The sequence below is a fragment of the Rhodococcus sp. As11 genome, from assembly GCF_048957735.1.
Taxonomy (GTDB): Bacteria; Actinomycetota; Actinomycetes; order Mycobacteriales; family Mycobacteriaceae; genus Rhodococcus; species Rhodococcus gordoniae.
This window is the reverse complement of record NZ_JARDJE010000007.1, coordinates 1-56,331: the sequence shown is the minus strand read 5'-3', so window position 1 is coordinate 56,331 and position 56,331 is coordinate 1. Positions and strand designations below refer to the sequence as shown.

57 protein-coding genes and 1 pseudogene (1 of these 58 only partly in view) are annotated in these 56,331 nt (G+C 66.8%); 29 read left to right on the top strand and 29 right to left on the bottom strand.

The window, feature by feature from the left end; all coding sequences use genetic code 11:
* Positions 1–970 carry the 3' portion of an acyl-CoA dehydrogenase family protein gene (locus PV766_RS11290; protein ID WP_255161758.1) on the top strand. Its footprint begins 182 nt before the window's first position, so the window shows 970 of its 1,152 coding nt (coding positions 183–1,152); its start codon lies beyond the left edge, outside the window; it ends in the stop codon at positions 968–970.
* A gap of 18 nt (positions 971–988) precedes the next feature.
* Here the strand turns inward: PV766_RS11290 and PV766_RS11285 are convergent, their stop codons facing one another.
* From PV766_RS11285 to PV766_RS11275, 3 genes are all read right to left on the bottom strand, one after another.
* Positions 989–1,498, bottom strand: coding sequence for an acyl-CoA thioesterase (locus PV766_RS11285; protein WP_084421795.1), 510 nt, complete (start codon positions 1,496–1,498; stop codon positions 989–991).
* Positions 1,499–1,559: 61 nt separating this feature from the next.
* Complete coding sequence (locus tag PV766_RS11280) at positions 1,560–2,042, bottom strand: MarR family winged helix-turn-helix transcriptional regulator (RefSeq protein WP_064064342.1); 483 nt, start codon at positions 2,040–2,042, stop codon at positions 1,560–1,562.
* Positions 2,043–2,085: 43 nt separating this feature from the next.
* On the bottom strand, positions 2,086–3,048 hold the full coding sequence (locus tag PV766_RS11275; protein ID WP_421097043.1) for a DNA-3-methyladenine glycosylase family protein: 963 nt from the start codon (positions 3,046–3,048) through the stop codon (positions 2,086–2,088).
* A gap of 97 nt (positions 3,049–3,145) precedes the next feature.
* Here PV766_RS11275 and PV766_RS11270 point away from each other — a divergent pair, with 97 nt between their 5' ends.
* A complete protein-coding gene (locus PV766_RS11270) occupies positions 3,146–3,664 on the top strand; it encodes a ribonuclease H family protein (RefSeq protein WP_421097042.1) in 519 nt (172 codons plus the stop codon).
* A gap of 12 nt (positions 3,665–3,676) precedes the next feature.
* Here PV766_RS11270 and PV766_RS11265 read toward each other — a convergent pair whose 3' ends face one another.
* The 4 genes from PV766_RS11265 to PV766_RS11250 all read right to left on the bottom strand — a co-directional run bounded on the left by PV766_RS11265 (position 3,677) and on the right by PV766_RS11250 (position 7,480).
* Positions 3,677–4,435: an ABC transporter ATP-binding protein gene (locus PV766_RS11265; RefSeq protein ID WP_064064330.1), complete on the bottom strand. Its 759-nt coding sequence runs from the start codon at positions 4,433–4,435 to the stop codon at positions 3,677–3,679.
* Complete coding sequence (locus tag PV766_RS11260) at positions 4,432–5,442, bottom strand: iron chelate uptake ABC transporter family permease subunit (protein WP_242496618.1); 1,011 nt, start codon at positions 5,440–5,442, stop codon at positions 4,432–4,434. The genes PV766_RS11265 and PV766_RS11260 overlap by 4 nt, the downstream gene beginning before the upstream one ends.
* A complete protein-coding gene (locus PV766_RS11255) occupies positions 5,429–6,397 on the bottom strand; it encodes an ABC transporter permease (RefSeq protein WP_064064331.1) in 969 nt (322 codons plus the stop codon). Before PV766_RS11255 ends, PV766_RS11260 begins: the two co-directional genes overlap by 14 nt.
* A 99-nt stretch (positions 6,398–6,496) precedes the next feature.
* Positions 6,497–7,480, bottom strand: coding sequence for a siderophore ABC transporter substrate-binding protein (locus PV766_RS11250; protein ID WP_421097041.1), 984 nt, complete (start codon positions 7,478–7,480; stop codon positions 6,497–6,499).
* Positions 7,481–7,669: 189 nt separating this feature from the next.
* Between PV766_RS11250 and PV766_RS11245 the strand changes: the two genes are divergently transcribed.
* Positions 7,670–8,548, top strand: coding sequence for an amidohydrolase family protein (locus PV766_RS11245; protein WP_421097040.1), 879 nt, complete (start codon positions 7,670–7,672; stop codon positions 8,546–8,548).
* A gap of 25 nt (positions 8,549–8,573) precedes the next feature.
* Here PV766_RS11245 and PV766_RS11240 read toward each other — a convergent pair whose 3' ends face one another.
* Entirely contained in the window at positions 8,574–10,238 is a 1,665-nt protein-coding gene (locus tag PV766_RS11240; RefSeq protein ID WP_421097039.1) for a class I adenylate-forming enzyme family protein, read from the bottom strand.
* Positions 10,239–10,515: 277 nt separating this feature from the next.
* Here PV766_RS11240 and PV766_RS11235 point away from each other — a divergent pair, with 277 nt between their 5' ends.
* The 5 genes from PV766_RS11235 (at position 10,516) to PV766_RS11215 (ending at position 16,046) form a co-directional block, all read left to right on the top strand.
* Positions 10,516–11,913 (top strand): ABC transporter substrate-binding protein, encoded by a 1,398-nt coding sequence (locus PV766_RS11235; protein ID WP_016934046.1) that lies wholly within the window; start codon positions 10,516–10,518, stop codon positions 11,911–11,913.
* 63 nt (positions 11,914–11,976) lie between these two features.
* On the top strand, positions 11,977–14,247 hold the full coding sequence (locus PV766_RS11230) for an ABC transporter permease (protein WP_064064333.1): 2,271 nt from the start codon (positions 11,977–11,979) through the stop codon (positions 14,245–14,247).
* Positions 14,240–14,983, top strand: coding sequence for an ABC transporter ATP-binding protein (locus tag PV766_RS11225; protein ID WP_064064334.1), 744 nt, complete (start codon positions 14,240–14,242; stop codon positions 14,981–14,983). The genes PV766_RS11230 and PV766_RS11225 overlap by 8 nt, the downstream gene beginning before the upstream one ends.
* Positions 14,980–15,684, top strand: coding sequence for an ABC transporter ATP-binding protein (locus PV766_RS11220; RefSeq protein WP_064064335.1), 705 nt, complete (start codon positions 14,980–14,982; stop codon positions 15,682–15,684). The genes PV766_RS11225 and PV766_RS11220 overlap by 4 nt, the downstream gene beginning before the upstream one ends.
* Entirely contained in the window at positions 15,681–16,046 is a 366-nt protein-coding gene (locus tag PV766_RS11215; protein WP_016934909.1) for a hypothetical protein, read from the top strand. Before PV766_RS11220 ends, PV766_RS11215 begins: the two co-directional genes overlap by 4 nt.
* Before the next feature lie 83 nt (positions 16,047–16,129).
* Here PV766_RS11215 and PV766_RS11210 read toward each other — a convergent pair whose 3' ends face one another.
* Positions 16,130–17,443, bottom strand: coding sequence for a bifunctional o-acetylhomoserine/o-acetylserine sulfhydrylase (locus tag PV766_RS11210; RefSeq protein ID WP_064064336.1), 1,314 nt, complete (start codon positions 17,441–17,443; stop codon positions 16,130–16,132).
* A 388-nt stretch (positions 17,444–17,831) separates the two neighbouring features.
* On the opposite strand from PV766_RS11210, the gene PV766_RS11205 reads away from it, so the two are divergent.
* A complete protein-coding gene (locus PV766_RS11205; RefSeq protein ID WP_371053899.1) occupies positions 17,832–18,662 on the top strand; it encodes an IclR family transcriptional regulator in 831 nt (276 codons plus the stop codon).
* A gap of 120 nt (positions 18,663–18,782) precedes the next feature.
* Here PV766_RS11205 and PV766_RS11200 read toward each other — a convergent pair whose 3' ends face one another.
* Positions 18,783–19,715, bottom strand: coding sequence for an AurF N-oxygenase family protein (locus tag PV766_RS11200; protein ID WP_115311511.1), 933 nt, complete (start codon positions 19,713–19,715; stop codon positions 18,783–18,785).
* 183 nt (positions 19,716–19,898) lie between these two features.
* Complete coding sequence (locus PV766_RS11195; RefSeq protein WP_026003464.1) at positions 19,899–20,996, bottom strand: adenylate/guanylate cyclase domain-containing protein; 1,098 nt, start codon at positions 20,994–20,996, stop codon at positions 19,899–19,901.
* A 140-nt stretch (positions 20,997–21,136) separates the two neighbouring features.
* Between PV766_RS11195 and PV766_RS11190 the strand changes: the two genes are divergently transcribed.
* Both PV766_RS11190 and PV766_RS11185 read left to right on the top strand, forming a co-directional pair.
* Positions 21,137–21,961: a DUF6319 family protein gene (locus PV766_RS11190; protein WP_421097038.1), complete on the top strand. Its 825-nt coding sequence runs from the start codon at positions 21,137–21,139 to the stop codon at positions 21,959–21,961.
* A gap of 48 nt (positions 21,962–22,009) precedes the next feature.
* Positions 22,010–22,672, top strand: a complete 663-nt coding sequence (locus PV766_RS11185) for a serine protease (protein ID WP_165369190.1) — start codon at positions 22,010–22,012, stop codon at positions 22,670–22,672.
* 31 nt (positions 22,673–22,703) lie between these two features.
* Here PV766_RS11185 and ilvD read toward each other — a convergent pair whose 3' ends face one another.
* Both ilvD and PV766_RS11175 read right to left on the bottom strand, forming a co-directional pair.
* Positions 22,704–24,401 carry a dihydroxy-acid dehydratase gene (ilvD, locus tag PV766_RS11180; RefSeq protein WP_129975568.1) on the bottom strand — a complete coding sequence of 566 codons (1,698 nt, stop codon included), beginning with the start codon at positions 24,399–24,401 and terminating at the stop codon, positions 22,704–22,706.
* Positions 24,398–24,964 (bottom strand): TIGR03086 family metal-binding protein, encoded by a 567-nt coding sequence (locus PV766_RS11175; RefSeq protein WP_064065220.1) that lies wholly within the window; start codon positions 24,962–24,964, stop codon positions 24,398–24,400. Before PV766_RS11175 ends, ilvD begins: the two co-directional genes overlap by 4 nt.
* A gap of 114 nt (positions 24,965–25,078) precedes the next feature.
* Here PV766_RS11175 and PV766_RS11170 point away from each other — a divergent pair, with 114 nt between their 5' ends.
* From PV766_RS11170 to PV766_RS11160, 3 genes are all read left to right on the top strand, one after another.
* The gene (locus PV766_RS11170) at positions 25,079–26,083 is read left to right on the top strand and encodes an aldo/keto reductase (RefSeq protein ID WP_165369204.1); all 1,005 of its coding nucleotides are present in this window, start codon (positions 25,079–25,081) and stop codon (positions 26,081–26,083) included.
* A gap of 40 nt (positions 26,084–26,123) precedes the next feature.
* On the top strand, positions 26,124–27,398 hold the full coding sequence (locus PV766_RS11165) for an MFS transporter (RefSeq protein WP_129975572.1): 1,275 nt from the start codon (positions 26,124–26,126) through the stop codon (positions 27,396–27,398).
* Between the two features lie 171 nt (positions 27,399–27,569).
* A complete protein-coding gene (locus tag PV766_RS11160) occupies positions 27,570–28,262 on the top strand; it encodes a GTP pyrophosphokinase (RefSeq protein WP_371053857.1) in 693 nt (230 codons plus the stop codon).
* Positions 28,263–29,273: 1,011 nt separating this feature from the next.
* On the opposite strand, the gene PV766_RS11155 is transcribed toward PV766_RS11160, so the two are convergent.
* The 8 genes from PV766_RS11155 to PV766_RS11120 form a co-directional block, all read right to left on the bottom strand.
* On the bottom strand, positions 29,274–29,801 hold the full coding sequence (locus PV766_RS11155; RefSeq protein ID WP_129975574.1) for an LpqN/LpqT family lipoprotein: 528 nt from the start codon (positions 29,799–29,801) through the stop codon (positions 29,274–29,276).
* Entirely contained in the window at positions 29,798–30,391 is a 594-nt protein-coding gene (locus PV766_RS11150) for a hypothetical protein (RefSeq protein ID WP_230825048.1), read from the bottom strand. Before PV766_RS11150 ends, PV766_RS11155 begins: the two co-directional genes overlap by 4 nt.
* 350 nt (positions 30,392–30,741) lie before the next feature.
* The gene (locus PV766_RS11145) at positions 30,742–31,740 is read right to left on the bottom strand and encodes a hypothetical protein (RefSeq protein WP_129975576.1); all 999 of its coding nucleotides are present in this window, start codon (positions 31,738–31,740) and stop codon (positions 30,742–30,744) included.
* Positions 31,737–32,036: a hypothetical protein gene (locus PV766_RS11140; protein WP_242496619.1), complete on the bottom strand. Its 300-nt coding sequence runs from the start codon at positions 32,034–32,036 to the stop codon at positions 31,737–31,739. The genes PV766_RS11145 and PV766_RS11140 overlap by 4 nt, the downstream gene beginning before the upstream one ends.
* Positions 32,037–32,143: 107 nt before the next feature.
* Positions 32,144–32,995 (bottom strand): 3-hydroxybutyryl-CoA dehydrogenase, encoded by an 852-nt coding sequence (locus PV766_RS11135; protein WP_026003032.1) that lies wholly within the window; start codon positions 32,993–32,995, stop codon positions 32,144–32,146.
* A 59-nt stretch (positions 32,996–33,054) separates the two neighbouring features.
* A complete protein-coding gene (locus PV766_RS11130) occupies positions 33,055–34,212 on the bottom strand; it encodes an acyl-CoA dehydrogenase (RefSeq protein ID WP_064065225.1) in 1,158 nt (385 codons plus the stop codon).
* Positions 34,213–34,335: 123 nt separating this feature from the next.
* Positions 34,336–35,082, bottom strand: a complete 747-nt coding sequence (locus PV766_RS11125) for a TetR family transcriptional regulator (protein ID WP_064065226.1) — start codon at positions 35,080–35,082, stop codon at positions 34,336–34,338.
* Between the two features lie 36 nt (positions 35,083–35,118).
* On the bottom strand, positions 35,119–36,699 hold the full coding sequence (locus tag PV766_RS11120; RefSeq protein ID WP_172506126.1) for an acyl--CoA ligase family protein: 1,581 nt from the start codon (positions 36,697–36,699) through the stop codon (positions 35,119–35,121).
* Positions 36,700–36,895: 196 nt separating this feature from the next.
* On the opposite strand from PV766_RS11120, the gene PV766_RS11115 reads away from it, so the two are divergent.
* Positions 36,896–37,756 (top strand): response regulator transcription factor, encoded by an 861-nt coding sequence (locus PV766_RS11115; protein ID WP_064065228.1) that lies wholly within the window; start codon positions 36,896–36,898, stop codon positions 37,754–37,756.
* 16 nt (positions 37,757–37,772) lie between these two features.
* On the opposite strand, the gene PV766_RS11110 is transcribed toward PV766_RS11115, so the two are convergent.
* Entirely contained in the window at positions 37,773–38,552 is a 780-nt protein-coding gene (locus PV766_RS11110; RefSeq protein WP_064065229.1) for a 3'-5' exonuclease, read from the bottom strand.
* Positions 38,553–38,634: 82 nt separating this feature from the next.
* Complete coding sequence (lppU, locus tag PV766_RS11105; RefSeq protein WP_064065230.1) at positions 38,635–39,219, bottom strand: LppU family putative lipoprotein; 585 nt, start codon at positions 39,217–39,219, stop codon at positions 38,635–38,637.
* A gap of 58 nt (positions 39,220–39,277) precedes the next feature.
* On the opposite strand from lppU, the gene PV766_RS11100 reads away from it, so the two are divergent.
* The 10 genes from PV766_RS11100 (at position 39,278) to PV766_RS11055 (ending at position 48,628) form a co-directional block, all read left to right on the top strand.
* On the top strand, positions 39,278–40,342 hold the full coding sequence (locus tag PV766_RS11100; protein WP_064065231.1) for an ATP-dependent DNA ligase: 1,065 nt from the start codon (positions 39,278–39,280) through the stop codon (positions 40,340–40,342).
* A gap of 1 nt (position 40,343) precedes the next feature.
* A complete protein-coding gene (locus PV766_RS11095; protein WP_064065232.1) occupies positions 40,344–41,396 on the top strand; it encodes a DNA polymerase domain-containing protein in 1,053 nt (350 codons plus the stop codon).
* 125 nt (positions 41,397–41,521) lie between these two features.
* Positions 41,522–42,073: a DUF6764 family protein gene (locus PV766_RS11090; protein WP_064065233.1), complete on the top strand. Its 552-nt coding sequence runs from the start codon at positions 41,522–41,524 to the stop codon at positions 42,071–42,073.
* 106 nt (positions 42,074–42,179) lie between these two features.
* Positions 42,180–43,439: a serine hydrolase domain-containing protein gene (locus PV766_RS11085; protein ID WP_129975585.1), complete on the top strand. Its 1,260-nt coding sequence runs from the start codon at positions 42,180–42,182 to the stop codon at positions 43,437–43,439.
* Between the two features lie 92 nt (positions 43,440–43,531).
* Complete coding sequence (locus PV766_RS11080) at positions 43,532–43,756, top strand: dodecin (protein ID WP_026003442.1); 225 nt, start codon at positions 43,532–43,534, stop codon at positions 43,754–43,756.
* Between the two features lie 125 nt (positions 43,757–43,881).
* Positions 43,882–45,561, top strand: a complete 1,680-nt coding sequence (locus PV766_RS11075; protein ID WP_421097037.1) for an FAD-dependent oxidoreductase — start codon at positions 43,882–43,884, stop codon at positions 45,559–45,561.
* Between the two features lie 180 nt (positions 45,562–45,741).
* Positions 45,742–46,029: a hypothetical protein gene (locus tag PV766_RS11070; protein ID WP_129975589.1), complete on the top strand. Its 288-nt coding sequence runs from the start codon at positions 45,742–45,744 to the stop codon at positions 46,027–46,029.
* Between the two features lie 307 nt (positions 46,030–46,336).
* A complete protein-coding gene (locus PV766_RS11065; protein WP_421097036.1) occupies positions 46,337–46,564 on the top strand; it encodes a hypothetical protein in 228 nt (75 codons plus the stop codon).
* A gap of 228 nt (positions 46,565–46,792) precedes the next feature.
* A complete protein-coding gene (locus PV766_RS11060; protein ID WP_421097035.1) occupies positions 46,793–47,770 on the top strand; it encodes an MsnO8 family LLM class oxidoreductase in 978 nt (325 codons plus the stop codon).
* Positions 47,771–48,250: 480 nt separating this feature from the next.
* Positions 48,251–48,628, top strand: a complete 378-nt coding sequence (locus PV766_RS11055) for a GAF and ANTAR domain-containing protein (RefSeq protein WP_421097034.1) — start codon at positions 48,251–48,253, stop codon at positions 48,626–48,628.
* A gap of 32 nt (positions 48,629–48,660) precedes the next feature.
* Here the strand turns inward: PV766_RS11055 and PV766_RS11050 are convergent, their stop codons facing one another.
* Together PV766_RS11050 and PV766_RS11045 are read right to left on the bottom strand one after the other, a co-directional pair.
* Positions 48,661–49,098, bottom strand: coding sequence for a PaaI family thioesterase (locus PV766_RS11050; RefSeq protein ID WP_421097033.1), 438 nt, complete (start codon positions 49,096–49,098; stop codon positions 48,661–48,663).
* Between the two features lie 40 nt (positions 49,099–49,138).
* Positions 49,139–50,494 (bottom strand): wax ester/triacylglycerol synthase domain-containing protein, encoded by a 1,356-nt coding sequence (locus PV766_RS11045; RefSeq protein ID WP_421097032.1) that lies wholly within the window; start codon positions 50,492–50,494, stop codon positions 49,139–49,141.
* Positions 50,495–50,703: 209 nt separating this feature from the next.
* Between PV766_RS11045 and PV766_RS11040 the strand changes: the two genes are divergently transcribed.
* Positions 50,704–51,333, top strand: coding sequence for a hypothetical protein (locus tag PV766_RS11040; protein WP_421097031.1), 630 nt, complete (start codon positions 50,704–50,706; stop codon positions 51,331–51,333).
* A 73-nt stretch (positions 51,334–51,406) separates the two neighbouring features.
* Here PV766_RS11040 and PV766_RS11035 read toward each other — a convergent pair whose 3' ends face one another.
* Positions 51,407–51,931 (bottom strand): DUF6328 family protein, encoded by a 525-nt coding sequence (locus tag PV766_RS11035; RefSeq protein WP_421097030.1) that lies wholly within the window; start codon positions 51,929–51,931, stop codon positions 51,407–51,409.
* Between the two features lie 219 nt (positions 51,932–52,150).
* On the opposite strand from PV766_RS11035, the gene PV766_RS11030 reads away from it, so the two are divergent.
* The gene (locus tag PV766_RS11030) at positions 52,151–53,080 is read left to right on the top strand and encodes a L,D-transpeptidase (RefSeq protein ID WP_064065242.1); all 930 of its coding nucleotides are present in this window, start codon (positions 52,151–52,153) and stop codon (positions 53,078–53,080) included.
* Positions 53,081–53,193: 113 nt separating this feature from the next.
* On the opposite strand, the gene PV766_RS11025 is transcribed toward PV766_RS11030, so the two are convergent.
* Genes PV766_RS11025 through PV766_RS11015 form a run of 3 tightly spaced genes read right to left on the bottom strand, consistent with a single transcriptional unit; the run spans position 53,194 to position 54,817 of the window.
* Positions 53,194–53,679 carry an SRPBCC family protein gene (locus PV766_RS11025; RefSeq protein ID WP_064065243.1) on the bottom strand — a complete coding sequence of 162 codons (486 nt, stop codon included), beginning with the start codon at positions 53,677–53,679 and terminating at the stop codon, positions 53,194–53,196.
* A 3-nt stretch (positions 53,680–53,682) separates the two neighbouring features.
* The gene (locus PV766_RS11020; RefSeq protein WP_064065244.1) at positions 53,683–54,024 is read right to left on the bottom strand and encodes an ArsR/SmtB family transcription factor; all 342 of its coding nucleotides are present in this window, start codon (positions 54,022–54,024) and stop codon (positions 53,683–53,685) included.
* Between the two features lie 31 nt (positions 54,025–54,055).
* On the bottom strand, positions 54,056–54,817 hold the full coding sequence (locus PV766_RS11015) for a DeoR/GlpR family DNA-binding transcription regulator (protein ID WP_129975604.1): 762 nt from the start codon (positions 54,815–54,817) through the stop codon (positions 54,056–54,058).
* A gap of 205 nt (positions 54,818–55,022) precedes the next feature.
* Between PV766_RS11015 and fgd the strand changes: the two genes are divergently transcribed.
* A complete protein-coding gene (gene fgd, locus PV766_RS11010) occupies positions 55,023–56,027 on the top strand; it encodes a glucose-6-phosphate dehydrogenase (coenzyme-F420) (protein WP_064065246.1) in 1,005 nt (334 codons plus the stop codon).
* A gap of 41 nt (positions 56,028–56,068) precedes the next feature.
* Positions 56,069–56,331: pseudogene (locus PV766_RS11005) on the top strand (glucose-6-phosphate isomerase); the annotation flags it as partial.

The window sequence follows — 56,331 nt, the reverse complement described above, 5'->3', positions numbered from 1 at the left end:
CGAGGAATACGGCGGTGGCGGCGGCACCTTCGCGCACGACCTCGCGGTGTTCGATGCGCAGGGTTACTCCGGCGACCTCGCGTTCGGCAACTCCGTGCACAGCGGCATCGTGGCGCACTACATCCTCGAATACGGCAACGAGGAGCAGAAGAAGGCGTGGCTGCCGGGCATGGCCACCGGCGAGATCCTCGGCGCCATCGGCATGACCGAACCCGGCGCAGGGTCGGACCTCAAGGCCATCAAGACCACCGCGGTGCGTGACGGCGACCACTACGTCGTCAACGGCTCGAAGACCTTCATCACCAACGGTTCCTCGGCCGACGTCATCGTCCTCGCCGTCAAGACCGACCCGAAGGCCGGCGCCAAGGGCGTGTCGCTGCTCATCGTGGATCTCCGTGACGCCCCGGGCTTCTCGGTGGGCCGTGTGCTCGACAAGGTCGGCCAGCACGCCGCCGACACCTCCGAGCTGTCGTTCGTCGACGTGCGCGTGCCCGTGACGAACCTGCTCGGCGAATCCGAAGGTCTCGGCTTCGGTCAGCTCATGGCACAGCTCGTGCAGGAACGTCTGATCATCGGCGCGCAGGCCGCCGGTGCGATGGACCGGGCCGTCGAGGAGACCGTCCGCTATACCAAGGCGCGACAAGCGTTCGGGCACAGCCTGTTCGAGTTCCAGAACACGGCCTTCGAACTCGCCGAGTGTCGGACCGTCGCCCGCACCTGCCGCATCTTCCTCGACCACTGCATCGAGCAGCACCTGAAGGGTGAACTCGATCCGTCGGACGCCGCGATGGTCAAGTACTGGCTGACCGACAAGCAGTGCGAGGTCATCGACCGGTGCGTGCAGCTGCACGGCGGCTACGGCTACATGCGCGAATACCTCATCGCGCGGATGTACGAGGACGCCCGCGTCCAGCGGATCTACGCCGGGGCGAACGAGGTCATGAAGCAGATCATCGCGCGGGCGCTGTAGAGCGGGACGGGCCCTACCTCACCACGGGCGGCTGGTGGTGAGGTACTTCGCCATCTCCTGGCTCTGCGCGCGGTGCATGCGCCGGTGCTCCGCTCGCTCGTCACCGGACGCGTTGAGCTTGCGTTCCTCGTCGGACTCGGGCAGTACCGGCGGGACCTGCATGGTTCGTCCGCCGTCGTCGACGGCGACGAAGGTGAGGAAGGCGGTCGCGGCGATGCGTCGTTCACCGCTGCGCAGATCCTCTGCGGTGACCTTGACGAAGACCTCCATCGAGCTGCGTCCGGTCCAGGTCACGAACGACTCGAGGCACACCGAGTCCGACGGGCGAATGGGTTCGAGGAAGGCCACCGAGTCGGTCGACGCCGTCACGACCGAGGCACGACTGTGACGTGTCGCGGAGATCGACGCCGTCATGTCGATGTCGCTCATCAGCTTCCCGCCGAACAACGTGTTGTGGTCATTGACATCGTTGGGAAATACCCTGCTGGTCTTGACGACTCGGGATTCTCGGCAAGGTTTGGCCTGCACGCGTGGTCCTTTCGTAGGTCGTGCTCGCGGCGGGATCTCCGCCGGAGGCACCGTGTCGAGCCTACGACCGCTGCTGCGCGGGAATCGACGCCGATCGGGTGTGATACTCGACAAGCCTGGACAGCATCGAGACGAGCAGCGCGCGTTCGTCCGCGTCGAGGGGAGCGAACGCCTCGTCCTGCGCCTCGGTGAGCATCCGGTCGAGATCGAACAACCGTCTCCGTCCGCGGCGGGGGAGGGTGATGATGTTGCGCCGCCGATCGGCGGGGTCGGAGGCGCGTTCGACGAACCGGCGGTCCACCAGTGCGTCGACGGTGGCCGCGACATCGCTGCGATCGAGCCCGCAGCGCCGGGCGAGGTCGACCTGGCTGGACGGGCCGTATTCCGCGAGGGCGGCCAGGATCCGGTAATGGTGGCCTCGGGCATCGGCGGAGTCGAGGCGGTCGAACACGACGCGATGTACGTGTCGTGCCGCCTGGGTCATCAGATAGCTCGGAAGGTGTCCGAGCCGATCGGGGCCGGCCGCGTCGTGGGTGGCGGACATGGGGTCGAGTCTACGAGTACCGACCCGGCGGAGCGAGACCCCGTCACCGCCGCCGGTGGTCGGTGATCGGCGTGCGGGGTCCACGCTTCGGTACTCGCGCGTAGCCGCCGGACTCGACGATCAGTCGCACAGCCCGATAACGTTGGGGACGTAGAGGTTCGAGGTATTCGACCATGTCGGGATCGTCGAGAGGCCTGCCGAGCAGCGCCCATCCGACGACCTTCGCGAGGTGGTAGTCGCCGACGGAGAGCGCATCGGTGTCGCCGAACGCGCGCTGAGCCACCTCCGCGGCCGTCCACACGCCCACCCCCGGCACGACCCGCAGCTTCCGCCGGGCGGCGGCGGCCGGTTCGTGCGCGAGGCGCTCGAGAGAGTCGGCGAGCTGCGCGCACCGCACCACGGTCCGTGCGCGGCCGGGGTCGACGTTCGCCCGATGGAACTCCCACGACGGGACCGTTCGCCAGGCCGCCGCGGAGGGCGGCACGCGCATGCCCTCCGGTGCGGGTCCCGGCGCCGGATCGCCGAACCGGGTGACGAGGCGCCGCCACGACGCGAACGCCGCCACCCCGTGCACCCGTTGTTCCAGGATGGCGGGGACGAGAGATTCGAGCACCCGGCCGGTGCGGGGTATGCGCAGGGCGGGCATTCTCCGGTGCGCCTCGACGAGGGCGGGATGCTCGGGGGCGAAGGCCGACGGGTCGTCGTCGGCGCCGAGCAGGGCCGGCAGTCGATCGGCCAGCTCGGCCGCTCCCGGTCCCCACGCCAGACACCGCGCGCCGTGCGGGCCGTCCTGGGTGAGCCGGTAGGTCACGGCTCCGGTGTCCATGCGGGAGGTGCGCCACACGGCGCCTGTGATGACGCGATGACACGGATCCCACGGCCCGCGCTGGAGCGGCCGCAGGGTGCGCACCACGTCGACGGGCCACGGCACGCGCACGCGGGTGTCGAGGGACGCGTCGTCCACCACCCTCACGATGCGAGGGCCTCGCTCGTCGGACACGGTCACCGCACTACCGTACTCCGGGCGCTGGAGCCGACTTTCGCGACTCTGTGCGCTGGAGCCGACTTTCGTGGTGTCGGAGGGTGCGGCTATGGTCGGGCGCATGATCATCGTGAGCACCGACGGATCCTGCCTGCGCAATCCCGGCGGCGCCATCGGGTGGGCGTGGGTCAATCACGAGGGGCCCAGCGCGTCGGGCGGTGAGCGTTCGGGCACGAATCAGATCGCCGAGCTCCGGGCGGTGCTCGAGGCATTGCGGGCGCATCCCGGTGCCGAGCCGATGATCATCGAATCCGATTCGCAGTACGCGATCAAGTGCGCGTCCGAATGGCTGCCGGGATGGAAGCGCAAGGGGTGGAAGACGGCTACCGGCGCGCCGGTGAAGAATCTCGAACTCGTGCGCGCCATCGACCGCGAGCTCACCGATCGCACCGGACCGGTGCGGTTCCGCTGGGTGCGCGGCCACGTCGGCAACCACTTCAACGAGATGGCCGACACGCTCGCCGGGCAGGCCGCCCGCGAGATCGCGGCGCAGCCCGGACCGATCGAGGTGCCCAGCGCGCCCGTGGTCGCGCACAAGCCGCCGAAGCGCGCCGGCGACGCCGAATTGACCTTGTTCTGAGCGCAGTTCGGTTCAGCGTGCGTAGACCGCGGTGGGCCGACCGTTGATCGCGTGGACTGTTACGGGGGTGTCGAACACGTCGGTCAGGATCTCGTCCCGCATGATCTCGTCGCTCGTGCCGCCCGTCACGATCAGGCCGTCGCGCAACGCGATGATGTGATCGGAGTACGCGGCGGCGATGTTCACGTCGTGGATGACGAGCACGATCGTCTTGCCGAGCTCGTCCGCCGCCCGCCGCAGCTGACGCATCATCAGCACGGCGTGCTTCATGTCGAGATTGTTGAGCGGCTCGTCGAGCAGGACGTACTTGGTGTCCTGTGCCAGCACCATCGCCACGAAGGTGCGCTGCCGCTGGCCACCGGAGAGCTGGTCGAGGAAGCGGTCTGCGAGGTCGGTGAGGTTGAGGAACTCCATCGCCTCGTCGACGTGCCGTTCGTCTTCCGCCGTGAGCCGGCCCTGGCAGTGCGGGAACCGGCCGAAGCCGACCAGTTCGCGGACCGTCAGGCGCGCGGTGATGTGGTTCTCCTGCCGCAGGATCGACAGATGCTTGGCCAGCTCCCGGGTCTTCGTGGAATGCACGTCGAGTCCGCCCACGGTGACGGTGCCCGTGGTGGGCTGGAGCAGACGGCCGATGATCGTCATGAGCGTGGACTTGCCGGCGCCGTTCGGTCCGATCAGCGAGGTGATGCCGCCCTCGCGGATCGTGCCGGAGACGGGTCCGAGGACCCGCTTGTCCCGGTACGACATCGAGACGTCGTGGAACTCGATCACAGCGTTCCCTTTCTCAGGAGCATGAACAGGAACAGGATGCCGCCGACGAACTCGATGATCACCGTGAGGAATCCGCCCGCGTAGAAGATGTGCTGCATGAAGAACTGGCCGAAGGCGAGGGTGATCACGCCCAGCAGGAACGCCATGGGCATCACGTACTGGTGCTTGTACGTCCCGGCGATCTGATAGGCGAGGGTCGCGATGAGGAATCCGAAGAAGGTCATCGGCCCTGCCAGCGCGGTCGCGAATGCCACGAGCAGCGCGATGAGGACGAGCATCAGCGTCAGCTCGCGTTTGTAGGCGACACCGATGTTGGTCGCGGTGTCGCGGCCGAGCAGCAGTGCGTCGAGGCGGTGGCGACGACGCCACAGGATCACCCCGACGACGATGCAGATGCCGAACGCGAGGGGCAGATAGTCGCCGGGCACAGACGACAAGCGGCCCATCAGCTCGACCGAGAGCATGTCGTATTCGGTGGGGGAGAGCACCCGCTGGACGAACGTCGACAGACTGTCGAAGGCCATGCCGAGCACGACGCCCACGAGCAGCATCAGGAACAGGCTGCCGAACCGGCCGGAGAACAACCAGCGGTAGAGCAGGGTCGCCAGCACCACCATGAGCGCGGTCTGCAGGACGAGCTTGGGGATGCCCTCGGAGGTCGCGATCGCGGTGGCTCCGAAGAAGAAGACCGTCAGCGTCTGCATCAGCGTGTACAGGGAGTCGAACCCGATGATGGACGGCGTCAGGATGCGGTTGTCGGTGACCGTGTGGAACACGACGGTTCCCATGCCGTGCGCGAACGCCGCGACCAGCATGGCGCCGAGAACCGTGAGGCGGCGCGGGAAGGTGAAGTCGAACGAGCCGCGGATGAACAGGAACAGATAGCACGCGACCGCGACGACGGCGATCATCGCGACGACGGCCAGGCGCACCCTCGGCGACAGGCGACGGCGCTCGCTCTTGCCGGTCGGGACGGCCCGTGCGCGCACGGAATCAAGCACTGACATGACGACGCTGCCTCAGAACGAGAGTGATGAAGACGGCGGCGCCGACGACGCCGAGGACGACGGACGCGGGAATCTCCATGGGGGCGACGATCGTGCGGCCGACGAGGTCGCACGCGAGAAGCAGTCCGGCGCCGACGACGGCGACCCAGGGCAAGTTCTTGTGCATGTCGTCGCCGAGCATCATCGACACGAGATTCGGCACGATCAGGCCGAGGAACGGGATGAAGCCGACCACGACGGTGGTGACGCCGGTGGCGACCGCGACGAGAGTGACCCCGAGGAAGACGACCTGCTCGTACTTCAGGCCCACATTGGTGGCGAGGTCCTTACCGAGACCGGCGATGGTGAACCGGTCGGCGAGAAGATAAGCGAGGACAGCGACCGCGAGCACCGCCCACAGTGGTTCGTAGAAGCCGCGCACGACGCTGCTGAAACCACCCGAACGCCACGCCGACATCGACTGCAGCAGGTCGAAGTTGCCGGCGAGGAAAGTGGTGATCGAGCCGACCACGGCACCGAGCATGATGCCGACGAGCGGCACGATGATCGACGACTTCAGGGCGATGCGGCGCAGGACGACGATGAACACCATCGTTCCGGCGAACGCGAAGATCACCGCGATCACCATCTTGACCATCGGCGACGCGTCGGGAACGACGATCAAGGTGGCGAGCAGGCCGAGACCGGCCCACTGCGCGGTGCCCGCGGTGGTCGGTTCGACGAACTTGTTCTGGGTGATCAATTGCATGATCACGCCCGAGATGCTCATCGCGACGGCCGCGAAGATCAGGGCGAGGGTTCGCGGCACGCGGGAGATGAAGAACATCTCGCGGGCCGCGGGGTCGTGGATCAGCGACTCGATGGTGATGTCGTAGCCGCCGACCATCAGGGACGCCACGGTCAGTGCTAGAACGACCACCGAGATCACCGGCAGCAGCATTGTGTTCTTCGTCATGGGACTCGGATCCGGAGAAGGGCGCTTACACACGCAGCCTGCCCCGGCCCGTGATCCGGGCCGGGGCAGGCTGCTGTGGAGCGTCGAACAACAGGGGACCTACTGTGCAGACCGGTTCGCGGTGTCGAAGGCATCGGCGATCTGCTGGAACGCCTCGGTGTAGGATTCGATGCCCTCACGTTTGTAGAAGTCGTTGTCCAGGTAGATGATCTGGTCCTTCGTGGCGAAGGTGGTGGCGGCGAATGCTTCCTGCGCGTCGATGACGGAGGCCGCCGGTTGCGGGGTTGCCTCGCCCGGAACGGCGACGGCGGAATCGCGGTCCAGCACGATCATCCAGTCGGGGTCGGCCTGCGCGATGGTCTCGGGAGCCAGACCGGAATCGCCGTGGACGTCGCCGGCGTCCCCGGCGAACACGTCCTTCAGGTTCACGCCCTCGAGCAGGCGGCCGATGCGGCCCGAAGCGTTGTCGATCTTGCCGCCGGCGACGACGGCGAGGAAGACGCTCTCGCCGTTCGTGGCGGCCCGAGCGGCCTCGGTGGCGGCATCGAGCTCGGCGACGATCTCCTGGGATTCGGCTTCCTTCCCGAAGATCCGACCGAGGGTGAGGGTCTGATCCTTCAATCCCTGGATGTAACCGCCCTCGGAGTCGTCCAGCGCGGAGACGTCGACGACGGGAGCGATCTTCGACAGTTCCCCGGTGAACTCGGCGAAGCGCGACCCGCCGATGATCAGGTCCGGCTCGGCTTCACTCACGAGCTCGAGCTTCGGCTCACGATGAGTGCCGACGTCGAGAATGGAGTCGTTCCGGCGCCACTCGTCGAAGCCCGTGTTGGGGAGGAGGGTCTTCGGCAGGGCGACAGGGGTGATGCCCCAGTCGCGCAGCATCTCGAACGACTTGTTGTCGAGGGCGACCACGCGCTCGGGGGCCACCGGAACTTCCATCTCACCGTTGTTGGTCTCGACGGTGACCGTCGCGCCGTTCCCGGATGCGGGCGCATCGGTGCCGCTGTTCCCGCATCCGGTGAGGACGAGCGCGCCGACGAGGGCCGGGGCGAACAGCATGCGTTTGAAATTCAGTTTCACGGTGTGACTCCGAGGGGCGGGGCGGCGTTGTGACGGAAGCCAGAACGCTCGAGGTTTGGTAAGGCAACGATCACATAGTATTGGTTAGCCAATCCTGCGTTGCCCTCGGGTCTCGTGACGTGGATCGCCGGGAGGAAGCGTGGGATCGTCCGTTCCCCGGTGCCACGGATTCACGGGTACGGTCACGTCATGAACGAAGCCGAGCGGATCGCCGGGTTCCGTAGCGTTCACGGACTCGACCACCTCGTGGATGTCCACACGCATTTCATGCCCCGCCGGGTCATGGACAAGGTCTGGGCATACTTCGACTCCGCGGGGCCGCTCATCGGACGCCCGTGGCCGATCACCTACCGGCACGACGAGGAAGAGCGCGTCGCTCGGCTGCGCGAGTTCGGGGTAGCGCGGTTCACCGCGATGCTGTACCCGCACAAACCCGCGATGGCGGCATGGCTCAACTCGTGGGCGGCCGATTTCGCGTCACGCACCCCCGACTGTCTCCACACCGCCACCTTCTATCCCGAATCCGACGCGAAGGACTACGTCGCGTCGGCGCTCGAGGCGGGTGCACGTGTGTTCAAATCCCACATCCAGGTCGGCGACTATTCACCGCTCGACCCGCTCCTCCACGACGTGTGGGGTCTCCTCGAGGACTCGGGCGTGCCCATCGTCGTGCACTGCGGGTCGGGACCGGCGCCCGGTGCCCACACCGGCCCCGCACCCATGCACGAACTTCTGCGCCGGTTTCCACGGCTGACGGTGATCGTCGCGCACATGGGCATGCCCGAGTACCGCGAATTCCTCGATCTCGCCGAGCAGTACGAGCGGGTCTACCTCGATACGACGATGGCATTCACCGATTTCGTCGAGAAGGACACCCCGTTCCCGCCGGACCAGCTCCCCCGTCTCGACGCACTTCGGGAGAAGATCCTCCTGGGCAGCGACTTCCCGAACATCCCGTACGGCTACATCCACCAGCTCGAGGCGCTCGAACGCGTTGCCCCGGACAGCGAGTGGATTCGCGCGGTGTGCCGCGCGAATGCCACTGCACTGTTCGGGCTCGACGGGTGAGCGCGCGGGGTGGTGCCCCGCTCGCTCAGACGGAGATCGCGCGCCGGAGGATCTTGCCGGTCGCGTTGCGCGGGAGCAGATCCTGCGTGATCCGCCAGACGGTCGGGATCTTGTAGTAGGCCAACTGCTCGGCACAGAAGGACCGCAGCTCGTCCTCGCCGACGGTGCTGGTGGACCGCAGCACCACCACCGCTGCGACCTCCTGACCCAGATCGTCGTGTTCGACGCCGATCACGGCGCATTCCACGACGTCGGGATGTTCGTCGAGGCGCTGTTCGATCTCCGTCGGGTAGACGTTCTCCCCGCCGCGCAGGATCAGATCGGACCGTCGCCCGGTCAACCGCAGGCGGCCGTTCTCGACCGTGCCGTAATCCCCGGTGCGCAACCATCCGTCGGCGGTGATCGCGGCTGCGGTCGCGTCCGGGTCCTCCCAGTAGCCGAGCATCACGTAGGGGCTGCGGACGCACACCTCACCTTCGGTGCCGTCGGGTACCCGCTCACCGAACGGATCACGGATCTCCAGGCTCACCGTGATGATCGGGTTGCCGAGCGTGCCGGGGAACGCCTCGAGTTCGGGAGCCGTGGCCACGGCGATGGCCGTGCTGCATTCGGTCAGTCCGTAACTGTCCACCAGCGCCTGCTCCGCGAAGGGGAACTTCTCACGCAACCGCTGCTTCAGCGCGGGGGAGGACGGAGCCGACGCGAGCGCGAACGCCGTGAGCGAGGACAGGTCGTACCTGTCGGGGTTCTCGTGCTCGAGCATGCGCGCGGCCATGGTCGGCACAGCGCCCCAGTTGGTCACCTTCTCCCGCTCGATGAGGGTGAACACCTTGTCGACGTCGAATGCGCCTTCGGTCATGACGACGGCACTGCCCGTCGCCAGTCGCGGCACCGCCAGATTGTGCAGGCTGGCGATGTGGAACAGCGGCGAGACCAGCAGGTACCGGCTCTCGCTGGGCACCGAGTCGTCGTAGGGGCGCTGGTACATCCCCGCGACCAGCGCGTCCGAAAAACGGTGGTAGTCGACCACGGCGAGGACGTTGCGATGCGAATGCAGGGCACCCTTCGGGCGCCCGCTCGTCCCGCTGGTGAACAGGATGACCGCCGGATCGTCCTCGTCCACATCGGTGGACGGCAGTTCCGGGCCGGCCTTCTCGGACACGATCCGCGGCACGTCCTGCTCGATGGTGAGCAGCTCGTAGCCGGAGGCGTCGGCCGCGGCGAGAAGCTGGGCGCGCTTGGCGTCGGCGACGATCACCTTCGGCCCGGTGAGATCCACCCCGTAGGCGATCTCGGCCGGAGTCCACCACGAGTTGAGTCCCACCGCGATCGCGCCGAGGCACTGGGCCGCCCAGAAGGTGACGATCCATTCGGGCGAATTGGCGGCCAGGACGGCGACACGATCACCCTTGCGCACGCCGTAGTCGTCACGTAGCGCGGTGGCCAGTGCGGCGACCGCATCGGCGTGTTCGGTGAACGAGATCCGGCGATCGGCGGTGACGAGGTAGTCGCGATCGCCCCATCGCCGGGATTCGGCGACGAGGTCGCCGATCCGTCTGCCGCGGTTGCGCATCACCTGCATGCGGTTACCGCGTACGTCCTCGTCCACGAGCTCGAATCGGCCGCCGGGGCCGGTGAGTCGAAGAACGACATTCTGCAGCATCTGCTGCAGATCCGCTGGTGCTGTCAAGGATCTGCCTTTCTGGGGGTCCCGCACGTATCGGTCGCGCAGCAGGGTATACGCCGGAGCGCGGGGCATCTGCGCGGGTGACCGAGTGCACCGATCGTACGTGCTGTGTCGACTGTCACAAATCCGTCTCGGTGAGTGGGAGTGGCCCAGGTCTCACTCGGCGAGGTGGCTACCTTCGCGGCACCCGGCCTACAGTCCGGCGCCCCCTCATCGCGCCTCGGCCCAGACCGAGACGAAGGAGTACATCGTCGTGAAACTCAGTGCTGCATCGAAATCGATGGCGGGCCTGTTCGCCATCGTAGTGGCGACGTCCGCGTGTGCGTCGGACCGCGGTGCCGACCCGTCGGCCGGCGCGCTCGCTCCGGCAGGGGCCGGGGCCGCCGTGGCCGGCCAGTCGGCCGAGGCGTCGTTCGGAACGCTCGCCTCCCCCTGTGGTCCCGGGGAGGCGTCGGGGAACACCGATCAGGGGGTCAGCGACACCGAGATCCGCATCGGCTACGGCGACGATCGCGGTTTCGTCAAGAGTGCCGGCCTGAACAAGGAGATGGGTGACGCCGTCACCGCCATGATCGACTGGTGCAACGCGCAGGGCGGCATCAACGGCCGCACGATCGTCGGCACCAACTACGACGCCGCGATGACGCAGGCCAACGCCGTGATGCAGGACGCGTGTGCGAACCAGTTCATGATGGTCGGGCACGGCTTCGCCATGGATCAGACCTCCGAGCAGACCCGGGTCGCGTGCAATCTCGCCGCGGTTCCCGCCTTCACCGTGTCTCCCGATGCGGCCAACGGCCCGATGACCTATCAGGGCGTCCCGTTCCCGGTCGACTATGCGAACGGCTCACAGTGGTTCCAGATCGCCGAGATGTACCCCGAGCTGCTCGGCGAGTTCGACGTCATCGACAGCACGATGCCCACGATCATCTCGGCCAGCACCAAGATCCGGTCCATCGCCAAGGCTGCCGGCTTCACGCTCAAGAACTGCGGTGTCACCCTCAACTACGAAGGGGAGTCGAGCTACGCGCCCTTCGCCGAGAAGTTCAAGCAGTGCGGCGTCAAGGGCCTGTGGACCTCACGTTCTCCGGTTCCGGCCGAGTTCAACTTCGTGAAGGCACTCGACCAGGCCGGCATCGATCCGATCCTGCTCGGAGAGGCCACCTGGTACGGCAACGCGGCCCAGGCCTGGAACGGTGAGAACGGCCTGCTCGACAATCTCCATGCCGGCATGACCTTCCAGATGATCGAGAACGCCGATGCCGTACCGGCCGTGAAGAAGTACGTCGAGCTCGTCACGAAGCAGAACGGCAAGACCGCGCTGCTCGGCATGCAGGCCACCTCCTCGTTCCTGCTGTGGGCGACCGCCGCGGACGCGTGCGGATCGGATCTGACCCGTCAGTGTGTCGTCGACGAACTCTCCCAGATCCACGAATGGGACGGCGGCGGGTTGCACGCGGTCACCGATCCCGGCAACAACATGCCCGCGACCTGCGGTCTCGTCGTGAAGCTCGAAGGCGCCGAGTACACCCAGGCGTTCCCGGCGGAGGCAGGCACCTTCAAGTGCGACGATCGCTACAGTGTCGCGACCGATCCCAGCACCTGGGGCACCGAGCTGGGGCCCGACCGCATCGCGACGAAATACCTGAACCCCAACGTCATTCGACCGACCGTCTGATCCGCGGGCCGGTGCCGGCGGACGTGACACACGTCCGCCGGCACCCCGACCAGAGGTACTCGCATGGACACCTTTCTGACCTTCACGATCGTGGGGTTGGTGCTCGGATCGGTTTACGCGATCGCTGCATCGGGCCTCGTTCTCACCTACAACACGTCCGGCATCTTCAACTTCGCGCACGGCGCGCAGGCGATGCTCGGGGCGTTCGTCTACTGGCAACTGCGCTACGGCTGGGGCCTGCCCACGCCGGTCGCGTTGCTCATCGTCCTCGGCGTGCTCGGCCCGCTGACGGGTCTGTTGCTCTACGTCGTGATCATGCGTGGCATGCGCGACACCGCCGAGGTCACCAAGATCGTGGTCACGGTGTCGATCCTGCTCGGCATGCTCTCGATCTCGCACTGGTTCTGGCATCCCGAGACCGCCCGCACCATGTCCATGTTCTTCGGCGACCAGGCGAAGATCGAACTGTTCGGCGTCGCCGTCCGCTACCACGAGCTGATCTGCATCGGGGCCGCCGTGCTCATCGCCGTCGGGCTGCGCGTGATGTTCGTCCGCACACGCGCCGGTGTCGCGATGCGGGCCGTGGTCGACGATCCCGACCTGTTGCGTCTGAACGGACACGACCCCGACCGGCTTGCGGCGCTGTCCTGGATGATGGGTTCGACCCTCGCGGTGCTCGCCGGTGTCCTCGTGACACCGATCAGCGGTGGCACCCTCGAAGCGAACATGCTGACGTTGCTCGTCATCGACGCGTTCGCGGCAGCGATGTTCGGCCGGTTGCGCAGCATCCCGCGCACCTTCGCCGGCGCTCTGTTCCTCGGCCTGGCCGCCACCTACGTGCTGGCCTATTTCCCGACCGCGTGGACGTGGACGTCGAACCTGCGTGTGTCGCTACCGATGATCGCGCTGTTCGTCGTTCTCATCGTGCTGCCCCAGGATCGGTTGCGCGGGGCCGTGACCCGCACCCGTGAGCGGTACCACGTGCCGTCGGTGCGCAAGGCGATCGCCTGGGCGGTGGCCCTCGTCGTCATCGTCTACGCCGTCCGATTGCTGATGGTGACGTCGGCGATCACGACCCTGACGATCGGCATGACCTTCGCGATCATCGCGCTGTCGCTGACCCTCCTGACCGGCTACGCCGGCGAGATGAACCTGGCGCCGGTGTCGTTCGGGGCGATCGCGACGATCGTGGCATTCCACTTCGGTATCTCCGGAACCGGATTGGCCGCCCACCTGAACGTGTGGGGCGTGGCGCTCGGCGTCGCCGTCACCGCCGTCATCGGTGGACTCATCGCGCTGCCGGCGCTGCGGCTGCGCGGCCTGTATCTCGCTCTGGCCACGATGGCGTTCGGGGTGTTCCTGTCGAACATGGTGCTGCGCGACACCACCCGGCACGAATTGTTCGGTGTCGAGTTCTCGCTGTTCACCGACGGGAACATCGCGATCCCACCGCTGAAGGTCGGGCCCCTGGACCTGCGGAACGAGACGACCTTCCTCATGACGATGACGGTGCTCTTCGCTGTTCTCGGCGTGGGCGTGATCGCGTTGCGTAACAGCGGCTACGGGCGCCGGCTCGCGGCGATGAAGGATAGTCCCGCGGCGGCCGCGATGCTCGGCCAGAGCCTGGTGCGTCTCAAGTTCGGCGTGTTCACCCTGTCGGCGGGTATCGCCGGGCTGGGTGGGTTGTTCATGTCGAGCGCGATGGGTTCGGTGTCGAACGAGAGCTTCTCGATCATGGTGAGCCTGTCGGTGCTGATGCTCACCGTCGTGGCCGGCATCGGATACGTCTCCGGCGCGCTGTTCGGTGGTCTGATGTCGGGTATCGGTTTCGCCGTCATCATGGTGTCGTTCTCGAATCTTGCTGCAGAACAACCGGAACTGGCCGGAATGTGGACTTTCCTCGGGAACGTCGCCGCAGTGAGCCCCGCCCTCATCGGTATCGGGGTCGCGGCCAACCCGAGCGGCAGTGTCCATCAGATGGTCGAGGGTTACCGCGGGCTGAGGAACGCGAAACCCGTACTGGTCGGTGGAGCTGCGGTCGTGCTCGTGTCCTACCTGCTCGCGTTGACCGGCGTCCTCGACAACTGGTGGTTCGCGTCGATCACGATCGTGACGGTGTTCATGCTGCCGGTGATGGGGCAGTGGCTGATGCCCGAAGCAGTGCTCGGTGCCGAGGAAGCACAGCGGCGCGCGCCGCTGATCCCCGAGCGGATCGGCGTCGACGAACCCTACGGTGCGCAGACGCGGGACGAGATCGATCGTGAACTCGGCATCGACGAGTATCTGTCGGCTCGTCCCACCGGGACGGAGAAGGAACTGATTTCCCATGGCTGAGACATCGATTCTGGAAACACGCGGTGTCACCGTGCGATTCGGAGGTCACGTCGCCGTCAAGGACGTGAGCATCGGAATCGCACCGGGAACCGTGACAGGGCTGATCGGGCCCAACGGGGCCGGGAAGACGACACTGTTCAACACGATCACCGGTTTGCAGCGGCCGACGGCCGGCAAGGTTTTCCTCGACGGCCGCGACATCACGTCGCTGCCGCCCTACAAGAGGGCCCGCATGGGCATGGCCCGCACGTTCCAGCGCCTCGAATTGTTCGTATCGCTGTCCGTGCGGGACAACCTCCGGGTGGCGGGTGACATCCACAACGCCAACGGCCACAACAAGGTCGATGTGGACGAGGAAGCCGACCGCCTGCTCGAACTGACCGGCCTGACCGACATCGCGGGGACCGACGTCTCGGACGTGCCCACCGGCCGCGCGCGCGTGGTGGAGGTGGCGCGGGCGCTGATGACGTCACCGCGCGTGCTGCTGCTCGACGAGCCCGCCTCCGGGCAGACCGAGCAGGAAACCGAGGCGTTCGCCGCACTGCTCGGCGATCTCGCGCAGGACGGTCTCGCGATATGCCTTGTCGAGCACGATATCCCGCTGGTGATGAAGATCTGTTCTCATATCCACGTGCTCGACTACGGCGCGGTGCTCGCGAGTGGTCTGCCGGAGGAGATCAGGAACGATCCGGCAGTGATCAACGCGTACATCGGCACCGAGGAGGAGGCGGTATGAGTAACGAACCGTTGCTCGAACTGTCCGGCGTCCGAGCCGGATACGGTGCGATCGAGGTGTTGCACGGCGTCGACCTGGTTCTCGAACCGGGAGCGGTGGTCGCTCTGCTCGGACCCAACGGCGGAGGCAAGACGACGACTTTGCGGGTGTGCTCGGGCATCCATCCCGTGTCGTCGGGAGAGTTCCGGTTGGCCGGTCGTGTCGTCAACGGTGTGTCCGCGGCGGAACTCGCACGTCTGGGAGTGTGTTCGATCCCCGAGGGCCGGGGAATCTTCCCGAACCTCACCGTGCGCGAGAATTTGTGGATCGGAACGGGTACCGGTGTTCCGCTCGCGGATCTCGAAGAGGTCGCGTACACCCGGTTCCCGGTGCTGGGTGAACGCCGCACGCAGTTGGCCGGTTCGATGTCGGGTGGCGAACAGCAGATGCTCGCCTTGTCGCGGGCACTCGGGACCCATCCGACGGTGCTGTTGCTGGACGAATTGTCGATGGGTCTGGCACCGCGCATCGTTTCCCAGATCTACGACATCGTCGGTGAGCTCGCCGCCGACGGCGTGTCGATTCTCGTCGCCGAGCAGTTTGCCAGGGCGGTCCTTCCCATCGCCACCAGTGCCGCCCTCATGTTGCAGGGCCGAGTGGTGCGCACGGGTGATCCGGCGGAAATCGAAGAAGAACTGTCCACCACCTATCTAGGAGGATGACCATGACCGCACTCGTCGACGAACGACGTGAGCAGTTCAAGAAAGATGTTGCGGCACTGGGGCTCGACGCTTCCCGCTCCGGTTCGGGCGGAAAGGCCCGGATCGTCGGCCTGATCCTGATGGTGGTCGGCGCCGTCGCGGTCTTCGTCGTCTACATCGCATCGCTGACACTGTCCGACGCGCGCGACCTGTTGTCCTACCAGCTGCTGGCGCTGGGATTCGTGGCGCTCACCGTGGCCGGGGCCGCCGTGTACCTCGCGGCTGCGGTGACGCGGGTCCTGAGTCTGTGGCTGGTCCGGCAGCTGCTCGAGAGCAGCGCGCAGGCGGACAGGATCGAGCAGGCGCTCGTCCGGAAGGGCTGACCCCGCCCCCTCGAGCCTGCTTGTGAGACGGCGACGGCCCACCCCGTCAGGGATGGGCCGTCGCCGTTCACGCTTCGGACGGATCAGCTTCCGGCTGCTTCGAGCCCGGCGGTGATGTCCGCGAGGATGTCGTCGATGTGCTCGATGCCCACGGCCAGTCGCACCAGGCCCGGAGTGACGCCGGCCGCGATCTGCTCCTCACCGGTGAGCTGCGAGTGGGTCGTCGACGCGGGGTGGATGACCAGCGAGCGGACGTCGCCGATGTTCGCGACGTGGCTGTGCAGGGTCAGCGCGTTGACGAACCGCTTGCCGGCGTCGATGCCGCCGGAGAGCTCGAACACCACGATCGCGCCGGCACCGCGCGGGGTGAGCTGCCGGGCGCGGTCGTACCACGGCGACGACTTCAGGCCGGCGTAGGCGACGGAGGTGACCTCCGGGCGTCCCTCGAGGAACTCGGCGACCTTCTGCGCGTTCTCCACATGCCGCTCGATCCGCAGGCTCAGCGTCTCGAGGCCCTGCGAGATGAGGAAGGCGTTGAACGGGGAGACCGCCGCGCCCATGTCGCGCAGCAGCTGCACACGCGCCTTGAGCGCGTAGGCCGGTGCGCCGAGGTCGGCGAAGACGACGCCGTGGTAGCTCGGGTCCGGGGTGGTGAAGCCGGCGTGGCGGCCCTGCGTCCAGTCGAACGTGCCGCCGTCGACGATGACACCGGCGATGGCCGTGCCGTGGCCGCCGAGGTACTTGGTGGCCGAGTGGACGACGATGTCGGCACCGTGCTCGAGCGGGCGCAGCAGGTAGGGGGTGGCGACCGTGTTGTCGACGATCAGCGGCAGCCCGTTCTCGTGGGCGACACCCGAGATGCCGGGCAGGTCGAGGATGTGGTTCTTCGGGTTGGCGATCGTCTCGCCGAAGAACGCACGGGTGTTGTCGCGGACGGCTTCACGCCACTGGTCGAGGTTGTCGGGATCTTCGACGAAGGTGACCTCGATGCCGAGCTTGGGCAGTGTGTAGTGGAACAGGTTGTAGGTGCCGCCGTAGAGATACGGGCTCGACACGATGTGGTCGCCGGCCTGCGCCAGGTTGAGGATCGCGAAGGTCTCGGCGGCCTGACCGGAGGCGAGCAGGAGGGCGGCGACGCCACCTTCGAGGGCGGCGATGCGCTGCTCGACCGCGTCCTGCGTCGGGTTCATGATGCGGGTGTAGATGTTGCCGGGCTCGGCGAGACCGAAGAGCGCCGCGGCGTGATCGGTGCTGTCGAAGGTGTAGCTGGTGGTCTGGTAGATGGGCAGGGCCCGGGCCTTCGTGTCGCCGCCGGCGGGCTGGCCCACGTGGATCTGCTTGGTCTCGAAGCTCCAGTTCGCGCTGGGGTCGATTGCTTCAGGGGTGGTGTCGCTCATGGCTCTGCTCCGGATTCGAGATGTGTTCTGATCGTCGACATGCTGACCTTCGGGCCCCGGGCACGACGCCGTCGGGTGGCGGCATCGAGGGGCAGGAACGGGTGCGGCGGTCAGCGGGCTCGGCACCCGCGAATACACGACAGGGGGGCACGACGGTGCGGCGACCGGCTCGCGCGCTCGTACGTCTTGCTCACGGTCCCGACAATATCCTGTCCACACGATTCCGACCAGAGTCGTAGGGATTCCCTCTCGCCGGGAAACCGACTCCGGAGTACCTACAGTCTGTGTGTACCCCTTCCGGTGTGACGGCTGTTACTGCTAACGTTTTGGAACAGATTCCAGTTTCATGAGGCGCGCAGGGTCGTGGCCAGGACTTTTGGAGGTGCAGTTGACCGCCGTCGACTCCGCGCTCGAGCCCGTCGGTACCTCGTCCAAGCGAGAACTCCCTCCATCGATGGTCGATCGGATGACGCTCATCCTCGAGGCCTTCGACAGTCGGGGCGCCCTCACTCTCGAAGAGGTCACCTGTCGCTCGGGGCTTCCCCGCTCGACCGTGCACCGCATCCTCGACCACCTCGTGCGTCGCGAGTGGATCGAGCACGCCTCCTTCGGCTACTGCCTCGGCCCGCGTGCCCTCGGCCTCGGCGGCAGCGACACCGGTCATCGCCGCATCAGGGAGGCTGCCGCACCGCACCTCCACGAACTCGCGATGCAGACCGGCGCCGTCGTCCATCTGACGGTGCTCGAAGGCGACGAGGTGCTCTACCTCGACAAGGTGGGTGGGCAGTTCGCCTCCACCGTGCCCTCACGGGTCGGTGGACGATTCCCCGCCTACGCCACCGCGGCCGGTAAATCCATTCTCGCGTGGCTCGAACCCGAACGCATCGATGCGCTCTACGGTAAGCAGCTCGTCCCGTGCACCGAGCGCACCATCCGCGATGAGGTCGCACTGCACCAGGAGCTCAACCGCATTCGCAAGCGGCGTGGCGTCGCGTTCGAGCGCGAGGAGGCCGCGCGGGGCATCGGATGTGTGGGTGTCGCCCTCCGCGGGGTCGACGGCCCTGTGGCCGCCCTGTCGCTCGCGGCAGACGCCCGCTCGACCCGTCTCGAATGGGTGGCACCGATCGTCGCCGACACGGCCCGGAAGATCACGCGCACCCTGTTCCCCGAGCAGGAGCGCGACGACAACCTGCCGGGTGCCACCGAGAAGGTGGGCTGACGTCCTTCCGGTTCCACCACGAATCCGGTTCACCTCGAACGACTGTGCGCAGTTCTCGTCGGAAGCCCTCGGGGGGCTCGGCGAGAACTGCGCACAGTGCGTTCTACGGCGGTATGCGCCTCAGAGCAGGTGGACCTTCTTGTAGAGGATCTTCGACGGTCCGCCGATGAGGCCGACGTTGTCGAGGAAGGTCATCAGCTTCGCTCCCGACTTGCGCACCTGGTCGTGATAGTGTTTGTTGCCCTTGGCCTCTCGCAGTGCCCGCTCGCGGTCGAGGCCCGCATTGGCGTACACGTCGGGGTGGATCATGCTCTTGACGACGAAGAAGACCACGAGCGCGGTGTTGAACCGCTCGAACGCGAGTCGCGCGCGACTCGCACCGGCGAGTCGGCGTGCGACCTCCTCGCGGGCGAAGCGGATGTGGCGCGCCTCCTCGAGGACGTGGATCTTCGACACCGCGCGGGTGACGGGCTGGACACGCTCGTCGCGCATGAAGTCGCGCTGCATCATGTCGAGGATCTCCTCGGCAGCCATGACCGAGGCATAGGCGTTGGCGCCCTTGAAGAAATGGCCCCAGAGGCGACCGAGCTGGTGGATGTAGCGGGCCGGACCGTAGCCCGGCGTGTTCAGCCGCTCGCCGGCGCGCGCGAACATCACCGAGTGTCGGCACTCGTCGGCCACCTCGGTGAGGGCGAACTGGACGTGGCGTGAATGCTTGTCGCGGTCGTAGACGTCGCGCAGGAGCATCTGCATGAGCAGGATCTCGAACCACAGGCCGACGCTCGAGACGCTCGCGGCCTCGTGCTTGGTCAGCTCGATGCGCTGTTCGTCGGTGAGTTCGTCCCACAGCGCGGTGCCGTAGAGCGTGCTCCATTCGGGTGTCATGCCGAACTTGTCGTCCGGGACGGGGGCCTCCCAGTCCACTTCGACGACCGGGTCGTACGACTTGCGCGCGGACGAAGCGAGCAGTCGTCCGGCGGTTTCCTCCCGATCGGACAGTGCGACGCCGGGGGTGAAGCCCTTGCTGGTCTCGCGGGTGAGCGATGCGGTCATGTCTCCACCTTTTTAGTGTGACGACTGGTAACTGTTATTCAGGTTAGCGTGATCGCGCGCACAGCACAATGCCCGCGACTCGTGTCGCGGGCATCGGGAAGGGGGAGGGGCGGGCGGTGACGAGCGCCGGGGCGCCCAGAAGACGGAGATCACCGCGCCGACCAGCCCGGGCGCGCCGGACGGCTAGAGGCCCATGTCCTCGTCGCCCAGACCGTCCGCGCCCACGGCGGTCTTCTTCTCCTCCCGCGGGCGACGCAGGACGTACAGGCGGGAATGCTGGAAATCCCGCAACCGCAGGGTTCGCACGGTCTGGAACCGGAACTCGTCGCAGTCGGCGAGCGCGTCGGCGAGGTTCTCGTCGACGAGGATCGTGCCCGGTCGCGCCGCGCCGGTGAGGCGGGCCGCGATGTTGACGACCGAACCGAACAGGTCGCCGAAGCGCGGCAACGCTTGGCCCCACGCCAGCCCGACACGCAGATCCGGGTAATCCTTCTGGGCCACGAACGAATCCTGCAGGTCGAGGGCGATGCGCGCGGCGTCGATCGGACGTTCGGCTGCGAACATCACCTCGTCGCCGACGGTCTTGATCACCCAGCCGTTGTGCCGTGCGATGACATCGGAGACCTCCGATTCGAAGTAGTCGAGCAGTTCGCTCAGCGCGGCCGCGTCGATCTGGCGGGTCAACCGCGTGTAACCGACCATGTCGGCGAAGCCCACGACCAGCTCGTGGAGCTCGCCGGAATCCTGCGGGCGCGCGGCGGCACGGGCGGTGGTGGCCACCAGGTGCCGACGCCACATGTGGCTCTGGAGACTCACCGCGAGCTCGGTCGTGCGATGGACGATGTGGTCGATCAGCGCACGGATCTCCTCCTCCTGCGGAGGAGTCTCCGACTTCTCGTAGGCAGCGGCGAGTTGCGTGAAGACGTGGGTGTTGAGCAGATTCAGCTGCCACTCGGTCAACCGTGACATCGACTGTCCGATCGACCGGGCCGCCGGCATCTCGAGGCGTTCGTCGATCGCGCCGCTCGCGATGATCGCCGCTGTCGCCCGCAGGGCTTCGACATCTCCGTCCGTGAACATCACGACGTCGGGATCGGGATCGACGGTCAGACCGAGCGCCTGCCACAGGCGGCGCACACGGGCAGGTTCGAGCCCGCACAATCCCGCCACCTCGTTCAACGTGTAACGCAGCGGACCGCCGAGCAGCGCGTTCTCCAGTTGTGACTGGATCACGGACAGCACGTCGGTTCCTGATGCGGGTGCCGGATCGGACGGGGTCACGCATTCATCCTTACCGTGCTCGGCCCCCACGTGCGCGGCAGGTCGCACCGAGCGGGTGAGCAGGGATGTCGTACGGATGTGCGACAGTGACCGTCGTCGAAGCACCGCCGACCGTTCGGCGAACCGAGAAAGGACGTCGCATGCCGCCCCGCAGACGCGCGGATCACCTGACGGAGGACCAACTCGGAGAGCTCGGTACCGCTCTCGCCGAGGGGCGCCGCGCGACCGTCTACCTCGTCGAGGGCATTCCGAGCCTCGGCATCGATCCGGGGACGTCGGCGCGGGTGGTGTCGATCAGCGGCAGCACGGTGATGGTGCGGCCGAAGGGTGTCGACGACGAGCTGCCGTTCGAGGTCGACGAACTGCGCGCCACCCGCGAACCGGCCGGAACCAAACGCGCGCCCGCGAAGGCCGCGCGCGCGTCCGGTGCCGCGAAGCCCGCACCGGCGAAACCCGTACCCGCGAAGGTTGCGTCTGTGCAGCCCGCATCCCCACAACCCGCATCCCCACAGCCCGCCACCCCGAAGCCCGCCACCCCGGCCCCCGCTGCCAGTCCCCGCGCTCAGGAGAAGAAGCCCGTGACCCAGACGACCTCCGCTTCGTCCGACGCCTCCGCGTCCCGGCCGCCGGCACCGGCCAAGCCGAAGACCCCGGCCCGCAGCAAGGCGAAGAAGGCACCGTCGATCACCATCACCGTCACCATCGACCCGGAGAACGAGTGGACGGTGGGGGTCGCGCACGGCACCCGTAAGGTCGGCAAACCCACGCCGGTCGCGCCCGATGCCGTCGAACGGGCGGTGAAGGAACTCGGTGATCCCACGGCCACCGAGGCCGTCCACTCGGTGATCGACGAGGCGCGTCGCGCCGCCGAAGAACGGGTGGCGCAGCTCAGCCGCGAGCTCGAGGAAGCCCGTCAAGCTCTGGAAAGCTTGGGCGCAACCCGGAAATCCGGCGGAAACCTCTAGTACGCTCAGCCCGACGGCCGCCGGACGGCGCAGTGCAGGAGGGGCCCCATGTTCAGAAAACTGGTTGTTGCAATCGCAAGCGCTGTCGCGCTGGTCGGAGCGGGTTCGGGAGTGGCCGTCGCGGCACCCCCGGTCACCCTCGGCGGCGGTTCGGGAATCACTCTCGGAGACAACGGGCAGGACATCTTCGACTGCACACTCACCACGATCGGCAACGACGCCGCCGGTCGCCTGGTGGGTCTCACCGCCGCGCACTGCGGCTCTCCCGGCATGACGGTGAAGGCCGAATACGACCTCGCCGCCGGCTCGGTGGGCCGCATCGTGTCGACCGACGAGCGGCTCGACTACGCCGTCATCGAGTTCGACCGGAGCAAGGTGGTTCCGGTCGACCGCGTCGGCGACGTGACGATCACGGGCCTCGGCGCTCCCGCGGGCTTCCCGAACATCGCGTGCAAGGAAGGCCGAACCACGGGCAATACCTGCGGAGTCGTCTGGGGCGACGTGTTCGGCTCGCAGGAGACGTGGACGCAGGTCTGCGTCGTCGAAGGCGACTCCGGTGCGCCGCTGGTGGTGGGCACGACGCTCGTCGCGATGGTCAATGCCTACCTGCTCGCGGCATGTGTCGGTCCCGAGGTCGGCACCAACATCGATGTGATCATGGCCGATATCAACGGCCGGGGCGGGCCGGGCGCAGGTTTCCGTCCGATCTGATGCCCCCAGGGCGCGAGGGTTCACCCGACCCTCACCCGCACACCGCACCGTTCGAGGCGGAACCGACGAGCTTCGTGTACTTCGCCAGTACACCCCTGGTGTAGCGCGGCGGTAGTGGCTCCCAGCCCTGCCGCCGCGTTTCCATGTCCTTCTCGTCGACCAGCACGTCGAGGAGGCCGTTCGAGACGTCGAGGCGGATCCGGTCGCCGTCGCGGACGAACGCGATGGGGCCACCGTCGACGGCCTCCGGGGCGACGTGCCCGACACACAACCCGGTGGTGCCACCGGAGAACCGGCCGTCGGTGAGCAGCAGGACGTCCTTGCCGAGTCCGGCACCCTTGATCGCACCGGTGATCGCGAGCATCTCGCGCATACCCGGGCCGCCCTTGGGACCCTCGTACCGGATGACCACCACGTCGCCGGCGGTGATGGTGCCGTCCTCGAGCGCGTCCATCGCGGCACGTTCGCGTTCGAAGACCCGCGCCGTTCCCTCGAAGACCGACTCGTCGAAGCCTGCGGACTTCACCACCGCTCCGCCGGGAGCGAGACTGCCCCGCAGGATCGTGATTCCCCCCGTGGGATGGAGGGGGTCGCTCAGGGCACGCAGCACCTTGCCGTCCGGGTCCGGTGGCCTGATCCCGGCGAGGTTCTCGGCCACGGTGTTCCCGGTGACGGTGAGGCAGTCGCCGTGCAGCAGACCCGCGTCGAGCAGCGCCTTCATGATGACCGGGACGCCGCCGATGTGGTCGACGTCCTTCATCACGTGCCGGCCGAACGGTTTGACGTCGGCGAGATGCGGTACCCGCGCACCCACCCGGACGAAGTCGTCCAGGCTCAGATCCACGCGGGCCTCGTGCGCGATCGCGAGCAGGTGGAGCACGGCGTTGGTAGAGCCGCCGAACGCCATGACCACTGCGATGGCATTCTCGAATGCTTCCTTCGTGAGGATGTCCGAGGCCGTGATTCCGCGACGCAACAACTCGACCACGGCCTGTCCGCTGCGCCGGGCGAAACCGTCGCGGCGACGATCGGTGGCGGGTGGGGATGCGCTTCCCGGCAGCGACATGCCGAGCGCTTCGGCCGACGCTGCCATCGTGTTCGCGGTGTACATGCCGCCGCAGGCGCCCTCACCGGGGCAGATGGCGCGTTCGATCGCGTCGAGATCGGTCTCGGACATCAGGCCTCGCGCACACGCCCCGACCGCCTCGAAGGCGTCGATGATCGTCACGTCGCGTTCGGTGCCGTCGGACAGTTTCGCGATGCCCGGCAGGATGGACCCGGCGTACAGGAAGACGGCGGCGAGATCGAGGCGGGCCGCGGCCATGAGCATGCCGGGCAGGGACTTGTCACATCCCGCGAGCAGCACCGATCCGTCGAGGCGCTCGGCCTGCATCACCGTCTCGACGCTGTCGGCGATGACTTCCCGGGACACCAGGGAGAAGTGCATGCCCTCGTGCCCCATCGAGATCCCGTCGGACACGGAGATGGTGCCGAATTCCAGCGGATATCCACCTGCGGCATGCACCCCCTCCTTGACCGCTCGGGCGAGCCGGTCGAGCGGGAGATTGCACGGCGTGATCTCGTTCCACGACGATGCCACCCCGATCTGCGGCTTACCCCAGTCGTCGTCGCCCATGCCTACCGCGCGGAGCATGCCGCGCGAGGCGGCCTTCTCCATGCCGTCGGTGACGTCGCGGCTGCGGGGCTTGATATCGGGCCGGTCCGTCATGAGGCCTTCCGAGGGTCGCGGCCGGTCAGGGCGAGGAGCCGGTCCTGTGGCGGAGCATCGTCGGGGAGCGGGACGGGATCGGCGAACAGACCGCTCGAGGCGAGCATGTCCTTCTGAGGTTCGATGTCGGCGAGCACGGCGTCGACGAGTTCGGCGTCGAGGGTCTCGTCGGCGCCGATTGCCCGCGCGAGATCCCAGGTGTGCACGGTGATGTCCGCGACCTGCTGTTTCATGTAGTCGAGGCACGGGACGGTGCCGTAGGACAGGTGGACCTCCTGGGACGGTGCCGCCATCGCCCACGCGGCGGTCGCCTGCTCGGCGAAGCGTGCCCATTCGGCGGCGAGGTCGTCTCCGATCGGTTCGAGTGCGGCCTTCGCGTCGTCGAGGGAACGCCCCGAGAGCAGTGGCTGGATCCAGCGCTGCTCGTCGACCATGTGCCACACCAGGTCGGTGACGTCCCATTCGGTGTCGGGGGTCGGGGCGTGCCAGTCGCGGATCTGCGCGACCCGGTCGCCGAACTCGCGCCGCGCGGTTCGTTGCAGGGAGAGCCAGTCGGTCGCCATGTCTCTCAGCGTAGGGCGCGGGTTGCTCGGATCACGGCGATTTCGACTCCTGCGATCATGCGCGGGATGCGGGACGATCGGGAGTCGCACCGTGTCGTCGTCGAGGAGAAGTACATGCCTGTCCCCACCGTCCGGCTCGCGCCCGGTCTCGTCGTCAGCGCCCAGGGTTACGGCGCGATGTCCGTCGCCCCCGCATACGGCGAGGTGAATCTCGACGAGGCGCTCGCGACCCTGCACCACGCCGTGGATCTGGGCATCACCTTCATCGACACCGCCAACGTCTACGGCGACGGCACGAGCGAGAAGGTGGTCGGCAAGCTGCTCGCCGACCGGCGGGACGAAGTCCAGCTGGCGACGAAGTTCGGTCTCGTCGGCGCGGTCAGCGGCAAGGGCGCCGCCAACCGTCGCATCAACGGCCGTCCCGAATACGCGAAGCAGGCCATCGACGAGTCGCTCGGGCGTCTCGGCGTCGACCACGTCGACCTGTACTACCTGCACCGCGTGGATCCGGAGGTGCCGGTCGAGGATACGGTGGGTGCCCTCGCCGAACTCGTGCAGGCCGGCAAGGTGCGGCACATCGGACTGTCGGAGGCCACGGGCGACGAGTTGCGCCGCGCGCACGCCGTCCACCCGATCGCGGCGATCCAGTCGGAGTGGAGCATCGTCTCGCGCGACGTCGAACGGCACGTGGTGCCCACCGCCGCCGAACTCGGCATCGGCTTCGTGCCGTACTCGCCGGTGAGCCGGGGGCTGCTCACCGACGCCTTCGATCCCGGACAGGTTGCCGAGAACGACCTGCGCAAGCGCTTCCCGCGCTTCGACGCCGACGCCCTGCCGATCAACCTCGCGGTGCGCGAGGAGGTGCGGGCGGTCGCGAAGGATGCGGACGCGACCATCGCACAGATCGCCCTGGCATGGCTGGACGCGAAGGGTCGCGAGTTCGGCTTGCCGTCGGTGTCGATCCCCGGCACCCGCTACGCGAGTCGCGTCACCGAGAACGCCGGAGCGCTCGACGTGACGCTCACCGACGAGCAGGTCGCGCGGCTGGATCGTCTCGCCGGCAAGGTCGCCGGTCCGCGTGCGGCCGACCCGACGTGGGTGTCGCTCGGGCGTGAGTAATTAGTACCGTTAACAGACCGACGCGTATCGTCCTTGTGACATGAGGGCATGGCTGGTCTGGGGTATCGGAGTCTTCGCCTACATCGTCGCCGTCCTCCATCGGACGGCGTTCGGCGTCTCCGGACTCGCTGCCACCGAACGCTTCGAGATCTCACCGTCGGTGCTGTCCGGCTTCGTCGTCCTCCAACTCATCGTCTACGCGGGGATGCAGATCCCGGCCGGTGTGCTCCTCGACAGGTTCGGTTCGCGGCGGATGATCGCGACCGGCGCCGTGATCCTCGCCGTCGGTCAGGCGATCCTCGCCGTCACCGAGTCGCTGCCGGTCGCGTATCTGGCCCGAGTGCTGGTCGGTGTCGGTGACGCCCTGACGTTCATCTCGGTGCTGCGGCTCGTGCCGGTGTGGTTCGCGCCGCGCCGCGTGCCTGTCGTTTCGCAGCTGACGGGCATCTTCGGCCAGCTCGGCCAGGTGCTGTCGGCGGTGCCGTTCGTCCTGCTGCTCACCGGCACGGGATGGACGGCCGCCTACGGCAGTGCCGCGGCGCTCGGCCTTTTCGCGTGCGTGCTGGTGTTCGCGGTCGTGCGCGACACCCCGCCCGGTGAGACGCGCGAGGCCACCGCGTCAGGGCTGCGGGAGGTGATCGGCGGGCTCGGCACGGTGTGGCGGCGTCCCGGCACCAAGCTCGGCTTCTTCACCCACATGGGCACGCAGTTCTCGGTGACGACCTTCGCGCTCATGTGGGGCGTGCCGTATCTGGTCTCCGCGCAGGGCCTGTCACCCGCGGCGGCCGGCTCGATGCTGACCGTCTCGGTGGTCACCGCCATCTCCGCCGGACCCATCCTCGGCGTGCTGTCGGGACGCTTCCCGACCAGACGCTCGTGGCTCGTGCTCATGATCATCCTCGCCAGCGCAGTGACGTGGTCGGCGGTGCTCGCCCTGTCCGGACCCGCACCGCTGTGGCTGCTCGTGGTGCTCGTCGTCGTCATCTCGGTGGGCGGGCCGGGATCGATGATCGGCTTCGACTACGCCCGCACCTTCAATCCCGGGACCGCGCTCGGCACGGCCAACGGCATCGTCAACATCGGTGGCTTCCTCGCGACACTGCTGGTCGTGCAGACGATGGGCATCGTGCTCGACCGGCTCGGCGGCTACACCTTCGACGCCTTCCGCGTCGCGTGGTTCGCGCAGTATCCGATCTGGGTGATCGCGCTTATCGGGGTGCTCGTGACCCGAGGGCGCGCCCGCCGCGAGGCCGGCATCGAAGCCCGCTCGCTGCGGGCGGTCGTGGTCGAGCGGTTCGGCCGGGGTAAGCGCTGAACGCGGTTGGGCAAGCCCTGGGCGTCGAGGCGTCCGGATGTCTCGATCGACGAGCGGCGGGAGTCCTGTTCGGGTGGACCGTCCGGCATCACTGCAGGTCGTGGAGGTGAGAACCGCCTGTCGTGGTCGGACTGGCAGACTCGATCCCGGAAGCAGTCGAGGAGGAATCGAGTGAAGACGACGGTGGGCGAACCCGAACCAGGGCTGCCGGCACCGGACGACGTGCAGGCACCGCTGGTCGCAGTGGAGCATCTCGCGCAGGATCTGCGACGCGCACTCATGGTGTACAAGTTCGGCATCGACGAGATGATGACGAAGATCAACATCCTGCGCGAGGAGTTCGCCTACGCCCGCGAGTACAACCCGATCGAACACGTGAAGTCGCGGTTGAAGAGCCCCGAGTCGATCCTCGCCAAGGCGGAACGGAAGGGTGCGCCCGCCTCGCTCGACGGCATCCGCGAGGCCGTCCGCGATATCGCCGGCATCCGTATCACGTGCAGCTTCACGTCGGACGTCTACCGGATCATCGACATGATCACGAGCCAGCTCGACGTGACGGTCGTCGAGATCGAGGACTACATCGCCCGCCCGAAACCCAACGGGTACAGCAGCGTGCACGTGATCGTCCAGATCCCGGTGTACATGTCCGACCGGGTCGAGCGCGTCTACGTCGAACTGCAGATCCGCACGGTCGCCATGGACTTCTGGGCGAGCCTGGAACACAAGATCTACTACAAACACGACCGCGAGGTACCGGACGAACTGCGCGAGGAACTCCGCCTCGCCGCGGAGACTGCGCGCGATCTGGACCTGCGGATGGAAGCACTGCACCGCCGCGTCCACGGCCCGAACAACGGGAACTGACCGAGGTACGCAACGTGGGGTGAAGGCTCGCAACGTGGTCGGTCACTGTCGGCGTTGCGAACCCACCACCGGTGTTGCGTGCCCATCACCATTCCCACTGTTGACGCGGAATCTTCCGCGCGATACGTAAGCGTTCACGCACAGGGAGGGGACGGAGGAGTTCAGGGGCCTCGGGTGTGGTGACGAGATGGCGATCTTCGGGACACCGATGGAGACGGTCGACGAGCCCGAGCAGCGTGTTGGGTTCGCTGACGAGAACGTACGCCGGAACGGTGAACGAATCCGGTGTGTCGTGCCCCATGCGAGGTGGAGTCGGTTCATAGCCGGGTACGTGCAGACGGATGAGTGGATTGTGTGTAGACGCCCCGCGACCCGAGACGGTGTAGACATCGGCAGCCACTTCCTGGATCTCGTCCCATCGAACGACCACGTCCGAAACGCCACGCCGCACGAGCCATGTCGTGCGGCGGCGAATACCGTCGGCATGGAGACGTGTGGATCCCCGGGGGTGGATCAAGAAGGGTAGAGCACCCACCGCCGCGGTTGCACACGTCGTCCATGCGATGAACGAGCCGGAGAAGGAGAGCTCGTGTCTCGCAAGAAGCATCGCTCCGTCCGGTCGGTTCGACGCACGAATCATGAAAGCACCCGCTACTGTCATGCAGGAGAACACGACGGACAGCTGAACGGGAAGTATCCTCACGTAAGGAATCTCGATGCCAGGGCCGTGAACGTCGTCTCGGCACTGCCGGATCCTCGGATGCAAACCGAATCGGTGGAAGCCGGCTCGCTCGAATCCCCAGGCCGAACCTGACGCCGTCATCACAGCGAGACAGAACCCCAGGGCGATGGCTCCGAGGTCATCCGCTCGTCGAACGTCCACGGTCTTCTGCAGCACAAGGATTCCGGCCCCGGCCAGGAACACGCCGAGGCAGAGCGATCCCGTACGAAACCGTTGCGGCCAAGCAGGTTCGGACCGTTCTCCGTACGTGTACGTCTCGATGGAATCGCTCACCGGATTCTCAGTCCCTCGTGGATTGCATGCAGATGAGCGATAAGAGACTCGGCGCTGTCGGAACGTGCGGTTGCCGTCAGTTGCGTCAGGTAGCGATCGTACTCGTGGTCGATCACGAGATATCGCGTCACGGCGGTGTACTCGACGTCGTCCACTCGATAGGAGCCTTGGACGATCACCGATCGGTGCCCGCGGAAATCGGATGTGTCGCGGAACCTCTCCCTCCATGCGGGCAGTTCGCGAACTTCATTCCCTGCGACCTCCAGCAGTTCGTCCGCCGGCCGCCACTTCACCAGTGCACCATGAAGGAGTACGGCGTTGGGTGCCCAATCATCCGCGACGTGCTCGGGAGCTACGAGAACCGTATGTGCGTGCGGAAAGACGTCGCGGGGGAGTGTGATCCAGCCTTCCGGCGCTTGGAGTTTCGGTTGTGGATGCCGCGGATCGTCCGGGTCGCAGGGGCTCAGTTCGACTTCGTGTGTTGCGAGGTAGTCGGAGAGCGTCGTCTGAAGCGAAGCGTTCATCGAGACGCCTCCTGGTGGCGTGCCATCCGGAATCGCTCTCGCAAAGGCGGTGGTCTGAGAAGTTCGGCCGCGTCCTCCCGAGCGAGGAGTGTGCGGTCGTGTGGACGTTCATGCATTCGTCGGGCCAGGGCCAGGAGTGTGTTGGGTTCTGCGATGAGCCAAGTGCAGACGATGGCGAGAATGTGTTCTTCGTCGTGGGGAATGCGCGCTTCGGGGGGAATCCGCCCGGTCGTGTGGATGTGGATCATCGGAGTGCGGACGTCGCCGGATCCGGAACGGGTCACGATATCCGTTCCGATGATGCTTTCGATAGCGTCCCAACGCGCGAACTGCACGGTGGCATTGTTTCGTCGGAGCTTGCGAGAGCGTACGACTCTTTCGATTCCTTGCGGGTACAACCCCACTGTTGTCGGGAGCCGGAACCATGCGAACACTGCCGAGGCGATCAGGGCGACGACCCCACCCACGAACATGAAAATTGCAGTGGCGTGAGGGTCGCGACCGTAAGGCAACTCGGATTTGTCGGTGATGTAGATGTTCAGCGCCGCTACGGCCAGGCATCCGAGCCCGACCACGACGAGCAGGACCATGAAAATAGTCAGAGGCGTAAGTCCTCCAGGGACAACGATTCCCGTGCCATGTTCCGGATGCCTGTAACTTCTGATGCGTGGGGAATGCAGGACATGTCGAATCCCTCCGAGTCTGACACACATCACGCCCATGAGCAGCATTGCTGCTCCGTACAACAGCGAACCGATCGTGGATACCAACTCCTCGTGGAGGATATTCGCAGAACTGTCAACCAGACTCCACGTAGCGAAGACCAGAACGCATACCCCCGTTATGCACCATCCGATTCGAAGACGTTGCGGCCAACAGGGCGCGTCGGAGGAACTATCGGCGCGAACGTGATTCCGGTCTTCCGGCGTGCCTTCGGTCGTCACCACAACTCCTGGATCCTCTTGGATGTGTACCACGTGGCAAAGCCCCCGAGCACAAGCCCGACAGCGAAGCCGGCGGCGGTGCCGACCCCTGGAACGACCGAGCCGGTCGCAGCGCCGATAGCCGCGGTAGTTCCCTTCGACGCCAGGAATGCACCGACCATGCCGACAACGGTTCCGGCGCTCTCGGACACCACCGCCTCGGTGGGATCCATGCCTCCCTTGATGTCGTTGACGATCGCAGGAACGGTGCCTACTGCAGCGGCAGCCGGGTTCATTCCACGTGCGATGTTGCGTGCGACATCGTCGCCCGAGGCCACTGCCGCGTCGGTCAGGAGTTCCTTGGTAGCTCCGGACATTGCGCCGATGGACGACGCTGCGATGGTGGATGGCCAGTCCGGCCACCAGGAGAACTCACCGTCCTCCGTCTGCACGACCTTCCCCGGCACCGCGGCATCCCTGGCTGCTTCGAGTACCGCAACGGCGGCGGTGATTCGATCGGCTGTTTCGATTGCGGCTCGCGACGCTTGTTCGAGAGCGCCGGTGACGGCGTGTGTCAGTTCCGCCGCTTCGTGTTCGAGGCGGACGCGGGCTTCGGCGACGGCTTCGGCCTGCAGCATCGCCGAGAGGATGCGGATCTGGTCGGAGGGGTCGACGGTGCCGTCGTCGTGCACGGTGAACCCGGACTGTTCGGCGCCGCCCACGACCGACACGAGGTGCAGGCGGGTGCCTTCGACGAGCCACGCGCCGGTGCGGTACGCCTCCGCGACCTGCAGTAGCGCTTCGGCGATGGCGCTACCCAGCGAGCGTTCTCGGACCACTCGCGCGGCGGCGGCACGTGCGGCGTCGCCGGACCATCGCTCGGCGAGCACATCCTGCTCGGTGAGCAGAGCTTTCATGCGGTCGTCGAGTGTGTCGACGAGCACGTCGAGGTGGCCGGCGGTGACTCGCAGAGCGTCGGGATTCCAGGACCGCACGGCGGCGACTCCCGGTCTCATTCGTGCTGATCCATCGCCGAGAGTGCAGCCACGAAGTCCGCCTCTGCGATGACGTAGTCGTTCTCGGCACCGTCGGTGATGTCGACGATCTCGCGCAGGCGACTGCACACGTTGCTCAGCGCCTGATCGGTGGCGGTGAAGGCTCGTGCACAGACGGCCGCGAATTCTGTTCCGGGAAGCGCTGATTGCGACACGGCATACGGTTCGCCGACGTCCCAGTCGTCGACCGCGTCGGCGGTGTCCGCCACGAAGGCTGCGAATGTGCGCAGCGCTTCAGGATCTACGTGCAACGTCACGACTGCCCCCCGACAGAATCCCCCGATACGTCCGGGTCGGGACGATAGCAGAAGGCGCCCCCACGGATCCGGAGCGGACCGTCGGGGCGCCTTCGAAGGCTGCAGGGCTACTTGCTGTAGCTGTAGAAGCCCTCGCCGGTCTTGCGACCCAGGCGACCCGCGTCGACCATGCGACGCAGCAGTGCCGGGGGAGCGTAGTGCGGCTCGGCGAACTCGTCGTACAGCGACTGCGCGGCGTTGAGGGTGATGTCGAGGCCGACGGTGTCGATGAGGGTCAGCGGGCCCATCGGGTAGCCGCAGCCACCCTTCATCGCGGCGTCGATGTCTTCCTTCGTCGCGTATCCCGACTCGAGCATGCGCACTGCCGAGCACAGGTACGGGATGAGCAGGGCGTTGACGATGAAGCCCGCACGGTCGCCCGCGCGCACGGCCGTCTTGCCGAGGGTGTTCTTCGCGTAGTCGAACACGGTGTCGGCGGTGGCCTCGTCGGTGGTGAGTGCCGAGATGATCTCGACGAGCGGCATCACCGGCACCGGGTTGAAGAAGTGCACGCCCACGACCTTGCCGGGCCGTTGCGTCGCCTGCGCCATCTTGATGACGGGGATGGACGACGTGTTGGTGGCGAGGATGCCTTCGGGCTTCACGATCTTGTCGAGTTCGGAGAAGATCTCCGCCTTGAGCGACTCGATCTCGGGGGCGGCCTCGACGACGAGGTCGCGGTCGGCGAACTCGTTCAGGTCGAGGGTGACGCGGATCCGTCCGAGCACCGCGTCGGCGTCCTCCTGCGTGATCTTGCCGGACTTGACGCCGCGTCCGATCGACTTCTTCAGACGCTCGCGTGCTGCGGCGGCGAACTCCTCGGTGGTCTCTTTGACGAGGACGTCGCTACCGGCCTTCGCGCACACCTCGGCGATACCGGCACCCATGGTGCCGCCGCCGATCACGCCTACCTTTTCCACTGCCACTGCGGTAACTCCTGATCGCTTGATGTTCCGGGGGGTAACCTACGCGACCGGTGTCAGCGCAGCAGAGCGCGCGACATGACGACGCGCTGGATCTGGTTGGTGCCCTCGTAGATCTGCGTGATCTTGGCGTCGCGCATCATGCGCTCGACCGGGAAGTCGGTGGTGTAACCGGCGCCACCGAACAGCTGCACGGCGTCGGTGGTGACCTCCATCGCGACGTCCGACGCGAAGCACTTCGCGGCGGCGGAGATGAAACCGAGGTTGCCTTCACCGCGCTCGGCGCGGGCCGCGGAGGTGTACACCATCAGGCGAGCGGCCTCGACCTTCATGGCCATGTCGGCGAGCATGAACTGCACACCCTGGTTGTCGGAGATCGGGCGGCCGAACTGCTTGCGATCCTTGACGTAGGCGATCGCTGCGTCGAGGGCGCCCTGGGCGAGGCCGACGGCCTGCGCACCGATGGTGGGACGGGTGTGGTCGAGGGTCGCGAGAGCGGTCTTGAAGCCGGTGCCGGGCTCGCCGACGATGCGGTCGCCGGGGATGCGGCAGTTCTCGAAGTACAGCTCGGCGGTGGGGGAGCCCTTGATGCCGAGCTTCTTCTCCTTCGGTCCGACGACGAAGCCCTCGTCGTCCTTGTGGACCATGAAGGAGGAGATGCCGTTGGCGCCCTTCTCGGGGTCGGTGACGGCCATGACGGTGTACCAGGTGGACTTACCACCGTTGGTGATCCAGCACTTGGAGCCGTTGAGGATCCAGTCGTCGCCGTCGGCCTTGGCGCGGGTGCGCATCGAGGCGGCGTCGGAGCCGGCCTCGCGCTCGGACAGCGCGTAGGAGGCCATCGCGCCGTTGACGATGTCGGGGAGGACCTTGGCCTTGAGCTCGTCGGAGCCGCGGAGGATCAGGCCCATGGTGCCGAGCTTGTTGACGGCGGGGATCAGCGAGGAGGAGCCGCATACTCGGGCGACCTCTTCGATGACGATGCAGGCGGCGATCGAGTCGGCGCCCTGGCCCTCGAACTGCTCGGGCACGTGGATGGCGTTGAAGCCCGACTTGTTGAGGGCGTCGAGGGCTTCCTGCGGGAAGCGGGAGTTCTCGTCGACGTCCTTGGCGTAGGGCGCGATCTCCTTCTCGGCAAGTGCGCGGATCGCCTCGCGCAGCGCGTCGTGCTCCTCGGAGAGCTTGAACAGATCGAAGTCGGGATTGAGGGCCATGACGGCGGACTCCTAACGGCACGCGGTGCCAGATTTGCGAGCGTTGCTCCCTCGAGCTTAGCGAGGCGAGGGTTCGCGACGTGACGGAATGAGTCGATTGTAACCACGGCACTCAGTGCCAGGTCAATGGTGCTGACGTGCGCCTTCGAGCTGGAGCCGAACCTGCTCGGCGATCTCTGCGGGTGTCAGATGAGCCGCATAGGTCACCACCGCGACCTCCGGCGGGGCCGGTGCGGTCTTCCCGTTCGTCGTGCCTTCCGGCGCCGGAACCACCCCGTACGTGCGGCGGAGCTCGAGCAACTCCTGCTCGAGCCGGTCGGCCGTGGCGGTGTCGTCGCCGCGGATCATCGCCCGCAGCAGGAAGTTGTGCGTCGCGGTCATCGCCGCCGCGAAGCTGACGGTGCGCACCGGCTTCTCCCCCGGAACGGCGGCGCGCAGGAAGTCGGTGAACAACCGCTCGTAGCGATAGGTGGTGACCAGTTCGCGCTCCCGCAACGCCGGCACCCGCTGCACCACCCGGTACCGCCACACCGCCAGCTCGCGCCGGTCGCGGAAGTGCCCGAACACGAGCTTGGCCCCCTCGCAGGCCGCCGCCCACGGATCGTCGTACTCCTGCGACAGATGCTCGGCGACCTGCTCGAGCAGCGACTCGTGATCGGCGAAGATCACGTCCTCCTTCGATCGGAACTGCCGGAAGAACGTCCGCCGCGACACCCCGGCGGCCGCGGCGATCTGCTCGACGGTGGTCGACTCGTAGCCGAACTCGGAGAACAGGCGGATCGCCTGCGTGACGACATGCACCCGGAACTGGGCGGGATCGGGTCCCGTCGAGTCGAGGCGACGGGTGGTGCTACCGGTACCGGATGTCATGGCGTCGAGTATCCAATGCAGTCGTGAGAGGTCGGCTCACCCCTCGGCGGCTTCGGCCGATCGCAACTCGAACTTCAGGATCTTCCCGGTCGATGTGCGAGGCAGTTCCAGCGGGAAGACGATGTCGCGCGGCACCTTGTATCCGGCGAGCAGCGTTCGGGTGTACTCGATGAGCTCGTCGGCCGTCAGGGACTCATCCTTCTTCAGGATCACGAACGCCTTGGGGCGCTCACCCCACTTCTCGTCCGGAACGCCCACGACCGCCACGTCGAGCACCGCCGGATGGCTGACGATCGCCTGCTCGACCTCCACGGTCGAGATGTTCTCGCCGCCGGAGATGATGATGTCCTTCGCCCGGTCCTTGAGCTGGATGTATCCGTCCGGATACATCACGCCGAGGTCGCCCGTGTGGAACCAGCCGCCGCGGAACGCCTCCTCCGTCGCATCCGGGTCCTTGTAGTAACCGAGCATGACGTTGTTGCCGCGCAACACGATCTCGCCCATGGTCTCGCCGTCGGCGGGCACATCGTTCATGTCCTCGTCGACGACCCGTGCGGTCTCGGCCTGCAGCATGCCCACACCCTGGCGGGAGAGCAGTGCGGCGCGTTCGTCGGCAGGCTTGCCGTCCCAGCTGTCCTGGTACTCGCAGATCGTGTACGGGCCGTACACCTCGGTGAGCCCGTAGACGTGCACGACCGTGATGCCGATCTGCTCGAGCTGGGCGATCACCGTCGGCGACGGGGGTGCGCCGGCCGTGGTGATCCGCAACGGGCGGTCGAGCGGATGCGCCTGGTCGGCGTTCGCGATGGTCGAGCACACCGCAGGAGCGCCGCACAGATTGGTCACGCCGAGAGTGTCGATGGCCTCCCAGATCGCATCGGCGCGCACCGCGCGCAGGCAGATGTGGGTGCCCGCCGCCGCGGTCACCGCCCACGGCGTGCACCAGCCGTTGCAGTGGAACATCGGCAGCGTCCACAGGTACTTGCTCTGCCCGTCGAAACTGTTGTGGAAGGTCTCACCCAGCGAGTTCAGATACGCGCCGCGGTGGGTGTACATCACGCCCTTGGGCTTGCCGGTGGTGCCGGATGTGTAGTTGAGGGTGATGACGCCGAGCTCGTCGTCGACGCTCCACGGCAACGGCGTCGCATCGAGCGAGTCGGCCTGCGCGAGGAACTCGTCGTAGCGGGCCGTGGCCACGCCGGCGGGTACGTCCGGAACCGGCACGGTCGAGTCGGGAACCTCGATGATCTCGGCGACGCCCGGAACGTTGTCGCGGACGTTCGCGACCGATCCGAGTAGTTCGGAGTCGACGAACAACAGCTTCGTCTCGGAGTGGTCGAGGATGTATTCGAGTTCCGGCCCCGCCAGTCGCGAGTTCAACGCGACGAGCACGCCGCCTGCGAGCGGCACGGCGAAATGTGCGATGAGCATCTCGGGCACGTTGGGCGTCAGGTACGCGACCTTGTCGCCCGGCTCGATACGGCTGCGCAGCACCCGTGCGAGTCGCTGGGTCTCGTCGGCGAACGCGGCGTAGGTGTACGTGCGGTCGCCGTGGATGATCGCGGTGCGATCGGGGAACACCGCCGCAGACCGTTCGAGAAAGCGCAACGGGCTCATCGGGCTGTAGTTCGCGGCTCCGGTCGAGTCGGGACGGGCGGGGACGATGGACACGCATACCTCCGGGGGTGGCCTTCTCGGATTCCGGCGTCTTCTGTGATCGTCGCAACACCGGGCGATGTGCAGGTTACGAATCGTGGAACTGGCCCCACTACCCTCGAAAGTGGGTGTTCGGAGGGAAGAGCAGGAGCAGTCGATGGATGTCGCCGTACCGGGTGTGCTGCGTCCCGACGATCTCGACACCCTCCGCGCCACACTGCGCGGGCTGAAGTCGACGACCGGACTACCGGTGCTGTTCGGTGGTGCCGTGCAGGGCTCGGACGTCGTCCTGTCCGGATTCGTCGGTACCCGCGGTCGGGTCCTGCGCAACCTGGTGATTGCCGCGGAGCGCGGACTCGGCGGCCGGGTGGTCGTCGAACAACGTCCCGGTGCGGTCGCCGACTACTTCACGTCACCGCACATCACCCACCACTACGACCGGCAGGTCGCCGGCGAGGGAATCGAGTCGTTGCTCGCGGTGCCGGTCGTGGTGCGCGGACGCACTCGCGCGGCGATCTACGGCGGGTTGAGAGTCAACCGGCCGATCGGCGATGTGATCGCGGAGAAGGTGATGCGGTCGGCTGCGGAGCTCGCGCGGGAGATCGAGATCCGCGACGAGGTCGACCGGCGGGTGTCGCTGATCGGGCACGCCCGCAGCTCGCACGCCGGATCCGTTCCGATTGCCGTCTCCGAGGCGCTGACGGAAAGTCTCGTCGCACTGCGGGCGATCGCCGCGCGCACCGACGACCCGGTGATCAGGGAACAGGTGCGGAACGTCGAGGAGACACTGGCCCGGGCACGCGACGGTGCGTCGCAGCCGCGGACGCACCTGACCGCTCGCGAGCACGACGTGCTGAGCCATGTGGCCCTGGGCTGCCGCAACACGGAGATCGCCGATCGGTTGTCGCTGAGCGTCGAGACGGTCAAGACCTATCTGCGCCACGCGATGGACAAGCTCGATGTGCGCAGTCGGCACGAAGCCGTCGTCGAAGCGCGCCGGCAGGGATTGCTGCCCTGATCGACTGCGGTCCGGATCACCGCCCGCGCAGTCGCCGGAAGAACTCGCGGATCGCGCGCAGAGCGCGCCGGAACCTCGTCCCGGTCGCGGGACGCTCGAGAACATCGGTGCCCACCGGAGCGGGAAGCCGGACGGGCCAGCTGTCGTCGACGTCGACGACTTCGCGACCGAGCCCGCGCAGATACTCGGCGAAGCTGCGTTGACGTTCGGCGTGCCAAGCGGCCTGATCGGCCATGATGTCGAGTTCGGCGAGCTCGGGATAGCGTGCGACGAGCGCGCGGGTCAGGTGACCGGCTGCGAGCGCGTCCGCCTCGGCCTCGTGCGGATTCGGCAGGGGTACCCGGTACGCCTCGCATACCGCCTGGAGTGTGCGCCGGCCGGGGCGGCTGCGATCCATCTCGCGGTCGATGACGTACGGGTCGACCACCGTGCCGATGTCGAGCCCGGTCAGGCCCAGGCGGCGGCCCTCGGCGTCGAGCACCGTCAGGTCGTAGCTGGCGTTGAACGCGACGACGATATGGCCGCGCGCCCACGCGTCGCATACCGCCTGCCGGATCTGCCGGTAGCCCTCGAGGTAGTCGAGTCCTTCGGCGCGGGCGCGGGCGGTGGTGATGCCGTGGATCGCGGTGGTCTCCTCGGGTATCGCGATACCCGGATCGAGCAGCCACGACCGGGTGTCGATGCGGTCGCCGTCGAAGGTCGCGACGCAGGCCGTGACGATGCGGGCGTTGCGGGGATCCCGGTCGGTGGTCTCGAGATCGAACGCGCAGATCGGTCTGTCCGGCCAGTGCGTCATGTTCGGTCCTCGCGTCCGTCGGATGATGATCTGTCGGACGCATTGTTGCGGGAGGCACCGACATGCCTCTCGCGGTGAACCGTCAGATGGTGTCGGTGCACACCACGAAGTTGCGTTCCCGGTACACGAACCCACCCTCGGAGGTCGCGCAGTCGTTCACGTCGGCGGTGTCGAGCAGGATCTCGGTGACCTCTTCGCCCTGGACCGCGGACTCCCCGCATTCGATGCGCTGCGGATCCTCGCCGCCGAGGTCCATGCAGGTCCCCACCACCCAGTCGATGTCGAGACACAGCGCGCCGACCTCGACGCCACCGAACGACTCGTAGTAGGTCTGGTCGATGTCGCCGGGGCACGTCTCGCTCGTGTCCACGATGTCGACGACCTTGTAGTTCGAACTCGTGCTGCCGCACTCCGCGTTGTCGATCGTCGCGTCGTCGACGGTGCCACCGAGTGCGACGCAATCACCGGGTGCGACGTCGATGCTCAACTCGGTCGAGGACGACGCCGAGGCACTCGTCGTGGGCACGGAGGCGGACGGTGCCGTGGACGTGGCCGGGGCGTTCGCGTCGGGAACGGCCTCCCCTTCGACCTGCGCCGTGCACGCGCCGAGCGCGACCGTCGCCACCACCATCACTGCGGCGCCGGCCGCCCGTCGGAGAACGTTCATGATCGGAGAGCCTACGGAAGTGCTGCCCGGGGGCTTCAGGGGTGCAACGATGTGCCGCATGGACCTGCCTGTGGTACCGCCGCTCGCACCGATGCTCGCCAAGGTCTCCGCCACTGTTCCTCCGCAACCCGAGAGCGGCCCCGAGCAGTGGTCGTACGAACCCAAATGGGACGGCTTCCGGGCGATCGTCTTCCGCGACGGCGACGAGGTGGTCCTCGGCTCGCGCGGAGGCAAGGATCTCGTGCGCTACTTTCCGGAACTCGCGGACGCGGTGCGCGCCGAGTTGCCCCGCAGATGCGTGGTGGACGGGGAGATCGTCGTCCCGCGCGCGCACGACGGCCGCACCCGGCTCGACTGGCAGGCGCTGTCCGAGCGGATTCATCCGGCCGAGAGCCGGGTCGCGTTGCTCGCCGAGCAGACACCGGCCGTCTTCGTCGGGTTCGATCTTCTCGCGCTCGGCGACGAGAATCTGATGGAGACCCCGTTCGCCGACCGGCGTGCGCGGCTGCGGTCCGAGATCGGCGGTGGCAGCAGCTGCCACGTCACGGTGGCGACCACCGACACCGGCACCGCCCGCCGGTGGTTCGAGGAGTTCGAGGGCGCCGGCCTCGACGGGGTCGTCGCCAAACGACTCGACGGGCTCTATGTCCCCGACAAACGGGAGATGCTCAAGCTCAAGCACGCGCGCACCGCCGACTGCGTCCTCATGGGTTACCGCAAGCACAAGAGCGTCGAGGGTGTCGGGTCGCTGCTGCTCGGGCTGTACCACGAGGGCGAGCTCGCCATGGTCGGTGGCGCCTCGGCGTTCACCCGGGAGCGGCGTGAGGAACTGCTCGCCGAACTGCAGCCCCTGCGCCTCGGAGATGACGTGGTCGAACAGGGCGAACCGACGCGGTGGCGGTCGGCGGTGGATCGCAGCTGGGTGCCGTTGCGACCCGAACGTGTCGTCGAGGTCGCGTACGACCAGATGGAAGGGGTGTCGGGAGCGGGGATGCGGTTCCGGCACGCGGCGAAGTTCCAGCGGTGGCGTCCCGACCGCGACCCCGAGAGCTGCACGTTCGACCAGTTGGAGGTGCCGGTGCGCTACGACCTGGCGGATGTACTCGACCGGACGGAGGACTGACATGGCCACGAAGCGTTCGCCGGCGGAGGAACTGGACGTCGACGGCACGCCCGTCCGTCTGTCGAATCCCGACAAGATCTACTTCCCGCAGCTCGGGACCGAGGGGGGCACGAAGCGGCACCTCGTGGAGTACTACCGGAGGATCACCACCGAGTTCGGCGCACCGCTGCTGACGGCTCTGTGCGACCGGCCGACGCATCTCCAGCGCTTCCCCGACGGCATCGAGGGGGAAGAGATCTACCAGAAGCGGGCACCGGTCAAACGACCCGACCATGTGGCGACCTGCGAGATCACGTTCCCCTCGGGTCGCACCGCCGATGCGCTGCGGGTGCGTTCTGCCGCCGACGTGGTGTGGGCGGCGAACCTCGGGTGCGTGACCTTCCACCCGTGGCCGGTGCGCTGCGGCGACACCGACCGCCCCGACGAACTGCGCATCGACCTCGACCCGCAACCGGGGACCGACTTCGGTGATGCCCGTGCGGTGGCACTGGAGGTCGTGCGCCCGCTCCTCGACGAACTGGGTCTCGCCGGATATCCCAAGACGTCCGGCGGGCGGGGACTTCACATCTACCTGCGGATCGTGCCCGAATGGGATTTCGTCGGAGTTCGCCGAGCCGGGATCGCGCTCATGCGTGAGATCGAGCGTCGCAGCGACGGGCGCGCGACGACGGCCTGGTGGAAGGAGGAACGCGGTGAGCGGCTGTTCCTCGATTACAACCAGAACGCGCGCGACAAGACGATCGCCTCGGCGTACTCGGTTCGACGCACTCCCATCGCGACCGTCTCGACCCCGTTGACGTGGGACGAACTGGCGGACGCCGAACCCGACGACTTCACGATCGCCACGGTGCCGGACCTGCTGGCGAAGCGAGGTGATCCGATGGCGGATCTCGATGCGCACGCTCATTCGCTGGACGTGCTGCTCGAGATGGCGGAACGGGACGCGGCCGACGGTCTCGGCGACCTGCCGTATCCCCCGAATCACCCGAAGATGCCGGGAGAGCCGAAGCGCGTCCAGCCGTCGCGCGACACCGATCGGGCGAAGGGCACATGAGCGGTCGGTGGTCGGACGTTCGCAATCGCGTCCCTGTCGTGACCTCGACTATGAGACCTCCCGAAGCGTAAATCCATAAACTGTCCGGGAAGACAGTCCTCTGAGGTTCGGAAAGGGTCGATGTCGTGATTCGCTGGTGGGCGTCCGGTCGGGTTCTCGGCGTCGGGGCAGCGTTCGCTGCCGCGATCGGCGCCGGATTCCTCGTTCCTCAGACCGCATCCGCGGCCACGACGTGCACGGCACCGCCGGGTGCCCCTGCCGAGGTCGTGCAGGTCGACGGTGACGAAGCGTGCGGCGCGTCCACCGACGGCACCGCCGATGCCTGGAGCTACGGTGAACGCGGGGTGGGATTCGCCGACGCCCGCGGCGCAGCCCAGGTGAGGGCGGCCGGATTCGACGGGGGTGTCGGGGCCGCGGAGAGTACATCGGGACGTCTGTTCGCGATCGGTGTGGGGGCACAGGCATTGGCTCTCGGTGTGCTCGACGGTCCGGGAACGGCAGTCGTCGCCGCGGGTCCGCAGTCCCAGGCCTTCGTGGGCGACGCCGACGATCCGGTTCTGTGCGAGGGCACGGCGGCGGCAGCGTTCGACCTCGAGGCTGCTCGCGGGTGCGTCGTGCTGGGCGACTTCCGGTACTTCACTCCCGATGCCGAGACACCGCAGCCGACCCTGCCCTGAGTTTCCGCGCCTTCCGCCGGATCACCGACAAACGGACTGAACGTAAAGTCTTCCTTTACGTTCCGTCTCGTCGTAGCCTGTCGCACATGCCGATGGGGGTACAGCGATGACGACCGGAGCAGTCTTCGAACCTGCCGGGGCGGCAGCGCCGTGCGCGCCGGTCCATGGTCCGGAACGGATCGACGCCCGACCGGCGGCCGCGGCGCCGACCGAGATGGTTGTCGACCCGCGATTCCTGCGACTGGCCGACGCGTTCTTCTCGCTGTACAAGCGTCCCCGGGACGGCGGCGGCGCGCTCACCGCCTATCTCCACGGGGAGAAGGTCCTCGACATCTGGTCCGGCTGGTCTGCTCCCGACCGTCGATGGGGCCGCGACACGATGGCGTTGTCGTTCTCGACCGGTAAGGGTGTGGCGTCGACCGTTGTGCACCGACTCGCCGAGCGGGGAGTGATCGACTACTTCGCGCCGGTCGCCCGGTACTGGCCGGAGTTCGCCGCCAACGGCAAGGAGGACATCACCGTCGCGGACGTCCTCACCCACCGCTCGGGTCTCCATCGGGTGCGCGGCCTGGTTCCGGGAACCCGCGGGATCCTCGAGTACGACACGACCGTCGCGGCGCTCGAAGCGGCGGCACCGGACCGTCGCCGTGAGGGCGGTTCGGGCTACCACGCCGTCACATACGGGTGGCTCGTCGCCGAGCTCGTACAGCGGGTGACCGGTCTGCCCTTCGTGGAGGTCGTGGAACGGGAGATCGCCCGGCCTCTGGGCGATCCCGATTTCTGGTACCGCGTTCCGCACGACGAACGAGGCCGGATCGCGAAGTTGTTCCCGCGACTCGCCCCCGCAGGTCTGCACTGGGGTGCGAGCGCTGCGGTGCTGTCGCGACTCGGGCCGACCCGAGGCCTGGCCGAGGCCGCGATGCCGGACGGTTTCGACAGGCTCGTCGGGGATCCGGCCGTGCACGACGCGGTGATGCCGGGGTGGAACGGGGTGTTCACGGCGCGTTCTCTCGCGCGCATGTACGGCGCGATCGCCGCCGGCGGGACGATCGACGGAGTGAAGTTCCTCGACGGCGCCACGATCGACGAGATGTCCCGGGTACGGGTACGCAGCCGGGACTACGTGCTGGGTGTGCCTATGGCGTGGCGCCTCGGCTACCACCAGCCCATCTTCGCCGGCATCCAGCGCCCTCGCGGCGCGCTCGGGCACTACGGCGTGGGTGGTTCGGGAGCCTACGCCGACCCCGACACCGGCCTGTCGCTCGCTTTCGTCACCAACCGGCTCGGTGCCGGCGCGATCCCGCTCGGGGATCTGCGCCTCGCGCGCCTCGGCGAACTCGCCCGGTCGCTCGCTCGTCGCGCCTGAATCTTCCTGTCATTTTCGTGGTTCCGAGGACGAAGGTCGCTCGGGGGCGGGACGATCCGAATCGGAGCATCGCCGATTCGAGGAGTTCAGCCATGAGCCATGTCTACCGGGTGATCGAGGTCGTCGGATCGTCGACGACGGGAGTCGACGACGCGATCGCGAAAGCGGTGGCGCGAGCAGCGGAGACCACGCGGCATCTCGAGTGGTTCGAGACGGTCAACATCCGGGGCCACATCGACGACGGGCGGGTGGCGCATACGCAGGTCACTCTCAAGATCGGTTTCCGCATCGAGTCGGGTACCGAAGCGGACATCTGACGCGCCTCGGCAGTCCGAAATGCGCTGATGTCGGTTCGAGAACGCGGTTCTCGACCAAAACTGGAACGTGTACTAGTCTGAGGCCGGTTCGTTGTCCGGAATCGGCACGGTAGGCAGGTAGAACTGTGGCTTATGTAATCACCCAGGCGTGCTGCAACGACGCCTCGTGTGTCGAGGTCTGCCCGGTCAACTGCATCCACCCGACACCCGACGAAGCACCCTTCGCGACCACGGAGATGCTCTACATCGATCCCGACACGTGCATCGACTGCGGGGCCTGTGTCGACGAGTGCCCGGTGGATGCGATCGCCGCCGACAACGAACTCACGCCGGCGCAGGAGCCGTATCTCGAGATCAACGCCGAGTACTACCGTCGCTACCCGATCGGACCGGACTGGCCCGAGCTGCGCACGCGCCGCAAGCTGCCCGCCGAGCTGGGCACGCTGCGGGTGGCGATCGTCGGCTCGGGTCCTGCGGCGTGCTACGCGGCGATGGATCTGGTGACGCACTCGGCGGTGCAGGTCGACATCTTCGACCGCCTGCCCACCCCCTACGGTCTCGTCCGCGCCGGTGTGGCCCCCGATCATCAGAGCACCAAGGGAGTCGGCGACCTCTTCCGCAGCGCCATCGGCCACAAGAACACCCAGTGCTATTTCAACGTCGAGGTCGGCACCCACATCACCCACGAGGAACTGCTCGCGCACCATCACGCGGTGATCTACGCCGTCGGTGCCGCAGGCGACCGCACGCTGGGCATCCCGGGTGAGGACCTCGTGGGCAGCCGCGCCGCGACCGAGTTCGTCGCCTGGTACAACGGCCACCCCGATTTCGCCGATCACACCTTCGACCTGTCTGCCGAGCGCGCGGTGATCATCGGCAACGGCAACGTCGCCCTGGACGTCGCGCGAGCCCTGGTGATGGACCCCGACGAGCTCGCGCGCACCGACATCGCCGAACACGCCCTCGAGGCGCTGCGGAAGTCGAACATCCGCGAGGTCGTGGTCGTGGGCCGGCGCGGCCCGGCGCAGGCCGCCTACACCAACCCGGAACTGCTCGCGCTCGGCTCGCTGCCCGGTGTCGATGTGGTCGTCGACCGGGATGAGGTCGAACTCGACCCGGTCAGCCGCGCGCTGATCGACGATCCGCAGGTCGAACCCCGCCTGGCGCTGAAGGTGCGGCAGGTCGAGGGTTTCGCGCAGCGCACCGCCACCGAGGGCAACAAGCGGATCGTGCTGCGCTATCTCGCCTCGCCGGTGGAGATCTCCGGCGACGGTGTCGTCGAGTCGATCACGCTCGAACGCAACGAACTCGTCGAGGTCGACGGTCGGCTCGAGGCCCGTCCGACAGGGGAGACCGAGACCCTCGAGACGGGGCTGGTGCTGCGCTCGATCGGCTATCGAGGCACCGCGCCGGCGGGTCTGCCCTTCGACGAGCGGCGCGGGGTCATCCCCAACGACTGCGGTCGGGTGACCGACGCCGAAACCGGAGCGCCGGTGCCCGGTGTCTACACCGCGGGCTGGATCAAGCGTGGTCCCAGTGGCGTGATCGGCACCAACAAGCAGTGCTCTGCGGAAACCGTCGAGAAGATCCTCGACGATTTCGTCGAGGGCAAGTTGCCCGAGCCGGTCGCCGACCGGGAGAAGCTGGCGGCGCTGGTTGCCGAGCGGCGCCCCGAGCACATCGACTACCGCGGTTGGCTGCAGATCGACAAGCAGGAGAAGTCCCGTGGTTCTGCGGCGGGACGCTCGCGGCTGAAGTTCGTGTCGATCGAGGAGATGCTCGCGGCCTCACGAATCGAGTCGTGAGCCGTCGGCCGTCTTCGAGGGCGTGACACCGCGCTGCAGGGGAACCCGGACGCATGGCTCCGCGGCACGCTCGGCCTCCGGTCGCGGCGTCGGGGTGATGGACCGGAAGAACCTGCGGCCGTGAACAGTCCGTCCGGAAGGCCGAGTCGAATGTGTCATCCGGTCGGGTAGCGTGCCGCCATGGCGATCTCTCTGTGTGTCCTGTTGTGGGCGAAGCCAGGTATGGCGGAGGCGATGAGTGCACATGAGGACTCGGTCCTTCGGCTCGTCGGCAACCACGGAGGTCGCGTCGTGCAGCGGGCCGTGACCGACGGTTCCGAGGGGCGACCCCGAGAGATCCACCTGTTGACCTTCGAGTCGCAACAAGCCCTGGATGGCTACCTGCAGGACGACCGCCGACTCGCCCTTGCAGGAGAACGTGATCGCACGGTCGCTCGCGCAGAGACGATGAACATCGAATTGCGTTGACTGTTACGCATTCCTCCTCTGGGTGCCTGCGCAGAATGGTGCAGCCGTCCGACGCAGGGTCAACCTCGATTCCGGGTGCTCCGAGCGTTCTCGAACATATCGGCACGCCCCTTACCCGGGGACGAAAAGAAATCGTCCATGATCACCGTGTTTCGGCAGGAAATGACATGAAGACTCCTATGACGATCCCGACTGCTCGCACAGTGGAACGGGTTGCATACGTTCGGAGTTCGACGAGGGTCACCGCGTATCGGATTTGTGTCTGTCCTGCGGGCGTGCCGGCTGCACCGAGCTCCGACACCACTCCTTGGCATCGGCGATCGGCGCGGGGCGAATGCTCGCCGAAGCGTCGACAAACCCCGACGACGCCCGTGACCAGGTTGTCGTGGTCGGAAACGCGATCGCCAATCTCCTGTTGTATGTCGCCGATACGCGCGGCGTCGCGGCGGCTCAGGAGGCTTGCGAGCACGGACAGATCCATTTCCACGGAGACTGGATCGCTGCCGGTCGACCGTGGGGTTCCGAGGATCCCTGAACGACATATCCGTTCGATTTTTCGGAGTCTCCCGAATCCCGACGGTTCGAAGATCTTCTACTCCCGCGGGCCGGTGATGCCGATCGACTTCCCACGGATGGGAATCGGGTGAAAAACAAGGGTGAAATGTCGGCGTGAACGCTGCCGATGTGTGCAGTGATCACGGCCGCGGCTCCTGGACAGCAGAACTCGAGGAAGATCCGGGACCGACTCGGTGTTGAGACGGGCATGCAGGTCGCCTTGTCGTTGCTGGACCGGTCCCGGACCCGGGACGGGCAGGCCGACGCTGCCGCGTTGCGGCAGACCGTGCACCGCGCGGAACTCGCCGAGGCCGCTGGTTATCGCCGTTTCTGGGTGGCCGAGCACCATGCTGTCCCCGGCATCGCCTCGGGTGTCCCGGCGGTGCTCATCGGCGCGATCGCGCACCGGACCAGCCGGATCCGGGTGGGGTCCGGCGGAGTGATGCTGCCCAATCATCAACCGATTGTCGTCGCCGAACAGTTCGCAATGCTCGAGGCAATGCACCCGGGGCGGATCGATCTGGGTGTCGGTCGTTCGCTCGGATTCACAGCGCCCGTGCGCGACGCACTGCGTACCCACAAGGCCGACGCAGACGACTTCGCCGCCGATATCGAAGAACTGCGCGGCTATCTGCACGGCACCGCCGAAGTGACGGTGCGCCCTCGAATATCCGATCCGCCTCCGATCTTCGTCCTCGGGACGGGGCAGGGCATGCGGTTGGCGGCGCGTCTGGGGCTGTCTGTCGTCGTCGCCGGACCTCTTCTGCGGCAGGGATCGGAACCGTTCGATCGTTACCGCGCCGACTTCCGCCCGGGCACACCCGACGCCGGGCCCTACGTGATCGTCGGCTTGGACATTCTGATCGCCGACACCGAAGCCGAGGCTCGGGAGTTGCAGCTTCCGGAGGCCTGGGCGATGGCCGTCTCGCGCGAAACGGGTACGTTCCCGCCGCTGTCCCCGGTCGACGAGATCCGCCGGCAACCGATGACCGAGCGACGGCGCCGCATCGTCGACGAGACCGCGAAGGACTCGCTCGCCGGGACCGAGGACCAGGTGGCCGAGGGGCTGGAGAAGCTGATCGCCTCCACCGGAGCGGACGAAGTGCTCAGCTCCGCCTCCACCTTCGATACCGCTGCCTTGCACGACTCCGACGCGCGGCTGGCCCGGATCGTCGGCCTCGGCTGACCGCCGGACCGAAGTCTCGAGCGTTCGCTCTGTGGCCGGACCATGCCATCGGCTAGGCGATAGGCTGGTGGTCCCAGAGCGTAGTGTCGCTGCGGCGGCGCCGATGCTCCAGCTGCTGTCGGTGTCTGTCCCGAGTGCACCGACTCTAGGAAGATGTGTTCATGGCCGACCTGAATCCTGACCCCCTGATCCGTAGGATGGCCGAACTCGCCCGTTCCTTCGACGGTGCCGGTGCGGATCTCGACACGACTCTGCAGCGAATCACTGCTGCGGCGGTGGAGCTGATTCCGGGCACCGACAGTGCAGATGTCCTCGTCATCACCGGCCGCAGAAAGTTCGAGTCGCATGCAGCAACCTCGAAGTTGCCGCCGCAGATCGACGCATTGCAGGTCCGGGTCGGGGAAGGGCCGTGCGTGGACGCCGCTACGGAGACGGTGTTCACCCGCAGCGACGATCTGGCTAGCGGAGTCGCGGTGGCCCATGTTCACCGCGGCGGCTGTCGACGCGGGGGTGCGCAGCATCCTGTCGTTCCGGCTCTATACCCACGACGTGGAGGCCGGGGCATTGAACCTGTTCTCCTCCGAACCGAATGTCTTCGATGAGGTGTCGATTCATATCGGGGAGGTACTTGCAGCCCACGCCGCACTCGCTTTCGTCTCGGCTCGTCGGCAGATGCAGTTGCATTCGGCGATCGCATCCCGGGATCTGATCGGCCAGGCCAAGGGCATGCTCATGGAACGTTTCGCTGTAGACGCCGATCGCGCCTTCGCGATGATGGTGGCCCTGTCGCAGGAATCGAATGTGCCGGTGCCGACCATCGCCTCCCGCATCGTAGAGCTGGGGCCGCAACACGACTGACCCTCATGCACAGGTGAAGTGCACGCTGCGGACTACCGATTCGACTCGATCACGCGTGCACTACCTTGCGCTGCCGCACACAGTTTCTCGATGGTGTCGTCGGCGACGACGTAGATCTCGCACCGGCACAACGCCTGCTTCCTGCTGACGCTGACCACGGTGGCGACCGCGCGCAGGAGCGCACCGCTCGCGGGTCGCAGATAGTCGAGGGTCATACCCGTCGTCACGATCGAAGGGCCGAGGGCCGTGCCGGCAGCGAAGGTGAGTGCGTTGTCCGCTGCATAGGCCAGAACGCCGCCGTGCGCGAAACCGAATTGCTGGAGCAGTTCCGGTCTGAGTGGTATCTCCAAGACCGCTCGTCCCGATTCGTACTCGACCAGGCGGGCCCCGATCAGGACGCTGAACGATTGGGACGCCAGAATCTTCCGGGCATCGGCGAGGGTGTGTATTCCGGCGGTCTCCTCGGACATGATCAGCAACGTACCTCGTTCCTCGTCGTCACACGGTGAACTACTGTGCGGATCCCCCTTCGGAAGCGATGATCGCGTGGAACTGTTCGCGCAGCGCATTTTCGAGGTCATCGATCTCCGGAACGAGATCGGGATCGACGGTGATCGTCACGGTCAGCGTGCCGGCATACGACAGTGCCACGAAGGCGACTCCGATGTTTCCCGTACCGACGATCATCGGAACGATCGAGGTGACCGGCGCCCCGGCGAGGGTAACGGCCGACGACGGGCCCGGCAGGTCGGACAGAAAAGTATTGACCAGATGTTGGCGGTTCACGAACCAGCGGAACACCCCGACGGCAGCGAGAATCCGGAAGAGTGGGCCCATCAGCGCAGCGGACAGACCTCGCACGCTCGACTTCTGGGCGCGGGTTCGGCGGGAGACGGAAACCAGCCGCTGGTGCGGGGTTCCCTCCAGCGGCACCCGGACGGGCATGACGCCCACCCGATTTCCCAATCGGCCACGCGTGGTCGCGGTGCGGGCGGACACCGGCACCGAGACGACCAATTCGGACGGAAACTCGCCGCGCGCGTGCAGGACCGTGGCCAGGGCACCACCGACCGCGACCAGCAGCACATCGTTGACGGTCGCGTGCCGTCGTCGTCCCGTCCGACGGACGGTGTCCAGATCCACCTCGACCGTCCTGAACGCACGGCGAACACCGGTGGGCGCATTGAACGAACATCGAGGAGCACGTCCGCCGGAACCCCGTCCGAGCTCCGCCCACGCATCGGGAAGACGAGCGAGGGCGTGCGGAGCTCGCCGCACACTGTGTAGACGTCCGATCATGTTGTCGGCGAGGAGTTCTCCCGTTCGCGGACTCGTAGAAGGTGGAACATCTTCGTACCTGGATGCCGCACTGTTCACGCCGTCGACGAGATGCGCGAGGATCGCCAGACCGCCGATCCCGTCGGCCAGGACATGGTGCAGGACCATCACCGTCGCCGTGTGTCCGTGCGGATCCGCGATGTCGGTGACGAGGAGCGCGCGCCACAGCGGCCGGGACGGAGGCAGCGGTCGGGTGAGGGCCTCCACGGCGAGTGCGATGGCGGCGTCCCGATCACCGGCGGCCGGGCACCGCACCTGCGACAGGTGAGCATCGATGTCGAAGTGGTCGTCGTCGAACCAGTAAGGCCGTCCGAGTCCGGGTGCAGGTCGGATCAGGCGTTGCCGCAGCCGTCGGATGCCGGAGAGCCGCTCGGCGAATGCCGCCCGCAGAGTCGCCGGATCCGAGCCACCCTCGCCGGCGAAGAAGATCACGGCACCGACGTGCAGAGGCACCGGCCCGACGTCGGAGGCGAGTTCGGTCAGGTCGCCGGGGCCGATGCGGTCTATGCGGCTCGAATCCGCCACCATTCGAGGATCGCAGACGGATGGGACGGAAGAAGCAGTAACCGCAGAGCGTCGTGGATGTCGATCCGCTCGGGGCGATGACCCGCGACATCACCTCGTCGTCGGGCTCGCGCCGCCGACGATGCCCTATTGCTTACGGCGGCGCAGGGGAGCAGTGTGGAACACGGGAAACGACCGGCGACGCCGTGTCGGCGCCGCCCCGAGGAGAGGGGGTGCCGATCGTGTTTGCACGCTCGACCACCATTCACGCCCATCCGTCGTACATCGACTCCGGGATCAAGCACGTACGTGACATCGTCATGCCGGCGCTGGCGGACATCGACGGCTGCCTGGGACTGTCCCTGCTGATCGATCGCGGCTCGGGCCGCTGCATCGCCACCAGTTCATGGCGGGACGAGGATGTGTTGCGCTCCAGCGAAGGCCTGGTCCGCATGCTCCGTGACGAGGCGGCCCGGATGTTCCATGCTGCCACGGAGGTGTCGCAATGGGAGATCGCCGTGATGCATCGCGATCATCATGCGACTCGTGGAGCCTGCTGCCGTGTCACCTGGGTCGAACTCGAACCGGCCCGACTCGATCGTGGAGTGGACATGTGGAAGATGGCAGCGTTGCCGAGGATGGAGGAACTCGAGGGCTTCTGCAGTGCCAGTCTGATGCTCGACCGCGCCACCGGCCGCGGGGTGTCGTCGTTGACTTTCGACAACGCACAGGCGATGGAGAGCAACGGAGACCGCATCGACGCCATCCGGGCCGAGGTGACTCACGCGGCAGACGCGAAGGTGCTCGATACCGGTGAGTTCGAACTCGCCATCGCGCATCTGCACGTCCCCGAACTGGCCTGAACCGAAACGGGGAATATGGAAAAGTGCTGCACTGCTGTGGATTCCGGCAACAAGTCCGTGCCGCGGCAGGGTGTCATCCGCCGTGTGGTGGCCGGGCATCGTCGATATCGTGACGGTTCTGCAACGACGGCAGTATCCAGAAACCGAAGAACATCACCAGCGCGACGGCAGCGGCGACTATTCCGGCGGGCATATTTGCGACGAAGCTGAAGATCAGCAGGACGACACCGACGATGGCCAGTCCCAGGACGGCGATACCTGCGATCGCCAGTCGTTGTCCGGTCGCGACGAGCGTGGCCAGGGCATGCTGCCGGAACAACAGCCGGTGCAGTCCGACAGGCGCGACCAGCAAGATCACCGCGGTCACCGAGAGAGCGACCGTGACCAGATAGATCACCTTCTGCGCGTCCGACAGCTCCTCGAATCGCTGCTGGAACGGCAACGTGAGCAGGAATCCGGTCAGGAGCTGAACACCCGTCTGTACGACGCGCAGTTCCTGCAGCAGGTTGTTCCAGTTGCGGTCGAGTCGCTGGGTCTCGGTTTCACCGCGCTCCCGGTAGTTCCATGCCGCGTCGTCGCGAGAGCCCGTGTCGTCCATACACTGACAATGCCCCATTTTCGAGGTGATCGAACACGCGCGACACGCCGGGGTCGTGCGGATGCGAAGAACACCTTGTAATCCACCGACCTGGGTAGACGCCGAACCGAGCGCTCTCGAATTGCTCCCTCGTTATCGTCCTGTATCTAATGAACGGGTACGAGCGCGCCGCGGAGGGGGAAAGAGGACGCGGCGCAACGCTGAACGATGGGTTGTGGAATGTTCGAAAAGCAAGCTTTGTCGAACCGTCGCCGCACGGGCCGCCGATCCGCGCGGATCGGTGCTGCATTCGTAGGCGCAGCCGCCGTGGCACTGGCCACCGCCGGCCCTGCGAGCGCGGCACCGCTGTGGCCCGGTGGGCCCGAGGTCCCGAGTGTCCAGGAGCTGATCGAAGGACTCACCCCGCCCGGGGTGACGCCGCCGCAGCTCGTTCCCGAGCCGGCCGCACCGTTCTCCGCTCCGTCCGTCAACCCGTCGAACGGGGAGACGGTGGGTGTCGCACAGCCGATCATCATCCGGTTCGACGAGGCCGTCGGAGATCGTGCAGCCGCCGAACGCGCCATCCGCATCACCTCGCAGCCGCCCGTCGACGGGCACTTCTACTGGGCGTCGAACACGCAGGTCCGGTGGAAGCCGTTCGAGTTCTGGCCCGCGAACACCGCGGTCACCGTGAAGGCCGGCGACGCGCAGTCGTCGTTCACCATCGGCGACGCACTGGTGACGGTGGCGGACGACAACACCAAGACGATCACCGTCACCCGCAACGGTGAGGTCGTCCGCACCATGCCGACGTCCTTCGGCAAGCCCGGTCACGACACCCCGAACGGCACCTACATCGTCGGTGAGAAGTACCGCGACATGTACATGGACTCGTCGACCTACGGAGTTCCTGTCGACAGCCCCGAGGGCTACCGCACCTACGTCGAGTACGCGACGCGGATGTCCAACAGCGGAATCTTCCTTCATGCCGCTCCGTGGTCGGTCGGCGCGCAGGGCAACACCAACGTCAGCCACGGTTGCCTCAACGTGAGCACCGAGGACGGAAAGTGGTTCTTCGAGAACGCGAAGAAGGGCGACCCGGTGATCGTGCAGAACACCGCCGGTGGAACCCTCAACGGCTGGGACGGTCTGGGCGACTGGAATCTCTGATCCTCCGTCGCCCGACCCGATCTCCGTCGCACTGACGGCAGGCTTTCCGACGCCCCCTGCTCTCCGGTTCGTTTCATCCGGAAAGAGCAGGGGGCGTCGGCTTTTCGATTCTGCTAGGTGGCCACCAGGTCGTCGATCTGGTTGATGGCGGACGAAGCGCCCTCGACCACGCCCATGTCCAGTACCTGCTGGAGTGCTTCGGCGCTCTCGTAGGTGCTGACGTAGATTGCGCGCGTGCCGCCTTCGAACTCTTCGAAGTTGTAGATGCTCCGCGAGACGGGCAGTTCCGGCTTCGGGGTGAAGTCCGGCTCCGCGAAACCGTCGAGGAACGAGAAACTCGTCGGTTCGTCGACGGCCGTGATATCCCAGTAGCCGGCGTACTTCTCGCCGTCGGGGCCGGTCATGTAGTAGGTGGTGCGGGTGCCGGGCTTCAGATTGTGGTCGACCACCGTCGCGGGGAAGGTCGGGGGTCCCCAGATCTTCTCCAGCTGACGGGGATCGGCGTAGACCTGCCAGATGCGGGACACCGGGGCGGCGAACTCGGCGGTGATGGTCAGGGTCAGCTTGTCGGGGTCGTGCCGGACGTCGGTTACAGGCATTTCTCAGCCTTCCTCGGAGGATTCGGATGCGATGAGTTCGTCGATGCGCGCGATGCGACCGCGCCAGACCTGCTCCAGCTCGGTGAGCATGGACGCCACCGACCGCACTGCCGTCACGTCACCACTGGCCAACTGCTCGCGACCGCTGCGTCGCTTCACGAGCAGGCCGGCCTTCTCCAGCACGGCGACGTGCTTCTGTACTGCGGCGAAGGACATGTCGTAGTTCGCCGCGAGAGCGGACACCGAGTGTTCGCCGGCCAGCACGCGTCGCATGATGTCGCGCCGGGTCCGGTCGGAGAGCGCGTGGAACAGGGCGTCGGCCCGGTCCTCGTCGTCTCCGCTCACAGCTCCAAATGTACAACCGAATGGTTGTATGTCAAGACTTCGGGGCGATGACGAGCCGGTCGCCGTAGGGTGCGCGATGCTCCTCGTCGAGATCGTCGTCGGTGACGATGGACGTGATCTCGTCGAGGCTCGCGACCCGGGCGAGCGCACGCTCTCCGAACTTCGAATGGTCCGTCACCACGATCGTCTTCTCGGCCGACCGGATCATCGCCCGTTTGATCGGGATCTCCAGCGTGTTGGTGTTCGTGACGCCGGCGGTGGGGTGCACGGCGTCGGCGCCGAGGAACGCCCAGTCGGCCGAATAGTCCGAGAGGAACCGCACGGCGTGGTCCCCGACCAGGGTGTACACCGAGCCGAGGAGTTCGCCCCCGGACACGAGAAGCCGGACATCCGGGAATGCCGCAACGTATTTCGCGATACGCAGGTCGTTGGTGAGTACCGTCAGCGACGCCTTGTGCCGCAGTGCCACGGCCACCTCGTACGTGGTGGATCCGCTGTCGAGCACCACACTGTCGCCGTCCGACACCATGGCGGACGCAACCGCTGCGATGGCCGCTTTCTCCTCGCGACGCACGTCCTTCTTGAGCGCGTACGGCACCTCGAGACCCGCGCCCTCGACCGCTCGGGCACCCCCGTGCGTGCGTTCGACCTTCCCTTCGCGGGCGAGCGCATCGAGATCTCGACGGATCGTGGACGCGTCGACGCCGAGATCGGCCGAGAGGGTCTTCGCATCGATATATCCGTCGGCGAGGATTCGGTGGAAGATCTCACGTCGCCGTGCGGTCGCTGACACGATTGCTCCTAGGGCTCTGGGCACTCGAATTTCTGGGTACTCGGACGCCGTGGTCGGGGTCGGTGCACGACCATAACGCACAGGCGACACACCTTTGCGTGGATATTGACACTGTCTGCGCTCAGTGTGCATGATTTCGTGCAGGATTTGCTCGATTGTGCGTGATCGTTTCGCTGGCACCACGTTGTTCGGAGGTTGCACGGTAATGCTGAAGTTGGGATACAAGGCGTCTGCGGAGCAGTTCGGCCCGCGCGAGCTGGTCGAACTGGGAGTGCTGGCCGAGCGGCACGGGATGGATTCGGCGACAGTGTCGGATCACTTCCAGCCGTGGCGGCACAACGGAGGGCACGCGCCCTTCTCGCTGGCGTGGATGACCGCCGTGGGGGAGCGCACCGAGCGGTTGCAGCTCGGGACCTCGGTGCTGACCCCGACGTTCCGGTACAACCCGGCGGTGATCGCGCAGGCCTTCGCGACGATGGGTTGTCTGTATCCGGGGCGGATCTTCCTCGGTGTCGGTACCGGTGAGGCGCTCAACGAGATCGCCACCGGCTATGCCGGGGAGTGGCCGGAGTTCAAGGAACGTTTCGCCCGGCTGCGCGAGTCGGTGCGGCTGATGCGTGAACTGTGGCGCGGGGACCGGGTCGATTTCGAGGGGGAGTACTACACCACGAAGGGCGCGTCGATCTACGACGTACCCGAGCAGGGCATTCCGGTCTATATCGCCGCCGGTGGCCCGGTGGTGGCGCGGTATGCGGGGCGGGCGGGGGACGGGTTCATCTGCACCTCGGGCAAGGGTATGGATCTCTACACCGACAAACTGCTGCCGGCGGTGGCGGAGGGAGCGGAGAAGGCCGAGCGCGACGTGAACCGGATCGACAAGATGATCGAGATCAAGATCTCGTACGACACCGACCCCGAGCTGGCGTTGGAGAACACGCGGTTCTGGGCGCCGCTGTCGCTCACGCCGGAACAGAAGCACAGCATCGACGATCCGATGGAGATGGAAGCGGCGGCCGATGCGTTGCCGATCGAGCAGGTCGCCAAGCGGTGGATCGTGGCGTCGGATCCGGACGAGGCGGTCGAGCAGGTCAAGGCATATGTCGATGCCGGGTTGAATCATCTCGTGTTCCACGCGCCGGGCCATGATCAGAAGCGGTTCCTGGAACTGTTCGAACGCGACCTCGCACCGCGCCTGCGCGCCCTGGCGTGATGAAAGACCTCGGCAGAAACATGGATACGGAAACGCGAGATGTGACGACCACGAAGGCCTGGCAAGCCCTCGAAGCTCACCGGGACGAGATCGCCGCGGTGTCCCTGCGGGAGCTGTTCGCGATCGAGCCGCAGCGGATACAGGCGTTGACCGCACACGCCGGGGATCTGGTGGTCGACTTCAGCAAACAGCGTCTCACCGCCCGCACTCTCGAACTGCTCCTCCAGCTCGCCGAGCAGACGGGTGTGGCCGCCGCCCGCGAGGCGATGCTCGCCGGTGAGCACATCAACAGCACCGAAGACCG

Excerpts from the sequence above, each read along its gene's own strand:
- PV766_RS11280 (WP_064064342.1), bottom strand. The coding sequence starts at position 2,042 with ATGTCCGCCACCCACGACGCGGCCGGCCCCGATCGGCTCGGACACCTT.
- PV766_RS11270 (WP_421097042.1), top strand. The coding sequence starts at position 3,146 with ATGATCATCGTGAGCACCGACGGATCCTGCCTGCGCAATCCCGGCGGC.
- PV766_RS11260 (WP_242496618.1), bottom strand. The coding sequence starts at position 5,442 with ATGTCAGTGCTTGATTCCGTGCGCGCACGGGCCGTCCCGACCGGCAAG.
- PV766_RS11255 (WP_064064331.1), bottom strand. The coding sequence starts at position 6,397 with ATGACGAAGAACACAATGCTGCTGCCGGTGATCTCGGTGGTCGTTCTA.
- PV766_RS11245 (WP_421097040.1), top strand. The coding sequence starts at position 7,670 with ATGAACGAAGCCGAGCGGATCGCCGGGTTCCGTAGCGTTCACGGACTC.
- PV766_RS11235 (WP_016934046.1), top strand. The coding sequence starts at position 10,516 with ATGGCGGGCCTGTTCGCCATCGTAGTGGCGACGTCCGCGTGTGCGTCG.
- PV766_RS11230 (WP_064064333.1), top strand. The coding sequence starts at position 11,977 with ATGGACACCTTTCTGACCTTCACGATCGTGGGGTTGGTGCTCGGATCG.
- PV766_RS11225 (WP_064064334.1), top strand. The coding sequence starts at position 14,240 with ATGGCTGAGACATCGATTCTGGAAACACGCGGTGTCACCGTGCGATTC.
- PV766_RS11220 (WP_064064335.1), top strand. The coding sequence starts at position 14,980 with ATGAGTAACGAACCGTTGCTCGAACTGTCCGGCGTCCGAGCCGGATAC.
- PV766_RS11215 (WP_016934909.1), top strand. The coding sequence starts at position 15,681 with ATGACCATGACCGCACTCGTCGACGAACGACGTGAGCAGTTCAAGAAA.
- PV766_RS11210 (WP_064064336.1), bottom strand. The coding sequence starts at position 17,443 with ATGAGCGACACCACCCCTGAAGCAATCGACCCCAGCGCGAACTGGAGC.
- PV766_RS11200 (WP_115311511.1), bottom strand. The coding sequence starts at position 19,715 with ATGACCGCATCGCTCACCCGCGAGACCAGCAAGGGCTTCACCCCCGGC.
- PV766_RS11190 (WP_421097038.1), top strand. The coding sequence starts at position 21,137 with ATGCCGCCCCGCAGACGCGCGGATCACCTGACGGAGGACCAACTCGGA.
- PV766_RS11185 (WP_165369190.1), top strand. The coding sequence starts at position 22,010 with ATGTTCAGAAAACTGGTTGTTGCAATCGCAAGCGCTGTCGCGCTGGTC.
- ilvD (WP_129975568.1), bottom strand. The coding sequence starts at position 24,401 with ATGACGGACCGGCCCGATATCAAGCCCCGCAGCCGCGACGTCACCGAC.
- PV766_RS11175 (WP_064065220.1), bottom strand. The coding sequence starts at position 24,964 with ATGGCGACCGACTGGCTCTCCCTGCAACGAACCGCGCGGCGCGAGTTC.
- PV766_RS11170 (WP_165369204.1), top strand. The coding sequence starts at position 25,079 with ATGCCTGTCCCCACCGTCCGGCTCGCGCCCGGTCTCGTCGTCAGCGCC.
- PV766_RS11165 (WP_129975572.1), top strand. The coding sequence starts at position 26,124 with ATGAGGGCATGGCTGGTCTGGGGTATCGGAGTCTTCGCCTACATCGTC.
- PV766_RS11155 (WP_129975574.1), bottom strand. The coding sequence starts at position 29,801 with ATGAACGCTTCGCTTCAGACGACGCTCTCCGACTACCTCGCAACACAC.
- PV766_RS11150 (WP_230825048.1), bottom strand. The coding sequence starts at position 30,391 with ATGGTCCTGCTCGTCGTGGTCGGGCTCGGATGCCTGGCCGTAGCGGCG.
- PV766_RS11145 (WP_129975576.1), bottom strand. The coding sequence starts at position 31,740 with ATGAGACCGGGAGTCGCCGCCGTGCGGTCCTGGAATCCCGACGCTCTG.
- PV766_RS11130 (WP_064065225.1), bottom strand. The coding sequence starts at position 34,212 with ATGGCCCTCAATCCCGACTTCGATCTGTTCAAGCTCTCCGAGGAGCAC.
- PV766_RS11125 (WP_064065226.1), bottom strand. The coding sequence starts at position 35,082 with ATGACATCCGGTACCGGTAGCACCACCCGTCGCCTCGACTCGACGGGA.
- PV766_RS11120 (WP_172506126.1), bottom strand. The coding sequence starts at position 36,699 with ATGAGCCCGTTGCGCTTTCTCGAACGGTCTGCGGCGGTGTTCCCCGAT.
- PV766_RS11115 (WP_064065228.1), top strand. The coding sequence starts at position 36,896 with ATGGATGTCGCCGTACCGGGTGTGCTGCGTCCCGACGATCTCGACACC.
- PV766_RS11110 (WP_064065229.1), bottom strand. The coding sequence starts at position 38,552 with ATGACGCACTGGCCGGACAGACCGATCTGCGCGTTCGATCTCGAGACC.
- lppU (WP_064065230.1), bottom strand. The coding sequence starts at position 39,219 with ATGAACGTTCTCCGACGGGCGGCCGGCGCCGCAGTGATGGTGGTGGCG.
- PV766_RS11100 (WP_064065231.1), top strand. The coding sequence starts at position 39,278 with ATGGACCTGCCTGTGGTACCGCCGCTCGCACCGATGCTCGCCAAGGTC.
- PV766_RS11095 (WP_064065232.1), top strand. The coding sequence starts at position 40,344 with ATGGCCACGAAGCGTTCGCCGGCGGAGGAACTGGACGTCGACGGCACG.
- PV766_RS11085 (WP_129975585.1), top strand. The coding sequence starts at position 42,180 with ATGACGACCGGAGCAGTCTTCGAACCTGCCGGGGCGGCAGCGCCGTGC.
- PV766_RS11080 (WP_026003442.1), top strand. The coding sequence starts at position 43,532 with ATGAGCCATGTCTACCGGGTGATCGAGGTCGTCGGATCGTCGACGACG.
- PV766_RS11070 (WP_129975589.1), top strand. The coding sequence starts at position 45,742 with ATGGCGATCTCTCTGTGTGTCCTGTTGTGGGCGAAGCCAGGTATGGCG.
- PV766_RS11060 (WP_421097035.1), top strand. The coding sequence starts at position 46,793 with ATGCAGGTCGCCTTGTCGTTGCTGGACCGGTCCCGGACCCGGGACGGG.
- PV766_RS11055 (WP_421097034.1), top strand. The coding sequence starts at position 48,251 with ATGTTCACCGCGGCGGCTGTCGACGCGGGGGTGCGCAGCATCCTGTCG.
- PV766_RS11050 (WP_421097033.1), bottom strand. The coding sequence starts at position 49,098 with ATGTCCGAGGAGACCGCCGGAATACACACCCTCGCCGATGCCCGGAAG.
- PV766_RS11045 (WP_421097032.1), bottom strand. The coding sequence starts at position 50,494 with ATGGTGGCGGATTCGAGCCGCATAGACCGCATCGGCCCCGGCGACCTG.
- PV766_RS11035 (WP_421097030.1), bottom strand. The coding sequence starts at position 51,931 with ATGGACGACACGGGCTCTCGCGACGACGCGGCATGGAACTACCGGGAG.
- PV766_RS11030 (WP_064065242.1), top strand. The coding sequence starts at position 52,151 with ATGTTCGAAAAGCAAGCTTTGTCGAACCGTCGCCGCACGGGCCGCCGA.
- PV766_RS11025 (WP_064065243.1), bottom strand. The coding sequence starts at position 53,679 with ATGCCTGTAACCGACGTCCGGCACGACCCCGACAAGCTGACCCTGACC.
- fgd (WP_064065246.1), top strand. The coding sequence starts at position 55,023 with ATGCTGAAGTTGGGATACAAGGCGTCTGCGGAGCAGTTCGGCCCGCGC.